The 57671-nt window shown below is 46.4% G+C and carries 54 protein-coding genes and 1 pseudogene (1 of these 55 running past the window's edge); 17 read left to right on the forward strand and 38 right to left on the reverse strand.

Annotated elements, in window-relative coordinates; translation table 11 throughout:
• Positions 1–236 precede the first annotated feature (236 nt).
• Both ampD and ICN40_RS05895 read right to left on the reverse strand, forming a co-directional pair.
• Positions 237–1055, reverse strand: a complete 819-nt coding sequence (ampD, locus tag ICN40_RS05890) for a 1,6-anhydro-N-acetylmuramyl-L-alanine amidase AmpD (RefSeq protein WP_255561219.1) — start codon at positions 1053–1055, stop codon at positions 237–239.
• Between the two features lie 3 nt (positions 1056–1058).
• Positions 1059–1907 (reverse strand): inner membrane protein YpjD, encoded by an 849-nt coding sequence (locus ICN40_RS05895; protein WP_216121572.1) that lies wholly within the window; start codon positions 1905–1907, stop codon positions 1059–1061.
• Between the two features lie 20 nt (positions 1908–1927).
• On the opposite strand from ICN40_RS05895, the gene ffh reads away from it, so the two are divergent.
• Entirely contained in the window at positions 1928–3301 is a 1374-nt protein-coding gene (gene ffh, locus ICN40_RS05900; RefSeq protein ID WP_216242786.1) for a signal recognition particle protein, read from the forward strand.
• Here the strand turns inward: ffh and ICN40_RS05905 are convergent, their stop codons facing one another.
• A complete protein-coding gene (locus ICN40_RS05905; RefSeq protein ID WP_216242787.1) occupies positions 3302–5044 on the reverse strand; it encodes a proline--tRNA ligase in 1743 nt (580 codons plus the stop codon).
• A gap of 48 nt (positions 5045–5092) precedes the next feature.
• Here ICN40_RS05905 and ICN40_RS05910 point away from each other — a divergent pair, with 48 nt between their 5' ends.
• The gene (locus ICN40_RS05910; RefSeq protein ID WP_215321390.1) at positions 5093–5692 is read left to right on the forward strand and encodes an RNA pyrophosphohydrolase; all 600 of its coding nucleotides are present in this window, start codon (positions 5093–5095) and stop codon (positions 5690–5692) included.
• Positions 5689–6252, forward strand: a complete 564-nt coding sequence (locus ICN40_RS05915; RefSeq protein WP_216242788.1) for a CNP1-like family protein — start codon at positions 5689–5691, stop codon at positions 6250–6252. The genes ICN40_RS05910 and ICN40_RS05915 overlap by 4 nt, the downstream gene beginning before the upstream one ends.
• 29 nt (positions 6253–6281) lie before the next feature.
• On the opposite strand, the pseudogene proB reads toward ICN40_RS05915, so the two are convergent.
• The 4 genes and pseudogenes from proB to rplU all read right to left on the reverse strand — a co-directional run.
• A pseudogene (proB, locus tag ICN40_RS05920) lies at positions 6282–7061 on the reverse strand (glutamate 5-kinase); the annotation flags it as partial.
• A 21-nt stretch (positions 7062–7082) separates the two neighbouring features.
• A complete protein-coding gene (gene obgE / locus ICN40_RS05925) occupies positions 7083–8171 on the reverse strand; it encodes a GTPase ObgE (protein WP_072583369.1) in 1089 nt (362 codons plus the stop codon).
• An 88-nt stretch (positions 8172–8259) separates the two neighbouring features.
• Entirely contained in the window at positions 8260–8520 is a 261-nt protein-coding gene (gene rpmA / locus ICN40_RS05930; protein WP_011902041.1) for a 50S ribosomal protein L27, read from the reverse strand.
• A 19-nt stretch (positions 8521–8539) separates the two neighbouring features.
• A complete protein-coding gene (gene rplU, locus ICN40_RS05935) occupies positions 8540–8851 on the reverse strand; it encodes a 50S ribosomal protein L21 (RefSeq protein ID WP_011902040.1) in 312 nt (103 codons plus the stop codon).
• A 75-nt stretch (positions 8852–8926) separates the two neighbouring features.
• On the opposite strand from rplU, the gene ICN40_RS05940 reads away from it, so the two are divergent.
• Positions 8927–9931, forward strand: coding sequence for a polyprenyl synthetase family protein (locus tag ICN40_RS05940; protein WP_216242791.1), 1005 nt, complete (start codon positions 8927–8929; stop codon positions 9929–9931).
• Here the strand turns inward: ICN40_RS05940 and ICN40_RS05945 are convergent.
• A complete protein-coding gene (locus ICN40_RS05945) occupies positions 9928–10863 on the reverse strand; it encodes a reductase (protein WP_216242793.1) in 936 nt (311 codons plus the stop codon). The two genes, ICN40_RS05940 and ICN40_RS05945, sit on opposite strands and share 4 nt — an antisense overlap.
• Before the next feature lie 56 nt (positions 10864–10919).
• Here ICN40_RS05945 and ICN40_RS05950 point away from each other — a divergent pair, with 56 nt between their 5' ends.
• Positions 10920–11687, forward strand: coding sequence for a fumarylacetoacetate hydrolase family protein (locus ICN40_RS05950; RefSeq protein ID WP_216242795.1), 768 nt, complete (start codon positions 10920–10922; stop codon positions 11685–11687).
• A gap of 85 nt (positions 11688–11772) precedes the next feature.
• Here ICN40_RS05950 and ICN40_RS05955 read toward each other — a convergent pair whose 3' ends face one another.
• Together ICN40_RS05955 and ICN40_RS05960 are read right to left on the reverse strand one after the other, a co-directional pair.
• On the reverse strand, positions 11773–12792 hold the full coding sequence (locus ICN40_RS05955; protein WP_072583373.1) for a 2-dehydropantoate 2-reductase: 1020 nt from the start codon (positions 12790–12792) through the stop codon (positions 11773–11775).
• Between the two features lie 105 nt (positions 12793–12897).
• The gene (locus ICN40_RS05960; RefSeq protein WP_216242797.1) at positions 12898–14313 is read right to left on the reverse strand and encodes a sodium:solute symporter family protein; all 1416 of its coding nucleotides are present in this window, start codon (positions 14311–14313) and stop codon (positions 12898–12900) included.
• A gap of 118 nt (positions 14314–14431) precedes the next feature.
• Between ICN40_RS05960 and ICN40_RS05965 the strand changes: the two genes are divergently transcribed.
• The gene (locus ICN40_RS05965; protein ID WP_216242799.1) at positions 14432–15406 is read left to right on the forward strand and encodes a squalene/phytoene synthase family protein; all 975 of its coding nucleotides are present in this window, start codon (positions 14432–14434) and stop codon (positions 15404–15406) included.
• Positions 15407–15412: 6 nt separating this feature from the next.
• On the opposite strand, the gene ICN40_RS05970 is transcribed toward ICN40_RS05965, so the two are convergent.
• On the reverse strand, positions 15413–15925 hold the full coding sequence (locus tag ICN40_RS05970) for a methylated-DNA--[protein]-cysteine S-methyltransferase (protein ID WP_216242801.1): 513 nt from the start codon (positions 15923–15925) through the stop codon (positions 15413–15415).
• 118 nt (positions 15926–16043) lie between these two features.
• Here ICN40_RS05970 and ICN40_RS05975 point away from each other — a divergent pair, with 118 nt between their 5' ends.
• The 6 genes from ICN40_RS05975 to zapD are packed head-to-tail and all read left to right on the forward strand — an operon-like array spanning position 16044 to position 21354.
• On the forward strand, positions 16044–17336 hold the full coding sequence (locus ICN40_RS05975; RefSeq protein ID WP_216242803.1) for an HlyC/CorC family transporter: 1293 nt from the start codon (positions 16044–16046) through the stop codon (positions 17334–17336).
• Positions 17333–18412, forward strand: coding sequence for a GspE/PulE family protein (locus ICN40_RS05980; protein WP_216242804.1), 1080 nt, complete (start codon positions 17333–17335; stop codon positions 18410–18412). The genes ICN40_RS05975 and ICN40_RS05980 overlap by 4 nt, the downstream gene beginning before the upstream one ends.
• Positions 18403–19449 (forward strand): type II secretion system F family protein, encoded by a 1047-nt coding sequence (locus ICN40_RS05985; protein ID WP_216242806.1) that lies wholly within the window; start codon positions 18403–18405, stop codon positions 19447–19449. Before ICN40_RS05980 ends, ICN40_RS05985 begins: the two co-directional genes overlap by 10 nt.
• Complete coding sequence (locus ICN40_RS05990; RefSeq protein ID WP_216242808.1) at positions 19449–19949, forward strand: A24 family peptidase; 501 nt, start codon at positions 19449–19451, stop codon at positions 19947–19949. The genes ICN40_RS05985 and ICN40_RS05990 overlap by 1 nt, the downstream gene beginning before the upstream one ends.
• A complete protein-coding gene (gene coaE / locus ICN40_RS05995; RefSeq protein ID WP_216242810.1) occupies positions 19904–20590 on the forward strand; it encodes a dephospho-CoA kinase in 687 nt (228 codons plus the stop codon). The genes ICN40_RS05990 and coaE overlap by 46 nt, the downstream gene beginning before the upstream one ends.
• A gap of 11 nt (positions 20591–20601) precedes the next feature.
• On the forward strand, positions 20602–21354 hold the full coding sequence (zapD, locus tag ICN40_RS06000) for a cell division protein ZapD (RefSeq protein ID WP_216242812.1): 753 nt from the start codon (positions 20602–20604) through the stop codon (positions 21352–21354).
• Here zapD and ICN40_RS06005 read toward each other — a convergent pair.
• The 6 genes from ICN40_RS06005 to secA form a co-directional block, all read right to left on the reverse strand.
• On the reverse strand, positions 21351–21767 hold the full coding sequence (locus ICN40_RS06005; protein WP_216242813.1) for an NUDIX domain-containing protein: 417 nt from the start codon (positions 21765–21767) through the stop codon (positions 21351–21353). The two genes, zapD and ICN40_RS06005, sit on opposite strands and share 4 nt — an antisense overlap.
• A 10-nt stretch (positions 21768–21777) precedes the next feature.
• Entirely contained in the window at positions 21778–22635 is an 858-nt protein-coding gene (locus tag ICN40_RS06010) for an ATP-binding protein (RefSeq protein WP_216242815.1), read from the reverse strand.
• 15 nt (positions 22636–22650) lie between these two features.
• Positions 22651–23886, reverse strand: coding sequence for a bifunctional glutamate N-acetyltransferase/amino-acid acetyltransferase ArgJ (gene argJ, locus ICN40_RS06015; RefSeq protein ID WP_216242816.1), 1236 nt, complete (start codon positions 23884–23886; stop codon positions 22651–22653).
• Between the two features lie 81 nt (positions 23887–23967).
• A complete protein-coding gene (locus tag ICN40_RS06020; RefSeq protein WP_216242817.1) occupies positions 23968–26091 on the reverse strand; it encodes a molybdopterin cofactor-binding domain-containing protein in 2124 nt (707 codons plus the stop codon).
• A 14-nt stretch (positions 26092–26105) separates the two neighbouring features.
• Entirely contained in the window at positions 26106–26564 is a 459-nt protein-coding gene (locus ICN40_RS06025) for a (2Fe-2S)-binding protein (protein ID WP_216242818.1), read from the reverse strand.
• Positions 26565–26737: 173 nt separating this feature from the next.
• A complete protein-coding gene (secA, locus tag ICN40_RS06030; protein WP_216242819.1) occupies positions 26738–29503 on the reverse strand; it encodes a preprotein translocase subunit SecA in 2766 nt (921 codons plus the stop codon).
• Between the two features lie 24 nt (positions 29504–29527).
• On the opposite strand from secA, the gene ICN40_RS06035 reads away from it, so the two are divergent.
• Positions 29528–30055: a hypothetical protein gene (locus tag ICN40_RS06035; protein ID WP_255561221.1), complete on the forward strand. Its 528-nt coding sequence runs from the start codon at positions 29528–29530 to the stop codon at positions 30053–30055.
• Between the two features lie 21 nt (positions 30056–30076).
• Here the strand turns inward: ICN40_RS06035 and lpxC are convergent, their stop codons facing one another.
• From lpxC to bioB, 19 genes are all read right to left on the reverse strand, one after another.
• A complete protein-coding gene (lpxC, locus tag ICN40_RS06040; RefSeq protein ID WP_216121546.1) occupies positions 30077–30991 on the reverse strand; it encodes a UDP-3-O-acyl-N-acetylglucosamine deacetylase in 915 nt (304 codons plus the stop codon).
• A 47-nt stretch (positions 30992–31038) separates the two neighbouring features.
• Entirely contained in the window at positions 31039–31539 is a 501-nt protein-coding gene (locus ICN40_RS06045) for a peroxiredoxin (protein WP_215321366.1), read from the reverse strand.
• A gap of 112 nt (positions 31540–31651) precedes the next feature.
• On the reverse strand, positions 31652–32992 hold the full coding sequence (gene ftsZ, locus ICN40_RS06050) for a cell division protein FtsZ (RefSeq protein ID WP_216242820.1): 1341 nt from the start codon (positions 32990–32992) through the stop codon (positions 31652–31654).
• Between the two features lie 59 nt (positions 32993–33051).
• Positions 33052–34281, reverse strand: a complete 1230-nt coding sequence (ftsA, locus tag ICN40_RS06055; protein WP_216242821.1) for a cell division protein FtsA — start codon at positions 34279–34281, stop codon at positions 33052–33054.
• A 9-nt stretch (positions 34282–34290) separates the two neighbouring features.
• Complete coding sequence (locus ICN40_RS06060; RefSeq protein WP_216242822.1) at positions 34291–35148, reverse strand: cell division protein FtsQ/DivIB; 858 nt, start codon at positions 35146–35148, stop codon at positions 34291–34293.
• Positions 35145–36158, reverse strand: a complete 1014-nt coding sequence (locus ICN40_RS06065; protein ID WP_216242823.1) for a D-alanine--D-alanine ligase — start codon at positions 36156–36158, stop codon at positions 35145–35147. Before ICN40_RS06065 ends, ICN40_RS06060 begins: the two co-directional genes overlap by 4 nt.
• Positions 36151–37587: a UDP-N-acetylmuramate--L-alanine ligase gene (gene murC / locus ICN40_RS06070; RefSeq protein WP_216242825.1), complete on the reverse strand. Its 1437-nt coding sequence runs from the start codon at positions 37585–37587 to the stop codon at positions 36151–36153. The genes ICN40_RS06065 and murC overlap by 8 nt, the downstream gene beginning before the upstream one ends.
• Positions 37584–38657 carry an undecaprenyldiphospho-muramoylpentapeptide beta-N-acetylglucosaminyltransferase gene (gene murG, locus ICN40_RS06075; protein ID WP_216242826.1) on the reverse strand — a complete coding sequence of 358 codons (1074 nt, stop codon included), beginning with the start codon at positions 38655–38657 and terminating at the stop codon, positions 37584–37586. The genes murC and murG overlap by 4 nt, the downstream gene beginning before the upstream one ends.
• Positions 38654–39925, reverse strand: coding sequence for a putative lipid II flippase FtsW (gene ftsW, locus ICN40_RS06080; RefSeq protein ID WP_072583394.1), 1272 nt, complete (start codon positions 39923–39925; stop codon positions 38654–38656). Before ftsW ends, murG begins: the two co-directional genes overlap by 4 nt.
• A complete protein-coding gene (murD, locus tag ICN40_RS06085; protein ID WP_255561263.1) occupies positions 39922–41505 on the reverse strand; it encodes a UDP-N-acetylmuramoyl-L-alanine--D-glutamate ligase in 1584 nt (527 codons plus the stop codon). Before murD ends, ftsW begins: the two co-directional genes overlap by 4 nt.
• 52 nt (positions 41506–41557) lie before the next feature.
• Entirely contained in the window at positions 41558–42727 is a 1170-nt protein-coding gene (gene mraY, locus ICN40_RS06090) for a phospho-N-acetylmuramoyl-pentapeptide-transferase (RefSeq protein ID WP_072583395.1), read from the reverse strand.
• Complete coding sequence (murF, locus tag ICN40_RS06095; RefSeq protein ID WP_216242830.1) at positions 42718–44166, reverse strand: UDP-N-acetylmuramoyl-tripeptide--D-alanyl-D-alanine ligase; 1449 nt, start codon at positions 44164–44166, stop codon at positions 42718–42720. Before murF ends, mraY begins: the two co-directional genes overlap by 10 nt.
• Entirely contained in the window at positions 44166–45683 is a 1518-nt protein-coding gene (locus tag ICN40_RS06100) for a UDP-N-acetylmuramoyl-L-alanyl-D-glutamate--2,6-diaminopimelate ligase (RefSeq protein ID WP_255561224.1), read from the reverse strand. The genes murF and ICN40_RS06100 overlap by 1 nt, the downstream gene beginning before the upstream one ends.
• Positions 45684–45712: 29 nt before the next feature.
• Entirely contained in the window at positions 45713–47485 is a 1773-nt protein-coding gene (locus ICN40_RS06105) for a penicillin-binding protein 2 (RefSeq protein WP_072583398.1), read from the reverse strand.
• The gene (gene ftsL, locus ICN40_RS06110; RefSeq protein WP_072583399.1) at positions 47482–47748 is read right to left on the reverse strand and encodes a cell division protein FtsL; all 267 of its coding nucleotides are present in this window, start codon (positions 47746–47748) and stop codon (positions 47482–47484) included. The genes ICN40_RS06105 and ftsL overlap by 4 nt, the downstream gene beginning before the upstream one ends.
• Complete coding sequence (rsmH, locus tag ICN40_RS06115) at positions 47745–48695, reverse strand: 16S rRNA (cytosine(1402)-N(4))-methyltransferase RsmH (protein ID WP_216242834.1); 951 nt, start codon at positions 48693–48695, stop codon at positions 47745–47747. Before rsmH ends, ftsL begins: the two co-directional genes overlap by 4 nt.
• A 12-nt stretch (positions 48696–48707) precedes the next feature.
• The gene (mraZ, locus tag ICN40_RS06120) at positions 48708–49136 is read right to left on the reverse strand and encodes a division/cell wall cluster transcriptional repressor MraZ (protein WP_068320686.1); all 429 of its coding nucleotides are present in this window, start codon (positions 49134–49136) and stop codon (positions 48708–48710) included.
• 304 nt (positions 49137–49440) lie between these two features.
• Positions 49441–50070, reverse strand: a complete 630-nt coding sequence (gene coq7 / locus ICN40_RS06125; protein ID WP_216242836.1) for a 2-polyprenyl-3-methyl-6-methoxy-1,4-benzoquinone monooxygenase — start codon at positions 50068–50070, stop codon at positions 49441–49443.
• A 12-nt stretch (positions 50071–50082) separates the two neighbouring features.
• Positions 50083–51132, reverse strand: coding sequence for a biotin synthase BioB (bioB, locus tag ICN40_RS06130; RefSeq protein WP_216242837.1), 1050 nt, complete (start codon positions 51130–51132; stop codon positions 50083–50085).
• Positions 51133–51221: 89 nt separating this feature from the next.
• On the opposite strand from bioB, the gene bioA reads away from it, so the two are divergent.
• The 4 genes from bioA to ICN40_RS06150 are packed head-to-tail and all read left to right on the forward strand — an operon-like array spanning position 51222 to position 55768.
• Entirely contained in the window at positions 51222–52568 is a 1347-nt protein-coding gene (gene bioA / locus ICN40_RS06135; RefSeq protein WP_216242838.1) for an adenosylmethionine--8-amino-7-oxononanoate transaminase, read from the forward strand.
• Positions 52565–53803, forward strand: a complete 1239-nt coding sequence (bioF, locus tag ICN40_RS06140) for an 8-amino-7-oxononanoate synthase (RefSeq protein ID WP_216242839.1) — start codon at positions 52565–52567, stop codon at positions 53801–53803. Before bioA ends, bioF begins: the two co-directional genes overlap by 4 nt.
• The gene (gene bioD / locus ICN40_RS06145; RefSeq protein ID WP_216242840.1) at positions 53796–54515 is read left to right on the forward strand and encodes a dethiobiotin synthase; all 720 of its coding nucleotides are present in this window, start codon (positions 53796–53798) and stop codon (positions 54513–54515) included. The genes bioF and bioD overlap by 8 nt, the downstream gene beginning before the upstream one ends.
• Positions 54516–54571: 56 nt before the next feature.
• Positions 54572–55768: a M20 aminoacylase family protein gene (locus tag ICN40_RS06150; protein ID WP_216242841.1), complete on the forward strand. Its 1197-nt coding sequence runs from the start codon at positions 54572–54574 to the stop codon at positions 55766–55768.
• A gap of 31 nt (positions 55769–55799) precedes the next feature.
• Here the strand turns inward: ICN40_RS06150 and ICN40_RS06155 are convergent, their stop codons facing one another.
• Together ICN40_RS06155 and ICN40_RS06160 are read right to left on the reverse strand one after the other, a co-directional pair.
• On the reverse strand, positions 55800–56576 hold the full coding sequence (locus ICN40_RS06155; protein WP_216242842.1) for an enoyl-CoA hydratase: 777 nt from the start codon (positions 56574–56576) through the stop codon (positions 55800–55802).
• A gap of 26 nt (positions 56577–56602) precedes the next feature.
• On the reverse strand, positions 56603–57671 hold the 3' portion of the coding sequence (locus ICN40_RS06160; RefSeq protein ID WP_216242844.1) for a murein transglycosylase A. 62 nt of this gene lie beyond the right edge of the window; only the last 1069 of its 1131 coding nucleotides appear in the window; its start codon lies off the right edge, out of view; its stop codon occupies positions 56603–56605.

Here is a 57671-nt window from a genome sequence, read left to right on the forward strand (position 1 = left end):
ATCGTTAAAAAACAATGGGGTATTGCTAGATTCAAACACTACATCTAGTGTCTTGAAGCGCATTAGGCACTAAGTATAGGGAAATATTTGATAATTGGTAAGCCATTTATGACAAATATTTATTAGTACTTTTACTAAGTTTTCCACTTATTTTGGGGTCATTTTGGTGCGAATTTTTTGGCCCGTTTTAGACAAAGGCTAAAAAAGTAAGCGTACGCTCACATACAAAAGGAAGACTATCGAGGGCTTAGACCAAAAGGCAGTCGTTCAAGAGGAATGCCTGTCTCTTTTTGGAACTTTTTCCAGTCAAAATAAATTCCAGGATCGGTTTTGCGATCAGGCGCAATGTCGCTGTGTCCCGCAAATTGCAAATGAGGATATGTGACTGCCAATTTCGCAATGAGATTTACCAAGACTTGATACTGAGCAGCTTCAAATGGCGAATCGCCATCCCCCTCCATCTCAATACCAATCGAAAAGTCATTGCACCTTTCCCTGTCAAAAAATGATGAAACACCAGCGTGCCAAGCCTTGTACTGCGTAGAGACAAACTGAATTAAATCTCCAGAGCGGGCAATCAAAAAATGGCTGGATACCTTTTGATCGGCAATCTCAGCAAAATAAGGATGCTTGTTAGGGTCCAGCTTATTTTGGAAAAAATCAACAATATGCTGACTAGACGATTGATTTCTGAATTCACCTGGCGGAAGACTAATGTGATGAATCACAACTAGATCAGGAATAACATTTTCTGGTCTAAGGTCTTGGTTAGGTGAAATTCTCCATTGCGCATCGCCAACCCAACCATCCGAATCTAGGGCATGAAGATGTGCTTTTGAGCAATAAAAACGGTCTTCACAAGTGAATGCTTCTGACTTAGGTAAGTGCACCTTACAGCACTGACACTGCACCATCACCTCCGGTACAGTCACCTTCTCAGGCTTATTTCTATTGGGTTTAGGGGAGTTTTCTGCGTTGAACTGTGCTTGCTTCTTACCCTTAATCCAAAGATAAAAAAGGCCAGCCCCTGCAAATAATAAAAGCCACTTAAACAATGGTTAAGCTCTCTGCAGAATGACTTCAACTACAAAACGACTGCCGACATATGCAAGCAACAAAGCGGTATAAGCACTTAATACCCATCGAATAGCAGCTCTGCCACGCAGCCCCACTCGCCAACGCGCTATCAAAAGACCGGCAAACAAAAACCAGGAGACCAAAGCAAAAATGGTTTTGTGATCAAACATTAAAGGTTTGCCAAACAGCGTTTGCGAAAAGAGTAGGCCTGAGAAGACCGTCAAACTCAAAAGCGCAAAACCAACATAAAGCAAATTGAACAAAAGACTCTCCATCGTCATGAGCGGAGGTAGATCCTCCAACCAATGAGCAAGGCGGCCATTCGGAATGATTGCCAACTGACGATGCAACGCGCGATCCTGAACGCTCATGAGCATGGCATGCATCGCCGCCAGACTCAGTAAGCCCACTGAAACAGTAGCCACCACGAAGTGTCCCTTAAACCAAGGATCTGAAACCGCTTTAGGTGAAAGTAAGGTTCCTGGAAAAACAGTCGGCAGAAATGCACAAATGAGCGCAAACATTAAGGACATCCAACGTAAGCTTGAGATAGGTAAAAACCAAGATTGAAACCAATAAAAGGCTAGGCCAACCCAAGCAATCAAGGACAAATCCTGTGCAAAACCAAATACAAAGCCTTGGGGAGTGAAAACTGAGTCATGCAATTGCACCCCATGAATCACCAAAATCACAAAAATAGCAGCCTGTACCAGAGCGCTAGAGAGTCCAGACTCCACGCCGCTCTTGGCTTTGAAGCTCAAAACCAGCAAAAGCACTAAATAAAGTGCGGAAGGGAGCCATCCGTAACTTGAGTAACCTAAAATATCCATCTGGAAAGTCTAATCGATAAATGCTAGAAAACCTCACCGACCGCCTATCACGCGTTGTTAAAACAATGCGGGGCCAAGCCCGCCTCACTGAAGACAATACCGCAGAAATGCTACGGGAAATCCGTTTAGCCCTGCTGGAGGCTGACGTAGCCCTGCCCGTCGTCAAGTCTTTGCTGGAACAAATTAAATTTAAAGCCCTTGGCGAGGAAGTGGTTGGAAGCCTTAGTCCTGGACAAGCTCTGGTTGGCGTAGTTCAACGTGAGCTCGCCCAAGTCATGATGGGCGACACCAATCAAAGCGGCGAACTCAATCTCGCTACCCAACCTCCCGCAGTCATCTTGATGGCCGGCTTACAAGGTGCGGGTAAAACGACATCCGTTGGCAAACTCGCCAAGTGGTTGCAAGAGAAAAAGAAAAAGAAGGTTCTAACTGTTTCTTGTGACGTCTATCGTCCAGCTGCGATTGAGCAATTAGAAACTGTTACTAAGCAGGTTGGCGCCGAGTTTTTTCCGAGCGACATTAGTCAAAAACCAAATGACATTGCTGTAGCTGCCCTAGATTGGGCACGCCGCCATTACTTTGATGTGGTAATTGTGGATACCGCAGGACGCCTTGGTATTGATGAAGCTCTCATGCAAGAAATCAAAACTTTGCATGCCAGCCTCAATCCAATCGAAACCTTATTCGTAGTTGACGCCATGCTGGGACAAGATGCTGTCAATACCGCTAAAGCCTTCCACGATGCCCTGCCACTAACTGGTGTGATTCTCACCAAGTTAGATGGTGACTCTCGCGGTGGTGCGGCGCTTTCAGTACGCCAAGTAACCGGTGTTCCACTCAAATTTATCGGTGTCGCCGAGAAGATGGATGGTCTAGAGGCATTTGATGCTGAACGCATGGCCAATCGCATTCTGGGCATGGGCGATATTCTGGCTCTAGTTGAGCAAGCTCAGCAACACGTTGACGTTGCCAAAGCAGAAAAATTAGCTAGCAAGATTTCTAAAGGTGGATTTGATCTAGAAGATTTCAGAGATCAACTGATGCAAATGCAAAAGATGGGTGGCATGGCGAGCTTGATGGACAAATTACCCAGCCAAATGGCGCAAGCTGCCTCCAAAGCAAATCTCAGTAATGCAGATAAACAAACTACGCGTATGCGCGGCATTATTGATAGCATGACTCCTCGCGAGCGCAGAAAGCCTGAATTACTTAAAGCCAGTCGTAAGCGTCGCATTGCCGCCGGGTCCGGCGTAGAAGTGCAAGAGGTCAATCGCCTGCTAGCTCAGTTCGAGCAAATGCAAACCATGATGAAGCAATTCAAAGGTGGAAAAATGGCGCGCACCATGGCCACAAAAGGAGCCGCCAAGGGTATTGGCGGGCTCTTTAAGAAATAATTAATTAACTAAGCTCTTTGCTGCTTGAACTGCAGCAATCACTTTTGTTTTGATGTCATTTAGTGGGATGTTCTGGGACTCTGCATCAGTCCGGCCCTTAAATTCTACTTGAGAGTCTGCCAAGCCGCGATCGCCGATCACCACGCGGAATGGCGCCCCAATCAACTCCCAGTCAGCAAACATCGCACCTGGACGCTCATTCCGGTCATCCAGAATCACATCAATTCCAGCCGCTAATAGCTCGTCATGCAACTGATCGCATGCGACTTTAACTGCTTCTGATTTCTCGTAACCCATCGGACAAATCACCACCTCAAATGGTGCCATGGAGATTGGCCAAATAATGCCCTTCTCATCATGCCCCTGCTCAATTGCAGCGCCAAGCAAACGAGTAACACCAATCCCGTAACAACCCATCACCATTGGCTGAGCTTTGCCCTGTTGGTCCAAGTAAGTGCAACCCATTGCTTCTGAATAACGCGTGCCCAATTGAAATACATGCCCGACTTCAATACCGCGGCAAATATCCACAACCCCTTTGCCATCCGGTGATGGATCGCCCATCACTGCGTTACGAATATCCAGCACCAAAGGCTCAGGCAAATCACGACCCCAGTTCACGCCAGTCAAGTGATGACCAGCATCGTTAGCGCCACAGACAAAGTCAGCCATATTGGCAACGGTGCGATCAGCAACAACAGTCACTTCAGCACTCACCCCAACAGGACCTAAATAACCTGCTGGTGCATTGCAAGCTTGTTTAATTTCTGCTTCAGTAGCAAAGCGTGATTCCGCCATGCCAGGGATCTTACTAGCCTTCACTTCATTAAGCTCATGATCGCCACGCACTAACAACATAAATAGCTTGGCCGGACCTTTTTCTTGATCAGCAGCAAACAATAGTGACTTCACTGTGTTCTCAAGAGGAAAATTTAAGAACTTCGCTACATCTGCGCAATTTGTCTTGTCAGGCGTTGGCACTTTGACCATCGCAGCAGCTGCAGCGGCACGTGTAGCAATTAAAGCTAAAGACTCAGCCGCTTCTAGGTTGGCTGCGTAATCAGAATTTGGACAATACACAATGGCATCTTCGCCAGTATCAGCAATCACATGGAACTCTTGACTGCCGGAGCCGCCAATGGCACCATTGTCTGCGGTTACCGCACGGAACTGAAGACCCATACGCTTAAAGATACGGGTGTAAGCATCAAACATCATTTGATAAGACTTCTTGAGACCCTCAACATCGCTATCAAATGAGTAAGCATCCTTCATACTGAACTCACGACCGCGCATGATGCCAAAACGAGGGCGACGCTCATCGCGGAACTTGGTCTGTATCTGATAGAAGTTCACTGGCAATTGCTTATAACTCTTAATCTCATTACGAGCCAAATCAGTAATGACCTCTTCAGAAGTTGGCTGAATCAAAAAATCGCGATCATGGCGATCTTTGATACGCAGCAACTCCGGACCCATCTTTTCCCAACGACCAGTCTCTTGCCATAATTCAGCTGGCTGAATCATAGGCATTAGCAATTCAATGGCGCCCGCACGATTCATTTCCTCGCGAATGATGTTTTCTACTTTGCGGATAACCTTCAAACCTAGCGGCAAATAGTTGTAAATGCCTGCGCTGAGCTTGCGAATTAAACCTGCACGCACCATAAGTTTGTGCGAAACCACCTCAGCGTCGGAGGGGGCTTCTTTTAGCGTGGCGAGAAATGATTGTGAGGCTTTCATGTATAGATATAATCAAATCATTGATTTTAAAGGATTTGAGGCACGATCATGCTTGACCGTGAAGGGTATCGCCCGAATGTCGGCATTGTCCTCCTCAACAGCCGTAACGAGGTTTTCTGGGGAAAACGCGTTGGGCAGCATTCGTGGCAGTTCCCGCAGGGCGGGATTCAGCATGGTGAAAGCCCTGAACAGGCTATGTACCGCGAATTGCAAGAGGAGGTTGGCTTACTGCCGGAGCATGTCCAAATTATTGGACGCACCAGGGATTGGCTTCGCTACGACGTCCCTGAGGAATACTTGCGCCGTCAACACGCCACTCGGGTTCATAGGGCAGCATACCGCGGTCAAAAACAAATTTGGTTTCTCTTGCGTCTAGTAGGTTTAGATAGCGATATCCAACTTCGCGCTTCAGAACACCCTGAGTTCGATGCCTGGCGCTGGGTCCCATTTTGGATTCAACTAGATGCAGTCATTGGCTTTAAGCGTGAAGTTTATCAACTCGCGCTTTCAGAATTAGCGCGCTTCCTATCCCGCGGCATGCGCATGCAACAACTTGCCTGGGGATCCCCTCTTGATTTAATTCAGTCTTTTTACGGTGGCTCTCACGAACATCCGAAAGACGACAACCCAAACGATCAATCCACATGACTATTTCTTTGAAGCGCCTTTATCTCTTCTGCTATACCGCCATTCTCGGCCTCGCATTATCCGCATGCGGTGGAGACGCCCTCATTAGCGGTGTAGATCCTTTTGCACCCATGGTGTTTAAAGAAGGCACAACCGCCATGCCCCTGAACCCGCCAAACCAATCAACCTTAATGCCCTTTTACGTTTCTCAACGCACTATCTTTAAATTTGCAGTAGATACCGACTCGATATTGATTGGCGCAGATGGCATCACAAGATATATTGTTGTTATTAGCAGTCCAAGTGGAAGTCAACAAGCTCAATATGAAGGTATTCGCTGCGACTCCTTTCAGTGGCGTCTTTATGGCACTCTAGAGAGCGGTGTTTGGAAAGAAAATCCACTCGGTAGCTGGAAAAACATCCAAAGCGATATACCCAATCGTTACCAAGCTTCGTTAGCTCAAGGCGCTTTTTGCAACTTCAACTCTCAAGAAAAGAACATCAAAACCATTTTGAATTCCCTCAACCCCAATGGCTTTATTGGCGGACAAAAGCCAACCAATTCAAACGGTATTCAATAAAAAGTTAAGGTCTGCGTACTTGGCGCTTACTGAGCGCTCAAGTGGGTGCCTATTTTCTCGCCCGCCATTAAGCGAGTAAGCACATGAGGTTCACGCCCAGAGGCAATAACTGTTGCTGCGCCGGTTTGCACTGCAATTTTTGCTGCCAGTACCTTAGTCAACATACCGCCCTTACTAAGCTCACTAGCAGCACCACCTGCCATTTTTTCTAAAGCAGGATCGCCTGCAACGGCATCTGCAAGCAAGGTGGCATTTGGATTTTGACGTGGGTCTGCAGTAAACAGGCCGCCTTGATCCGTCAAAATTACCAAAAGATCTGCATGAATTAAGTTGGTTACTAAAGCAGCAAGACTATCGTTGTCGCCAAACTTAATTTCATCAGTTACTACAGTGTCATTCTCATTGATGATGGGAACTACACCCAACTTCAATAAAGTATCGAGGGTAGCTCTAGCATTGGCATTACGTTCAGAGTCGGCCAAGTCTGCGTTGGTTAGCAAGACCTGAGCGCTACGGAGATTGAAACGCGCAAAGCAGCTTTCATAAACCTGAACCAAGCCCATCTGACCAACTGCAGCAGCGGCTTGCAGTTGGTGAATTTCTTGTGGACGCTTAGTCCAACCCAGACGCTGCATGCCTTCAGCAATAGCACCTGAGCTCACCATCAACACCTCATGACCAGCCTTTAATAGTCCAGCCATTTGCTCAGCCCACATTGCAATCGCAGCATGATCCAAGCCTTCACCATTATTGGTGACTAGGCTAGATCCTACTTTGACAACAATCCGTTGAGTTTTTTTAGCGTTCATGGCAAAAGGCGAATGAAATATTTAATCTGGTTTTTTATCTTCTAGCTGGCCTTGATAACGCGGATCTTGAGCGCGCTCATCCGCATCATCTCGGTCACGACGTACAGAATCCAAATAATCCTGCAAGGAATAGCAAAGCTTATCGCAACCCAAGCCTGTTAAGGCTGAGATCTCGAAGACAGGGCCTTTCCATTTAAAGCGCTTTATAAAGTCAGCAACTACTGTCTTGCGATCTTCTTCGGGAATCATGTCCACTTTATTTAAGACTAGCCAACGTGGCTTCTCAACCAAAGCTTCGTCGTACTTACGCAATTCATTCACAATCGCTACAGCGTCTGCGACTGGATCAATATTCGCATCAAATGGAGCAATATCGACCAAATGCAGCAATACCCCTGTACGCTGTAAATGGCGCAAGAAGCGATGACCCAGACCAGCGCCTTCAGCCGCACCTTCAATCAAACCAGGAATATCAGCAATTACAAAACTGCGCTCAGCTCCCACACGCACTACACCCAAATTTGGATGCAAAGTGGTAAATGGATAATCCGCAATCTTTGGACGCGCATTCGAAACTGCAGTAATCAAGGTAGATTTACCTGCATTAGGCATGCCCAATAAACCAACGTCAGCCAATACTTTTAATTCAAGTTTGAGCTTACGACGTTCGCCTTCTTTGCCATTCGTCTTTTGACGTGGCGCTCTATTCGTACTGCTCTTAAAGTGAATATTGCCCCAACCACCAACACCGCCCTGCGCCAAACATAGGCGCTCACCATGAGTAGTTAAGTCAGCAATGGGTTCACCAGTTTCATAGTCAGCAATGATTGTGCCAACCGGCATCCGCAACTCGATATCATCGCCAGCGCGACCATAGCAATCCGCGCCACGACCAGGCTCACCATTTTTTGCGGTATGCGTTTTTGCATAGCGGTAATCAATCAGGGTGTTGATATTGCGATCAGCTATTGCCCAGACGCTACCGCCTTTGCCGCCGTCACCACCATCAGGACCGCCAAATTCAATGAACTTTTCGCGGCGCATAGAGGCGCTCCCGGCGCCACCTTGCCCCGCAATCACTTCGATACGTGCTTCGTCTATAAATTTCATGAATAAAAAAGGCCTCGCTTAGCGAGGCCTGTTCCTAAGAGTTAAATTCGGAATAAATCTGAATCAAACGTGTCTCAGTCAGGCTGCCTTATGAACGAGGCAAGACTGAAACTTGGGCCTTCTTCAAAGCACCCTTAACGCCGAATTCCACTTGTCCATCAATCAAGGCGAACAAAGTGTGATCCTTACCAATACCAACGTTAGCACCTGGATGAACACGTGTGCCACGTTGACGAATGATGATGCTGCCAGCATTAATATGCTCGCCGCCAAATACCTTAACGCCTAAGCGTTTCGATTCTGAGTCGCGGCCATTTCGTGTTGAGCCGCCGCCTTTTTTCTGTGCCATATCTTTCTCCTACCCTGAATTAGGCTTTAATCGTGTTGATCAAAATTTCAGTGAAATTCTGACGATGGCCTTGGTGCTTTTGATAATGCTTGCGACGGCGCATCTTAAAGATTGTCACTTTATCGTGACGTCCCTGGGAGACGACAGTGGCCATCACAGCTGCACCATTAACCAATGGATCACCTAATTTCAGTGAAGCGCCTTCGCCAACGGCGAGGACTTGGTCAAGAGTGATTTCGCTGCCGATTTCCGCTGGTATCTGTTCTATTTTCAATTTTTCGCCTGCAGCAACTTTATATTGTTTGCCACCGGTTTTTATGACCGCGTACATGGTTTGAAACCTCAATTAATATCTACATTTAAGCTAATCCACCCTGGACCAGCTAAGCCCATTATTATATCTTGCATGACGAGCACTGTCAAAACCAATGACTTAAGCCAAATTCTGGCCCCAATTGCCTTAGATTTCAAGGCCTTAGACGAGGTTATCCGTCAGCGTTTAGCATCAAAAGTTGCCTTAATTGACCAAATCTCGAGCTATATCATCCAGGCTGGCGGCAAGCGGGTCAGGCCCGCCCTGTTGATGTTGGTGGCCAAAGCCCTCGCCAATGGCAAAGAAACACCCCACACCCTGGAAATGTCGGCTGTAGTTGAATTCATCCACACCGCTACCCTGCTTCATGATGATGTAGTTGATGAATCTACCCTGAGAAGAGGTCGCGAGACTGCCAATGCCGCTTTTGGCAATGCTGCCAGTGTTTTAGTGGGCGACTTCTTATATTCCCGAGCCTTCCAAATGATGGTTGGCCCAAACGACCTTCGAGTCATGCAAATTTTGTCAGACGCAACCAACACGATTGCCGAAGGCGAAGTTTTGCAACTTCTCAATATGAATGACCCAGAAGTAGATGAAGCAAGTTATTTACAGGTCATTCGCTACAAAACAGCCAAGCTTTTTGAAGCCTCTACTGAACTTGGCGCCGTCCTGGCTAATGCCACCGATACACAACGCGAACAAGCTGCTGCATTCGGACGTCACATCGGCACTGCTTTTCAGTTAATGGATGACTTGCTGGACTACACCGCCAATGCTGCACAGATGGGGAAAAATGCTGGGGATGATTTACGCGAAGGTAAACCTACGCTGCCACTGATTTACTTGCTAGAAAACGGCAGTAATGAAGAGCGTCTTTTAGTGCGTGCAGCAATTGAACAAAACCAAGATTTACCAGATGATGTGTTTGCACAAATCCTTGCCGCCGTCCAAAATTCTGGCGCTCTAGATTACACACAAGCAGCAGCCAAGCGTGAGGCCGACCTGGCCTTAGCTTGCCTAAAAGACTTCCCGGCAAATGAAGCTAGCACTGCGCTGCAAACCCTATGCGCATACTCTCTCACGAGACAAACTTAAGATCCCAAAGTATTTAATCTGAGTTCACGCGCAGTCAGTCGCACCTGTTCCACCTCTTCACGCAAACGTGCAATTTCTGGCGGTGATAACTGCTCTAGATTGGAATAATCCAATTTCCACGACGGATCTTCTGACCATACCAATGGTGATTGAACCGTTGTGCGGGCTGCAGGAGCCGACTCCAAAAGCCGCAAGGCCAGATCAAAATTCAAATCCTGAGAAGGCACATCATTTGGTTTTGCAGCCGCATTACCCAACGGAAAATCACTAAATAAAAGTCGCGGTACTCCGCAATACTCAACAATATCTTTAGCGGCGCCCATCACGACTGTTGAAATTCCTGCAGTCTCTAAATAACGCGCTAATAAACTTTGGCTCTGATGACATATTGGACAATTCGGAATTAATACCGCCACATCCACGCCGTCAGCTTGCATCATTTCTAAAACGCGAGGGGCATCACTCTCTAATGTGTGACGCTGACTCCGATTAGTTGGTAAGCCATAGAAGTTTTCTGAAACCGCACCTATCCTTCCAGCTGCAAGCGCTCGTTTAGCAGCGTTCAGTGGAAACCAACAATTGCCGTCTTCCATATTGGCATTCTTGCGATCAACCCCCACATGGGCGATTCGTAAATCGACACTTCCTTCGCTCGACTGTTGATAGGGCTGATAAAACTTGGCTGCAGCATTGTAAGGAGCGCCCTGGCCTTGATGTCCTTTACTGGGGTCATGAGGAACGGCGGTAGTAATGAGACCCAAGACAGATTGCGCAAGTGGCTTTTTCAGCGGAGTAAATGGCACATCAATATAGTGAGCCCAAACATACGGATTCTCATAACCCAAACTCAAGTAGTAGCTGCGGGTGCGATCCATGTAGCGAATCGGCTGATCCTGTTCTGGTGCAAATATGAGCTCAGAAGTCTTAGACATCAATTCATCCCTGTAAGATATTGCATATCAAATATTTAACCTCATAGGAACTCATTATGGCTCAGTGGCTTAGATTTCAACATCAAGGAAAAAGTGCTTTAGGACAAGTACAGGGCGACCAAATCGCAGTGTATGAAGGTGACTTATTTAAAGGACCTAAGGCCACCGGTGAAACCCTCAAGCTTGCTGATGTAACGATTGATATCCCATGCACTCCTTCCAAGATGGTTGCCATGGTCGATAACTTCCATGCACTAGTAACGAAGCTTGAGCATGCGGTACCCGCAGAGCCTTTGTACTTTCTCAAAGGTAACAACTCCTTCTTGGCAGCCAACCAAGTGATTCGAACTCCCAAGTCCTATTCTGGAAAAGTCGTTTATGAAGGGGAGCTAGGTATTGTGATCGGCAAACGCTGTCATGAAGTAGATGAGGCGGAAGCAGCTAAAGCCATCTTTGGCTACACCTGCATCAACGATGTCACCGCCATTGAAATCCTGAACCGCGACCCTGGTTATGCACAGTGGACTCGCTCTAAGAGCTTTAATACCTTTGGCGTATTCGGCCCTTACATCACTACCGATGTAGATCCGAGTAAGCTAACGATCAAAACCATTCTCAATGATCAAGAGCGTCAAAACTATCCGATTGCGGATATGATTTTCGCGCCCGAAAAATTAGTGAGTCTGATTTCCCATGATGTACCGCTTGAAGCTGGAGACATCATTGCCTGTGGCACTTCCGTTGGCGTTGGTTCCATGAAGCCTGGCAGCAATGTCAGCATCATTATTGATGGCGTTGGCCAACTAGATAATCGCTTCGAGTAATACTTCGAATAACTTCTAGCGCTAAAACAAAAACCCTTGCTATGTTCAGTAGCAAGGGTTTTTTATATGGAGAAACTTTACTTTTTTAGTAGCCCGATACCGATGGCAATGCCAAACTTCCCTTAGAAGCCTGAACGTTTTCATCCAAGTACTTAGTCAAAGCAAATACAGTATTTAAGCAAGGTGTTGGGGTTTGGGTGATCTTGCCTAACTCAATCACCGACCCTAACAAAGCATCAATCTCCAAGCTACGGCCCGCTTCCAAGTCTTGCAACATCGAGGTTTTGTGCTTACCCACTTTTTCAGCGCCAGCGATACGACGCTCGATATCTACACGGAAAGTCACGCCCAACTTCTCGGCAATCGTCTGCGCTTCGGCCATCATGTTGCGAGCCAACTCTTTGGTCAATGGGTATTGGCAGATGCCTTCCAAGGTTCCATGCGTCAGAGAGCTAATTGGATTGAAAGTCATATTGCCCCAAAGCTTGAGCCAGATCTCCGAACGAATGTCATCCAAAATTGGAGACTTAAATCCAGCTGAGCCCATCATCTCCGATATCTTCTGAATGCGCTCAGTAGTCTTGCCGTCCAACTCACCCAGTGGGAAGCGATTACCTTCAACGTGACGAATGACACCGGGAGCCTGCGTAAAGGTTGCTGGATAAACGACGCAACCAATAATGTTGTCTGGGTTTATGGCATTCTTAGCAACACCACCAGCATCTACCGTTTCTACTGCATGATCTTGATACTCGCCGCTTAACTTCTGGAAATACCACCAAGGAATTCCGTTCTGCATTGGGATCAAAATAGTTTTGGGACCCATGATGGCCGCCAAATCATCAATGATCGGCTCCACTTGATGAGCCTTCACCGCAAGAATCACAACATCAGGAGTTTCGGCATCACCAATTTTTTCCACCGCTTTAACTTGGGCAACCAAAGGCTCTGGTTGGTCATCCATAATTAAAGCCAGGCCACGCTCTTTAATTGCGGCCAAAGTAGCACCGCGCGCAACAACCGTTACCTCATTGCCCGCTCGCGCCAACATGACAGCTAAGTAGCCGCCAATAGCGCCACCCCCGCCGATCACACAGATTTTCATAGGAACTCCATAAGAATAAAAAATTTTGTATTACTGTCATATTAGAGGAGAATATTTTGCGGTGCAACATTTTCTTATTTGCATTATTTTTAAGCAAATGATGCTCTAAACGGCTTTTAATGAGTCTTTTGGTACCAGGCTTCCCAAAATCATGCCGACAATGCTGGCAAATAGACCGGCTAATTGGGGCGGTAAAATGGCATTCGGAGCCAACATCTCACAACTAATCCAGATGGTTAAACCTCCAACTACAGCCAATAATCCCCCCAAGGAGTTAGCTCTAGGCCAGTACACCCCAAACGCCAATGGCACAAAGGCGGCAACCAGCGTCACTTTATAGGCGCTCTCTACCATCTTAAAAATAGAAAGCTCCGAGTTCACCGCAAAGAAAGTGACCACCACAGCAAAACACAAAACCGTAATCCGCATGACCTTTAACAAATCATGATCAGATAAATGCTTGAAAAAACCTCGCACAATATTTTCAGCAAAGGTTACCGATGGCGCCAATAAGGTAGCGCTGGCACAGCTCTTAATGGCTGAGAGGAGTGCGCCAAAGAACATCACCTGGGCAATCAGTGGTGCGTGATTCAGAATCAACTTAGGCAAGATCATTTGTGGATCGGTAGTGAGATATTCCTTGACCAAATCCGAGCTAATTAAGGTTGCCGAGTAAGCCAAATACATCGGCACAAAAGCAAAAATAAAATAGAGCACGCCGCCCAGCAGAGCTGCTTGGACAGCAATGTTCACATTCTTAGATGAGGTAATTCGCTGAAAGACATCTTGCTGCGGAATAGATCCCAGCATCATGGTGCATAAGGCAGCAACAAAGCCCAAGATCGAAGCTAAATTCATATCCGGCCAGAAGTTACTAAATTGGCCAGCAGCGGCTGCATGCTCAATCACCACGCCTATACCGCCAGTCTGCGAAGTCATCTCACCACCGATATAGAGCATGCCGACCACAATAATGATCATCTGAATGAAGTCCGTAATAGCAACCGACCACATTCCGCCAAATAAGGTGTAGATCAATACACTAGCGGCACCAATCATCATGCCGCCCGTCTGAGAAATGCTTCCTTCACACACAACATTAAATACCAGGCCCAGAGCTTTAATTTGCGCAGCAACCCAACCCAAGTAAGAAACAACAATACAAAGGGTTACTAAAACCTCAACTGTGCGGCCATACTTCTCGCGAAAAAAATCACCGATAGTGAGCATGCGACGGTTATAAAGATGGCGAGCAAAAAAGAGTCCCACCAAAATTAAACAAAGAGAGGAGCCAAAGGGATCTGCAACCACTCCCCCCAATCCTTCTTTTAAAAAAGTGGCCGGAATTCCTAAAACGGTTTCAGAGCCAAACCAGGTCGCAAATACGGTAGCGGTAACAATAGGCAAAGGCAGGCTATGGCCAGCCGCAGCAAAGTCAGCAGTATTTTTGACTCTTAGGGCTGCCCATAAGCCAATGCCGACTGAGATAACCCAGTAAATAATGACAAACCAAATTAGCACGCCTAAATACTCCTTGTGAAATTTGATGAAATTATATGGCTATGTCACTTTTGGTAGTTGGCAAAAAGTACCCATTTGGATCACTCCACGTAGAGCATCGGTCTGACATAATTCAAGAGTGAGAACACCCGAACAAACCCCGACATTGAGCCCAATTAACGATTTGGCCTACCAAAAGGCCATTCTAGGATCTGTCTCACGTACTTTTGCCCTCACCATCCCACTTCTACCCCCAAGCATCGAGAAGGTCGTTGGCAATACCTATTTGCTGTGCCGCATTATTGACACCATCGAGGATGCCGCAGATTTAAGTGCACAAAGCAAACAATCTCTTTCGGCGCTATTTGTAGATGCAGTGCTTGAGAAGGCTCCAGTTGAGACATTTGTTGCGCCTTGCCTCAATGCATTAAAAAATTACAGCAATCAAGATGAGCTGGATTTAATTTCTCATACACCTACTGTTCTGCGAATTTTGCATACCTGCTCTACCCAGGATCAAGCAGCAGTCAGTCGTTGCGTTTCCATCATGTCTGAAGGAATGTCGTTCTTCCATGGAAGACAAAACCAAGCCGGCCTTCATGATCTTGCTGAGTTTGAACAATATTGCTATGTCGTGGCAGGTGTAGTCGGCGAACTGCTAACAACTATCTTTAGCAATCATTCTCAAGCCTTCAAAGAAAAAATGGCGGGGCATGAAAATTTGGCAATCGCATTTGGTCAAGCGCTGCAAATGACCAATATTCTTAAAGACTCACCAGAGGACAAGGCCCGTGGGGTCTCCTGGAAGCCAATCAATGTTAGTCATGAAGCGCTTCTAAGGGTGGCCTATGAAAAGCTCCAGGAATCTCTGCATTACATTCTCTTAATTCCCAAACAGGAACAGGGCATGAGACGTTTTTGCTTCTTGGCTTTTGGCTTAGCGGTAATGACTCTTGCAAAAATTGCAGATCGCAAAGAATTCGATAGTAAAGATGAAGTAAAACTTTCCAGAAACACCGTCATGAGTTTCTACGGCTTTACAAAGTGGGCCGTTAAAAGCGATATGGTGATGAAGATTTTTTTCAGTCTTAGCAGCAGATCACTCACTAAATAAGCAAACCTACAAAGCGCCTTCATGCTTTAAAAGCCAGAGCTTAATTTGGCGATACAGACCCGGGGAGTTTTCTTTCATGAAGCCGCCAATACCCTGAGCAGAAACCACTCGATGGCAAGGTGCTATTAGGGGGTAGGGATTGGCACCGCACGCTCTACCTACTGCACGCGCCCCACTCTTGATCTTTTTAGCTAGATCACCATAGGTTCTTGTTTTACCAGCAGGTATATCTTGAATGCTCGCCCACACTTTTCTTTGATGCTCAGTACCCACAGGTTTTGTGGGCAAGTCAAATTGCCAATGAGGATCCTGGAAGTAAGACTTGCACTGCCGCGCAACCTCTTTAGCCAACTGATTCTGTGGAGCGATTAAAGCCGTGTTGGCTGGCAAATAATCCATTCTAGAAAGCATCAGGCTGCCCTCCACCATTTCCGTCGAAATGCCCAGACACCCAAAAGGTGCCGCAATAACACAGTAGTTAGCGCCATTTGAGCTCAAAGGGGTTGGTATGGAAGCCATATCAAGTGATTCTCACATAAATAAACAAGAGGGATGACAGACCTTTATTCCATGGCTATAGCTTGAGAAATGCCACTTTGCTATATTGACTCATCCTTACTTTTTTCAGGCAGACCTCATGGACACCTTTTTTGACGATTGGCCGCTTTACAGCCAAGTTACTCTAGTCCTATTTTTACTTGCACTCTCTGGTTTTTTCTCGATGGCAGAAACCAGCATGCTGTCCTCCAATCGTCACCGTCTACGTGCAATGGCCAATGGTGGCAATGCAGGTGCAGCGCTAGCTGAGAGACTCCTAAAGCGCATTGACTCCTTGTTGTCGGTGCTACTGATTTCGAACAACCTGATCAATACCGTTCTTCCAATATTAGTAACGGGGATTGCTCTGCATATTTTTGGTGATAGCGGTCTCGTACTCTCAATTGCTACTTTAGTTGTCGCCCTACTCATCATTATTTTTAGCGAGATTACCCCGAAGGTCATTGGTGCCGCTTTTCCAGAAAAGATTGCCTCCAATGTTGGCTGGTTTATTTTGCCCCTCACATTTGTATTGAAACCGCTGCTTTGGTTTATCAATAACTTTGTTTCTGGTCTTATGAAGGTATCTGGCCTGCAATCCTCTTCTGATAGCAGGGCTATGAGTAAAGAAGAGTTACGCAGCCTCGTTTTGGAGTCAAATCGTTTTGTCTCCAATCATCATCGCAACATCCTGCTCAACTTATTCAATTTAGAAAATATTACCGTTGATGATGTGATGACACCCAGGTCCAAGATTGAGGTTTTGGATCTCTCAAGACCTATTGATGAAGTGGTCCAACAATTGGAGACTTGCTATCACAATAAATTACCCGTTTGCGATGGTGACTCTGAGCGTATTGTCGGAATCCTTTCCGTCAAAAAGGCCTTGTCTTTGCTGGGTGATACCGACCTTAAGCATGAAGACTTTAAGGTGTTATTAAATGAGCCCTACTTCATCCCGAGTAGCACCCCCGTATTGCAGCAAATGCAATTTTTCCAAGATAACCAACAACGCTTAAGTTTGGTTGTAAATGAATATGGCGAAGTTCTGGGGCTGGTCACTTTTGAAGATATCGTGGAAGAACTTATTGGGGAATTCACGACCTCTTTCTCTAATCTCTCAACTGATCCTCATTGGCTCCCGAATGGAACCTATCTAGCAACAGGTGGTGCCTCACTACGAGATCTGAATCGCTTACTCAACCTTAGCCTCCCTTTAAATGGTCCACGCACCTTAAATGGACTCATTCTCGAAAAACTCGAGGCCATCCCCGATCATGATGTCAGCATTCGCATTGCTGGCATCGTCATGGAAATTGTTCAATTTGACGAGCATGGTGTTAAAACAGTGAAGCTTTATCGTCCCGCCATTCGGACTCAAGAACAGGATTGAGCATTACCACTGATGACTCACTAATCATTCGCACTTGGTATGAAATCGCTACATATGCCCTAGATGCTAGAGCGAGTGATATTCATATAGAGGCTGGGGTCCAAGCCACACTCATTCGTATTCGGGTCGATGGCCTGCTACAAATACAGTCGCATTACCCGATTGAATTTCATGACCGCCTCATCACACGCATCAAAGTTCTAGCGCGCTTAGATATTGCAGAAAAACGTCTGCCGCAAGATGGACGCCTTTGCATTGGCCATAACTTTTCCAAACCCAATATTGATTGCCGGGTCTCAATCTTGCCAACTCTTCATGGAGAGAAGGCGGTTGTTCGCATACTGCCCAGTTGCGTAGAGGAGCTTGATCTTCAAGACATTGGCCTGCTCTCGGAACAACTCGAGATATTTCAACAAGCCCTTGCTCAATCCAACGGGCTGATTTTAGTGACTGGGCCGACTGGGAGCGGCAAGACTCGAACGCTCTATAGCTGCCTGCGTCAGCTCAATCAAAATCATCGCAATCTTTGCTCAATAGAAGATCCCATTGAAATTCGTCTTGCTGGAGTCAACCAAGTGGCCTATCACCCGCGAGCAGGCTTGGATTTTCCAACAATCATTCGCGCCCTTCTTCGGCAAGATCCGGATGTCATCATGATCGGAGAAATCCGCGATGCCGCTACAGCTCAGCTTGCTATTCAGGCGGCACAAACTGGGCATCTCGTTCTCAGCACCTTGCATACCCGCAATGCTTGTGGTGTAGTTCCTAGACTTGGCCATCTAGGAGTAGATCAACAATCTCTGGAGTCCTGTCTCTTAAGCGTCAGCTCACAGCGTCTCGTTCGTAAAACCTGCGCTCAATGTCTTGGATTTAAGATCAAAAATAATGTGCCATGTTCATTCTGCAAAGGCAGTGGCTACCTTGGGCGCATTGGGGTTCATGAAGTACTAAGCAAAACCCATTTGTTTAACTCGTCTACTTCATACCTCAGCATGCGAGATGCCGGATTAATTCATATGCAATCAGGCCTTATTAATCAAGCAGCCCTAGATGCAGAAGTGGGCACATGGCATTAAGCAAGCAGAACCAACTTCATTTTGCCGAGCAACTAGTAACATTGCTAGAGGCAGGCCTACCACTCCTCAATGCGATTGAACTTATTTATTCAACCGCCCCAAAGGCCTGGATTCCTTGGGTGACTAACATTCACACCCAGCTCAAAAAAGGTGAAAGTTTTTCTCAATGCTTGCGTGCCCAAGGAAATCTATTTTCCATGGAATTTATTAATCTCATACGCGTCAGTGAGCGTACTGGTGACTTTCATCTGGCGCTAAAAACCATTTGCCAACAACTTGAAGCCCAAATTGAATTGCGTCGAAAAATTCAACAGGCAATGAGTTATCCCGCCATCACCCTTACTAGCTCTTGCCTTCTAGTGATAGTGATGATGATTTGGGTCGTGCCAGTCTTTAAGGATGTTTTTGCTCATTTTCAAGCCGAGTTGCCAGCCCCGACTAAAGTGTTAATTCAAGCATCCTCATGGTTTGAAGCGTTTTACCTTGAAATAGTGATAGCCCTCATTGGCTTTGCTGCGCTCTTTAGCCTTGCTTGGTCTAGGATCCCCAAAATTCAAAAATATTGTGATCGACTGAGCTTCTCTATACCCATCATTGGCCAGCTCCTGAGATTGGCCACCCTGACCTACTGGTGCCGGACATTAGGTCATCTCCTAAAGTCTGGATTACCCCTTCCAGATGCATTGAGGGTTACCGCACAATCATCCAACCACTGGCTCAGCCATGATTTCAGTGCAGACATATTCAAACATCTGACTCGCGGCTGGTCGCTCGGAGACGCCATCGTAAAAGCAGATCCCAAGCACTTACTCTTTGATCTGGAAACCTTGCAGCTCTTACGCATAGGCGCTGAAAGTGGTGCACTCACTGAAATGCTGCAAAAGCGCGCATCGATATTAGGCTCTCAATTAAGCAATCGCTTAAATACCCTAAGCCAAAGCTTGGAGCCCCTGTTAATCATTATCGTTGGACTCATTATTGGAAGTCTGGTCATAATCTTATATCTCCCCATCTTTAACCTAGGACAGATTGTTTAATGGGTAATTTTGTTTTGCTCGACTGGACCCGAATATGCCTGATGGCGATCTTGGTGTACTTAGCGTATTACGATTTGCGCACCTTTCGTTTGCCTGATGTCATCACCTTACCGCTCATCTTGCTGGGCCTCTTGTTTAATAGCCTTTCAAATCAACGCTTTATTTCTTTTCAAGACGCAATTATTGGAGCGATCCTAGGCTACTCCTGTCTTTGGCTCCTCAACCTTCTTTATCGGACGGTCAAAAAGCAAGATGGGATTGGAATGGGTGATGCCAAACTATTGGCAGCCTTGGGTGCTTGGCTTGGCTGGTTTGCATTACCCAGTATTTTGCTAATGGCATCCCTGACTGGACTGATTGGCGGCATTATCTGGCTGCAGTGGAACAAACAAAGTCATCGCTCAGCTTTTCCGTTTGGCCCTTTTCTAGCTATTGCTGGCATTATTGAGTTGTTATGGCCACAAACCCTACAAACCCTCCTTCTGAGCAAGCTGGTCTAGGCATCCTCAAAGGGCATGTACCCTTTGTAGGTCTTACTGGTGGCATTGGCTCAGGAAAGACCGCTGTGAGCGATCAGCTCGCTCAACTGGGCGCAGGCATTGTCGACACCGATCTCATCGCCCATCAGATCACCGCCCCAAATGGAGTGGCTATCCCCTGCATTCAAAAGCAATTTGGCTCTGAGTTTGTTGATTCAAGCGGAGCGCTAGATAGAGTCAAGATGCGTACATTGGTCTTTGCCAATCCCGAAGCTAGAAAGTCTCTGGAAGCAATCACCCACCCCCTTATACGGGAAGAAACCAGTCGGCAAGCCAAACAGCTCATAGAAGATAAGGCGCCTTACCTTGTTTTTGTAGTGCCCCTGTTGATTGAATCTGGCAATTGGGCATCCCTTTTGGATTACCTCGTAGTAGTGGACTGTCTGGAAGAAACTCAAATTGAACGTGTGATGCAGCGCAGCAAATTACCCCAAAACGAGGTAGAGAGAATTCTGAAGGCTCAAGCCAGCAGAGAAGAGCGTATTGCCAGGGCGGATATGGTCATTGAGAATCAGGGCTCTCTTGAGAACTTAAAAACTGAAGTTTTAAAGTTGAACGAAAAAATCTTACAGATTCAGAAAGATCGTACCAGTTCGTCATAGAATATGGGCTTGTGATTGTTTACGAATACCCCTTTAACGAATTAGTTCGAAGCATGCTTCGACTGGAGTATTTGTTCGCCCGCTTCAACCACTTTGTTCGCTCTGATGACCCAGAGCTGCACCACAATGCTATCTCTGTTTTGTTTGATCTTGGTGACATCGGTGCACGCGGTGATATCAAGTCTTTACTGCTCAAAGAATTTGAGCGTCAAAAATATGCACTCAATGGATTGAAGTCCTCACAAAAAGTTGATCAAGAGGCGCTGACACAAACTCTCTCAGAAATTGATTCGGTTGCTGGCAGCATCAATCAATCTACAGGCAGACCCAACTCTGTGATTACTGAGAGTGAATGGTTAAATGCGATTCGCACCAGATTAAATATTCCAGGTGGCACGAGTCCAATTGATTTGCCTAGCTATCATGCCTGGAAAAATAGTCCATCATCTGAGCGACGTGAGTTGCTTGAAAAATATGTGGGCCCACTTTTGCCATGGCATGAGGCATGCCAATTATTTTTACGATTGTTACGTCAATCGGGTGAGGCTAAAGATGTGGTTGCACATAATGGATCTTTTCAGCAAGCCCCATCTGGCAAGGTTTACCAGTTAATGCGCATTGCTGTAGAGGATGACGCTTTGTTTTCTGAAATTAGTGCAAATAAATATCTACTCTCAGTACGCTTCTTAAAGTCCGAGCGCGATAAAAAAGCACAGCTGGTGAGTGTTGACGTGCCATTCAAACTCACCCTCTGCCAGTTTTAGGTCAAAAGGGCTCTGAGCCTTTCCAGCATAGGCCAGGCGGCCGGCAATAAAGGCTCAACACTAGGCTTTTCTGCAGCAAGTAACTCCCACGATAAGGCTTGATTCTCACAACCTTTGGGGACCCCACTCCAATCGCGAATAATGCTCACATGCAGGCGAACATAGGCATGCGGGTAATCATGCTCTAGAACGGTAAGCTCTTCACTGGATTGAATACCAATGCCGAGCTCTTCTTGAAGTTCACGCTTAAGCGCCTCGAAAACAGTCTCCCCTTTTTCGATTTTTCCACCCGGAACTTCCCAGTAACCAGCATATGGTTTGCCCTCAGGTCTCTGCCCCAAAAGATAGCGCCCCTCAGAATCCAGCAAGATTCCTGCAGCTACTTCAGTAACCGGGCGCTTGATTTCACTCATCAAAAAGATCTTAAGCGTTTGAACCAGCCCAATGCTTAGCAAATTGCCAAGCAACGCGACCTGAGCGTGAACCACGCTCTAATGCCCAGACCAAAGCTTCTGAACGCGCCGCTTCAATTTGCTCTGTACTTAAACCAAAATGCTGCAACCAATGCGCCACGATCGCCAAATACTCATCTTGTTTGGGTGGGTAAAAAGATAACCAAAGACCAAAGCGCTCTGATAAAGAGATCTTTTCTTCAACCACTTCACCAGGATGAATTTCACCATCGTCGTTATGCACGTATGTCTCGTTATCCTTCATATACTCAGGCAATAAATGACGGCGATTAGAGGTAGCGTAAATCAAAATATTGTCGACTTGCGCAGAAACAGAGCCGTCTAAGGCTGATTTCATAGCCTTATAGCCAGATTCACCATCCTCAAACGATAGGTCATCGCAAAAAATAATGAAGCGTTCTGGACGATCAGCCAAAAGCTCGGTGATGTCCGCTAAATCAGCCAAATGTTCTTTTTCAACCTCAACCAGACGCAAGCCTTGGCTGGCAAACTCATGCAAACTCGCTTTGATCAATGAGGACTTTCCCGTTCCCCTTGCACCGGTCAACAAAATATTGTTGGCAGGCTTTTTCTGAATAAAGTTTTTGGTGTTGTCGCGTATGGCATCACGCTGACGATCAATATTCTGCAAATCCTCAAAAGTAATATCCGCAATATGCTTTACAGGTTGCAAAAATCCAATGCTACCAAAGATACTATCGCGCCGACGCCATCTATAGGCAGTAGAAGATTGCCACTGCTCATCAGTCAAGGGCTTTGGTAAAAAGGTATCAAGATGGTCTAAAAGACGGTCTAATTTTTCATTCATATTTCGGAGAGTCTTTTATGAGCGGTAATCTGCATTAATAGATACATATTCATGCGACAAGTCACAAGTCCACATAGTTTGTGTAGCGTTGCCGCGGCCCAAGTCAATCTTGACGGTGATTTCTGGAGCCTGCATGACCCTCTGACCATCAGCCTCGAGATAGTCAGGGTTGCGTCCACCATTTTTAGCAACCCAAACATCTCCTAGCCACATTTGTACGCGATTCACATCTAAATCAGCGATACCCGCATAGCCAATCGCTGCCAGGATGCGGCCTAAATTAGGGTCGCTAGCGAAGAAAGCAGTTTTTACTAAAGGGGAATGGGCAACTGCCTTAGCAACCAAGCGGCACTCCTCAGAAGTCTTTCCACCAAGCACTTCGATCGTCATAAATTTGGTTGCCCCTTCGCCATCGCGCACAATCATTTGCGCCAGCTTTCTAGCTAGTGCAATTAATGCATCTCGTAGGATCACATAACTAGGATCGCTCGCCGATTGAATTTGCACTGATGACTGACCCGTCGCCATAATGATGAAAGAGTCATTAGTGGATGTATCACCATCAATAGTGATCGCATTAAATGAAAGATCCGCTATCTCACGAGTAAGACCACTCAATAGGCCAGGTGCAAATCCAGCATCAGTAGCAATAAATCCCAGCATGGTTGCCATATTGGGGTGAATCATGCCAGCGCCCTTACAGATACCAGTAATAGTCACCATTCCTGCAGGTGTTTGTAGAGTTGCTGAAGTGGCTTTAGGCTGAGTATCCGTAGTCATGATGGCTTCAGCCGCATCAAACCAATTGTCCTCGCCCAGGTTTGCTACTGCCTGTGGCAAAGCGGTAATAATTTTCTCAATCGGAAGTGGCTCAAGAATCACGCCGGTTGAAAAAGGCAGAATCTGCTCTGGATGAAGCTTCAGATCTTTAGCTAAAGCTGCGCAGGTTTCTAAGGCGTGTTTCATACCAGATTCACCAGTCCCAGCATTAGCATTGCCGGTATTCACCACCAGGGCTCGAATTTCACCATTTCGCCCATCTTGCGCCAAATGTTCACGACAAACTTGTACTGGAGCAGCGCAAAAACGATTTAAAGTAAAAACGCCAGCCACCTGAGAACCAGGAGCTAAAGTCATCACTAATAAATCTTTACGATTTGCCTTCTTAATACCAGCTTCGGCGATGCCCATTTCAAAACCTTTGATGGGTTTTAGTTCGGCTTTTTGGGGGAGAGGTAAGTTAACGGTCATAGTCTGATAATTGTAGATGAGGCTCAAAAATAAAGCGCACCTTTTGGGCGCGCCTTATTTGTTTAATCCCCATTACAAACACTATGCCTTGATTGGTAACTCTCGAATCCGCTTACCAGTTGCTGCAGCAATGGCGTTTACCAAAGCGGGGGCCACTAAAGGCACCCCAACCTCACCCAGGCCACCCGGCTTCTCCTGACTTGGCACCAAATGCACCTCAACTACAGGCACTTGATTTTGTCGCAAGCTTGGGTAGTTATTGAAGTTGTTCTGCTGAACCCGGCCACTCTCGATCGTGATTTCATTGCTTAAGGCTGCGCTCAAGCCGTAAATCACGCCGCCAGTGAGCTGCGCTCTTGCTTGGTCAGGATGCACTGTAATTCCGCAATCAGAAACGAACGTAATTTTCTTAACTCTGGTGTCTTTAGCCGCAGGATCCAATTCAAGTATGCAAGCAGAATAAGTGTCATAACACTCCATCTGTGCAACACCAAAACGCTTACTGCCAGGAACGTATCCAGACTTTTTCACCGCCAATTCAAGAACAGCTTTTGCTCGTGGGTGTTTGCTTAAAGATGCCATGCGATATGCAACAGGGTCTTTACCAGCAGCTTTAGCAGCTTCATCCACAAAACTCTCAATTGCAAATGCATTGAGAGCATTACTGACTGAGCGCCAATAACCCACTCGAAGTCCGGTATCCGTAATCACGTTAGTAATTTCTAGATTGGGAATCTCATAGGTAATATTGTTCGAGCCTTCCACCATGAATGGATCAAAACCATCTTTCACAAAACCAGGAAAGGCTCGTGCTGTCACTGACTGAGAAACCATTTTGGCTTTCAAGGAGGCCAGCTGGCCATTGGCACCCAAAACTCCATCCACTTTATGAATACTCATAGGACGATAGAAGTCATGAGTAATGTCATCTTCCTTAGTCCAAAGCATCTTGACTGGCATGCCAGCCGCCTTAGAAATTTCAGCGGCTTGACGAATAAAGTCCAGCTCCAATTTACGGCCAAATCCACCGCCCAGGAAGGTAGTCTCAATAGTGACATCCTCAGGCTTAACCCCAGCAGCAGCTGCAGCTACCGCCTGCCCACCTTGCTGAAACTGAATTGGGCCAATAATTCTGCACTTGCCATTAGATACATCAGCAGAGCAGTTCACAGGCTCCATAGTGGAGTGGGCTAAGTATGGCAAAAAGTATTGGGCACTCAACGGCTTGCCATTTACAACGGTAGCGTTAGCATCACCCACTGTTTTAATCACAGCACCTTTTTTAGATAAACCTTCTTCTAAGGATTTACGAACAACAGCATTGCTCAGGTTCGCATTAGAGCCTTCATTCCAGGTAATTTTCAGGGCATCCCTACCCTTACGCGCCGCATAAAAATCTTTAGCCAATACTGCAACGCCATCTGAAATTTGAATAACTTTAAGCACGCCAGATACTTTCATTGCCGCTGAAGCATCAAAGGACGTAGGTGTACCTCCAATAACAGGGCACTGCGCTAAAGATGCAATCGCCATTCCCGGAATCTTGACGTCAATTCCATAAACTGCTTTGCCAGCAACTTTACTTGGTGTATCCAAGCGACGCATTGTTTCTTTGCCGATTACCATAAAATTCGCAGGCGACTTTAGAGCTGGCTTTTCTGGAAGAGGTAACTTAGCTGCATCTGCAGCCAATTCTCCGTAGGTAGCTGACTTGCCACCTGAATGCGTTACCTTACCATTCATAGCCTTACAGTCGGCAGCTGACACGTTCCAACGTTGAGCTGCGGCCTGAATTAAGACTGTACGAGTTGCAGCTCCAGCAGTTCTTAATTTATCGAAGGCTTCACGAACTGAAGTAGAGCCTCCAGTAATTTGACCACCCAACATTGCATTGATGTAAACAGGGGCCACTCCAGCAATCTGCACCTGAATCATTGAGAGAGGTAAATTTAATTCTTCAGCTAGCAAAGCTGGCAAAGAGGTATATACGTCCTGACCCATCTCTGAGCGAGCACAAATGAGGGTAATTTGATTATTGGGAGTAATTTGTACCCAAGCGTTTGCTAAGGCAGGCTTTGCAGCATCCCCTACAGCAGCTTCACTTGCTAGCGGCAGATGCATCCCGATAACAAAGGCACCACCAAGAGCGGCACTTTGCTGAATAAATTGACGACGGCTGTTGCTTTTTAAAGATTGATTTTTCATATGATCTTTACCCTTTATGCCAATTTATCTGCAGCGCGTTTGACTGCTTTTTCGATACGAGAATAGGTACCGCAGCGACAAATATTGCCGCTCATGGCATTTTTAATATCATCACTACTAGGCTGTTTTTTCTTTGCCAATAAATCGGCTGCAGACATCATTTGCCCAGTTTGACAATACCCACACTGAGGCACATCGAACTCGATCCAAGCGTCTTGAAGTGCTTTCCCAACTTTTGCCGTTAAACCCTCGAGAGTAGTAACTACCTTTCCACCTGCAGCAGATACAGGGGTAGAGCAAGAACGGATGGCGGCACCCTCTAAGTGAACGGTGCATGCACCACAAAGTCCTGCGCCACAGCCATACTTTGGACTTGTTACATCCAAATGGTCTCGTAAGACCCAGAGAATTGGCGTGTCAGGATCCCCGTCGAAATTAACAGCTTTACCATTGAGAGTAAAAGAAACGGCCATAACGCCCCCTTAGTTAAATTTGAGATTTTGAAGACAAAGCAAATGTTTTTGCACCTACAAATCATGACAGATCTGAGGGTCTCTAGGGGCATTCAATCATTAGGGATTCCACTAAGAAAAATGGCTCAGATAAATCTGAGCCATTTAAGCACTGTCGAGTGAAGATTCAAGCCCTAAGCTAGGGCGCCGTGGCAATTTTTATACTTCTTACCGCTACCGCAAGTGCAAGGATCGTTGCGGCCTACCTTTGGGCCTGCGCGAAGAGGGGCCGGCTGAATATCTATTGCAGCACCACGATCACCCGTTGAGCCTGCCACTTCCTTATCGGCATCAGCATGTTGATACTGAACATCTGAAAGTTTTGCCAGATCTTCATTCATAAATTCCGAAGCCTGATCTAACTCGCTTGAGCTCCGAATCTGAACGGTCATGATACTTTTCACAACATCATTCTTGATGACATTGAGCAATTCACCATACAGCTCAAATGCTTCACGGCGATACTCTTGCTTGGGATCTTTCTGCGCATAACCACGCAAATGAATACCCTGACGCAAATGATCCAAAGCAGCTAAATGCTCACGCCAGTGACTATCCAAGCTATAGAGAAGAACAGAGCGCTCAAAGCCTGCAAAAGATTCACGTCCAGAGAGTTCGACTTTTGCATCGTAAGCCTCTTTAGCAACTTGCAATACGCGCTCAACAATTTCTGCATCATCTACAGTCTCAGCACTTTCAACCCAACTTCTCAGGTCAATTGTGAGACCCCACTCACTGGCTAGAACATTTTCTAATCCAGTTAAGTCCCATTGTTCTTCCATAGAATCTAGAGGAACATAAACCGAGCAAACAGAACGCAAAACATCTTCACGCAAATTAGCAATTAACTCGCCAATATCAGCACTTTCAAGCACTTTATTTCTGAGGCGGTAAGTTTCTTTGCGCTGGTCATTAGCAACGTTGTCATATTCGAGTAACTGCTTACGAATATCAAAGTTACGACCCTCAACCTTGCGTTGAGCAGACTCAATAGAGCGCGTCACCATACCCGCTTCAATCGGCTCACCATCGGGCATCTTGAGACGCTCCATGACGGAACGTAAACGATCGCCTGCAAATATGCGTAGCAGCGGATCATCCAATGAAAGGTAGAAGCGGGAGGAGCCAGGATCACCCTGGCGGCCCGAACGGCCTCTTAACTGGTTATCGATACGACGACTCTCGTGTCGCTCGGTGCCAATGATATGTAAACCACCCGCAGTAAGTACTTGGTCATGAATGCTCTGCCACTCGTCTTGCAACTGCTTAATTTTGGCTACTTTGTCAGCATCAGCTAGAGCACTATCAGCATCAATCAAAGAAGACTGCTTACCGACGTTACCGCCAAGCACGATATCAGTACCCCGACCCGCCATATTAGTTGCAATCGTGATCATTTTTGGCCGACCAGCTTGAGCAATAATTTCCGCTTCGCGAGCATGCTGTTTTGCATTTAAAACTTGGTGCGGTAATTTGCGTTGATCCAATAGATTTGCAATCAACTCAGAGTTTTCAATCGAAGTGGTACCCACCAATACTGGCTGGCCACGTTCGTAGCAATCCTCAATATCTTTGATCACCGCGTCATAGCGTTCGCGTGAAGATTTATAAATCTGATCCTGCTTATCTTTTCTTTGGCTAATACGATTTGGCGGAATCACAACTGTTTCCAAGTTGTAGATTTCTTTAAATTCATACGCCTCAGTATCGGCAGTACCAGTCATGCCGGCTAACTTGCCATACATGCGGAAATAATTCTGGAAAGTAATCGTCGCTAAAGTTTGATTCTCATTCTGAATCTGCACACCTTCTTTAGCCTCTACAGCCTGATGCAATCCATCAGACCAACGACGACCTTGCATCAAACGGCCTGTAAATTCATCCACGATGATGACTTCGCCACCCTGAACAACGTATTGTTGATCGCGGTGATAGAGAGTGTGTGCACGCAAAGCAGCATAAACGTGATGCATCAAAGTAATATTTTGCGGTGCATAGAGGGAGTCGCCATCATTGAGCGCGCCCAATTGAACCAATACAGACTCAGCCTTATCATGACCTTGTTCGGTCAAATAAACCTGCTGAGACTTCTCATCTACCCAATAGTCGCCTGGCTTCTCAACACCTGTGCCATCCGCCTTCTCTTCGCCAATTTGACGTTCCAAATGAGATGGCAGAGCGTTAATCTTGATATAAAGATCAGTGTGATCTTCAGCCTGACCAGAAATGATTAATGGTGTACGAGCTTCATCAATCAGAATGGAATCGACTTCGTCAACGATTGCATAAGCTAAACCACGTTGCACGCGCTGATCCAAATCCTGAACCATGTTGTCGCGTAAGTAATCGAAGCCAAATTCGTTATTGGTGCCGTAAGTAATATCAGCGGCATAAGCCTCTTGCTTAGTAGTGTGGTCCATTTGAGATAGGTTCACACCCACCTTCATGCCCAGGAAGTTATACAACTTCGACATCCATTCGGCATCACGCTGTGCTAAATAATCATTCACCGTAACAACATGAACACCTTTACCAGCCAAAGCATTCAAATAGACTGGAAGAGTAGCTGTTAGGGTTTTTCCTTCGCCTGTACCCATCTCGGCAATCTTGCCTTGATGCAAAGCCAAGCCACCCAAAATCTGCGCATCAAAGTGGCGCATCTTCATAACGCGCGTGCTAGCCTCTCGAACTACCGCAAATGCTTCCGCAGCGATGTCATCTAAGGACTCTCCAGCGGCAAGGCGTGACTTGAATTCTGCAGTTTTTGCAGCAAGTGCAGAATCATCCAAAGATTGCAGGCTCGCCTCAAAAGTGGCGACCTTAGCAACGACTTTGCGATACTGTTTTAAGAGGCGGTCGTTACGACTGCCGACCAGGGTTTTAAGAAGACCGATTACCATGGGATATTGAAGAAAATTAAGTCCTTGAGTTTATCACCCGCAACCCCATTTTTTATGAACTTTAGCCCTAAATCATCCCGCAAGCCCACAGCTCACGACTGGATGGATTACCTACGTGAATCTGATGGTCTTGGGGGAATTTTGGCTAAAACCGAAGATCTAGCCAAACTCAAGACAACCATTAACTCAGCCCTAACGAAGCTTGATTTAGACCATCTGAGCCCAAAAATTGAAGCTGGTTGGCGTTCTGGCTCGCAAGATGAGCTATTTTTACTGGTCAGTAGCGCCAGCATTGCCAGCCGCTTACAGCAAATATTACCCAGTTTAATCAATGAGTTAGGTAAATCTGGGCTACCTTGTAAGGCAATCAAAGTACGAGTTAAACCCGCTCCACCCAGCTGGGAAGTTAAACCTCGCCAAGATCAGCGTGAAAAGCCAAGAGGATTAAATGAGGTTGCCAAAAAATCCTGGGAATCGTTATTGGAGAAGTTAGGGCCAGACTCTGGTTTACGCTCCTCCATTGAGAAACTGCTGAAAAATAAACCAAAGTAGCTCAAAACTACTTCAGCGCCCTTAGAAAAAGAGGGGCTGACTTTCTTGAGAATAGGCCCCTGGAGCCTTATTTTCAGCAAAGGAGCTGATTTCATAAGAGCTAGGGTCTTCTAAAAGCTTCCGCAAAAGTGCGTTATTGAGAGCATGCCCAGATTTCTCTGCAACATAAGCTCCCACAATAGGGTGTCCGATGAGATACAGATCGCCAATCGCATCTAATATTTTGTGACGCACAAATTCGTCTTCATAACGAAGTTCTTCGTTATTCAAAATGCGGTGCTCATCTAAAACAATCGCGTTATCCAAGCTACCGCCACGCGCCAATCCCATTTCGCGCAATGCTTCAACTTCATGCGCAAATCCAAAAGTACGCGCCCGACCAATTTCACTGCGGTAGGCTTGTTCTGCAAAATCAACCACAAAACGTTGACCTGTTTTATCCACCGCAGGGTGCTTGAAGTCAATCGTGAAATCTAACTTAAACCCAAAGAATGGCTCTAAGCGCGCAAGCTTATCGCCCTCGCGAACCTCTACTGGTTTTTTAATCACTACAAATTGACGTGGCGCATCTTGCTCTGCAATGCCAGCAGATTCAATTAGGAATAAGAATGAAGCGGCGCTACCATCCATGATAGGCACTTCCTCACCGTCAAGCTCTATCAATAAATTATCAAGACCAAGACCAGCACAGGCTGAAAGCAGATGTTCCACTGTAGAAACACGCACACCATCCTTCTGAATAACAGAAGCCAATCTTGTGTCACATACAGCTAAAGCGGTTGCCGGCACAACTGACTGTTCAGATGTATCCACCCGAACAAACTGAACCCCTGAATTTACTGGCGCAGGTTTGATAGAAATCGTCACCTTGCGACCAGAGTGCAAGCCAATCCCCACGGTCTTAACCGGAGTGGCGATGGTGCGTTGCTTCATCATATTTGGGTATTTAAATTCAGGGGGTATTTGTTATATAAGGGTTTGAATTACAGCTTTTTCAAAATGGAAGCGGCATCACTTACTTCAAACTTACCTGGAGCTTCGCGGTCTAATGACTTCACCACACCATCTTCAATAATCATGGCATAACGATCTGAGCGAACACCAAAACCTCGAGCAGTTAAGTCCAACTCTAAACCAAGCTTTTTAGTGAACTCAGCACTGCCATCACCTAACATGCGAATCTTTTTGCCAACTTTTTGATCGCGTCCCCATGCACCCATCACAAATGGGTCATTTACAGAAACACACCAAATTTCGTCAACACCTTTAGCTTTAATCGCATCATAGTGCTCAACATAACCAGGCACATGCTTTGCAGAGCAAGTTGGTGTAAACGCACCAGGCAATGCAAACAACACAATCTTTTTTCCAGCTACTAGCTTTTCAACTTCAAAAGCATTTGGCCCTAAGGAGCAGCCTTCGGTCTCTTCATTCATAAATTCATAAAGAGTAGCGTTTGGTAATTTTTGTCCAACAGCAATCATGACATCTCCAATAAATAATTGTTATTAAGCATGCCAACGCAAGCGCGGGATTCGTCGTCCGGAGGGGCGCCGCGCTGGCATTTCGCAATTACCTATTGTATTAAGCAGTTAATTAATCTGCTTGTTTACGTAAAAAGGCTGGAATTTCATAGTAATCAGCCCCTTTGTCCAACATGGATTTAGCCTGAGGGGAGCTATCCGCACCTAATGTAGGCGCAGGAGTCGCTTCACGAGAGCTACGAAAAACCCGTGGCAAGTCATACTGGCTATAGTCCACGCCAGTGCTTGCCGGTTGAGCTGCCATTGCTGGAGAACTACCAGTTCCCGTCAGGGCTAAACCTGCGCTAGTACTTAAAGCAGAATCCACGCTTACCTTGCTCATTGCTGCTGATGCGCTAGCAGGGGCAAAGCTATTGAGGTCTGCCATTGTTGGCATTGCATCGTGAGTACCTGTAGCTTGTCTCCAAACTACTTCAGGTTGGTTGTTTTTACGAGCTTGAGGATTATTCAAGCCAGTAGCAACCACAGTTACACGTAAGGCGTCGCCTAGGCTCTCGTCATAAACAGTGCCAAAGATTACGGTTGCATCATCAGCGGCATAACCACGAATCGCTGCCATGACTTCGCGGGTCTCAGACAATTTCAATGAACGGCTAGCAGTAATGTTTACCAACACACCACGTGCGCCTGATAGATCAACACCTTCGAGCAACGGCGATGCCACTGCAGCTTCAGCAGCTAAGCGTGCACGATCCATACCAGAAACAGTTGCTGTTCCCATCATGGCTTTACCTTGCTCACCCATCACTGTTTTAACGTCTTCAAAGTCAACGTTGATCAAACCTTGAACATTGATGATTTCTGCAATGCCAGAGACTGCGTTATGCAATACGTCATCAGCGCAAGCAAACGCCTTATCGAACTCAGCATCTTCACCCATCACTTCAAATAGTTTTTCATTGAGTACAACAATCAATGAATCTACATATGACTCGAGCTCTGAGGCGCCATTCTCTGCAACCTTTAAGCGCTTCACACCCTCGAAATCAAATGGCTTACTAATTACACCAACGGTAAGAATGCCCATTTCTTTGGCTACTTGAGCCACGATTGGGGCCGCACCAGTGCCTGTGCCGCCACCCATACCAGCAGTAATGAAGACCATGTGTGCGCCCTGCAATGTATCGGCAATGCGAGCACGCGCTTCTTCAGCAGAAGCTGCGCCGATTTCTGGTTTGGCACCAGCACCTAATCCGCTAGAACCCAGTTGCAAATTCACAGATGCTTCAGAACGCTGTAATGCGCCAGCATCGGTGTTCATGCAAATGAACTCTACGCCATTAACACCGCGACGGATCATATGCTGGACAGCATTGCCACCAGCGCCACCGACTCCAACCACTTTAATAATGGTCTTGCCAGCTGTTTCTTGATCTAACATTTCAAATTCCATATACCCTCCTAGGTAAATACGTACTACATTGACGACGACGAAAAAACTAAAAATATTGCTTAAAAATTTCCTGCGAACCATTCTTTCATGCGCGATATAACACCTTGCAACGCGCCTGATTGAGAAACACGACGGCCACGCAATAATTGCGCCTGACCTTCCATCAGCAAACCTATGCTGGTGGCATATCTAGGGCTACGCAAAACTTCATGGAGATGTCCACGGTATTCAGGCGTACCGATACGAGCAGGCCTCAAGAAGACTTGTTCGGCCAACTCCACCATGCCCGGCATTAATGCAGTGCCGCCTGTTAAAACAATTCCAGAAGAAACCATATCTTCGTAACCGGAGTCACGAACTACGCCTCTTACCAGCGTGAATAACTCTTCAACACGCGGCTCAATTACTGCTGCCAGAGCTTGCTTAGACATTGGACGTGGCTCACGGTCACCGACACCAGGAACATCAATCATTGCAGTTGGATCAGCCATTTCTTGACGAGCGATACCATGCGCAATTTTTAAATCTTCAGCATCAATTGTTGGTGTGCGCAATGCCATCGCAATGTCATTCGTAATTTGATCGCCTGCAATTGGAATCACTGCAGTGTGACGAATCGAACCCTGGCAATAAATTGCAATATCGGTTGTGCCGCCACCAATATCAACCAACGCCACACCAAGCTCTTTCTCATCTTCGGTTAATACCGCCAAGCTTGATGCCAAAGGCTGCAAGATGAGGTCGTTAACTTCAAGACCGCAACGACGCACACACTTCACAATATTTTGTGCAGCACTTACAGCGCCCGTAACAATATGCACCTTTACTTCCAAGCGAAGGCCGCTCATACCAATTGGCTCGCGCACATCTTCTTGGCCATCAATAATGAATTCTTGAACCAGGATGTGCAAAATCTGTTGATCTGTTGGAATATTGATTGCTTTAGCCGTCTCCAGCACGCGCTCGACATCTCCAGAGCCCACTTCTTTATCGCGTATTGCAACCATGCCGCTCGAGTTAAAACTCACAATGTGATTACCAGCAATACCTGTAAAGACTTGCACAATCTGACGATCAGCCATTACCTCAGCCTCTTCAAGCGCCTTCTGAATCGACTGAACAGTTGCCTCAATATTGACTACAACGCCCTTCTTTAATCCTTTAGATGCGGTTTGACCAACACCCACAACGTTGAATTGACCATCCGGAGCTAATTCAGCAACCAAGGCAACAACCTTGGAAGTTCCAATATCCAAACCAACCAAAATATCGCGATTGTCTTTACTCATTACCATTCCTCATTGCTTCAGCTCACTTTTTTTGCCGTCTACTTCATTTTTTTTCAAACTTGCAGATGCAAGATGAACTGCAAAACCATTTGCATATCGCAAATCGACTGCATCTACTCGATTCGACCACTTCTCTTGTACTTGTGGCCAATATTTAAATAAACGTGCCACACGTTCTTCCGTTAAATTTTTATCGGAGCTTTCCTCATCGCGACCAAACTCTACTTTCATTCCGTTTGAGAGCTTGACGTGCCATGCATAACGCTCAGTCAGTGCAAGGCTAGTGACTTCTGCGCCCCAAGGCTTAAACCAGTTGTTGGCTTTTTCATAAAGACTCATTACCTCTTTGCCTGCATCTTCAGGGCCGGAGAAGTCGACTAAACGTACATCCTCACTCACTTCAGTAACGCGTCCAGCAAAGAGTTCGCCATGGGTATTCATCAGGGTGTGACTCTCAGCGCCACCCCAGGTGCCAAAAGGTTTCTGCTCCTCAATGCTCACCACCAAGCCATTTGGCCAAACCCGACGGACATTGGCATGTCGTACCCAAGGCATACTTTCAAAGCCTCGCTTCACATCTTCTAAGCGAACGCTGAAGAAATTACCCTGAACCGTTTCTAAAACTTCTTGCTTAACAATGGGCTTGTTAATGTGTTTCAACGTTTGGCCAGCTACTGGTTCAATCTGGATCTGCTTCAAAGCGAAAACCGGTCGCTGACTTAGCCAAACCAAAATACCAATGACGAGCATCACCACAAAGCAGCGCAGCAGGAAACGACTCAGCTTCTCCATACGCTCCGCATGATTCCAAAGCGGAGACATCAACATAGAGAAAATTTCACCGAAGCGGTCCATGAAGTTACTCATGCAGCTGCACCTTCTTTTTGCTGCAACGTTTGACTAAGCAACCAAAGCACTAGATCGGCATACTCAATACCAGCAGCTTTGGCGGCCATTGGCACCAAAGAGTGGGAAGTCATACCAGGAGAAGTATTCATTTCCAATAAATAGGGTTTGCCGGTCTCTTGATCCAACATCACATCAGCACGACCCCATGTACGACAGCCCAAGGCTTTATATGCAGCCAAGGCTAATTCCTGAACAGCGGCATTTACCTCAGGCTCAAGCCCAGTGGGGCATAAGTACTGAGTTTCATCAGAGAAATACTTATTATGAAAATCGTAATTTGCCTGAGGTGGAATAATTTTGATCACCGGTAAAGCTTCAGCCGTCTTGCCCTGACCAACCAATGGGCAAGTTAATTCGTCTCCAATGATGCAAGTCTCCGCAATCACTTTTTTATCTAATCCAGCCGCAAGTTTGTAAGCAGCCGGCAACTCTTCTACGGACTTCACTTTTGTTAAGCCTAAAGAAGATCCTTCATGGGCTGGCTTCACAATCAAAGGCAAACCTAGATGCTTCACGACCGCATTCCAGTCGCTATCAGCAGTTAATTCCTCATACTCAGGAGTCGCGAGTCCATTACTAATCCAAACTTGCTTGGTGACAATTTTGTCGATTGCTAGAGCAGAGGCCAAAACACCGCTGCCTGTGTAAGGCAACCCTAACAACTCCAATAATCCCTGGATGGTTCCATCTTCGCCAAAACGACCATGTAATGAAATAAATACGCGATCAAAGTTTTCTTTTGCTAATTCAGTAGGGCAACGCAAACCTGTGTCAAAGGCATGGGCATCAACTCCTTTTGAGCGCAAAGCTTCTAATACGCCATTACCCGACATGAGAGAGATTTCTCTTTCGCCTGATTTACCACCCAGCAACACGCCAACGCGACCAAAAGACTTCGGCTCCAAGCTAGCCAAGCTAGACTGAACGTGTTCACCCCAGGATCTCAAATTAGCACCTACCTTAGACATGCTTTGCCTCCGACAACGTATGTGGCAAAGCAGAAATTGATCCTGCACCCATCGTGATTAATACATCTCCATCTTTTAAAACTTGACTCAATTTTTCTGGCATCTCTGCAATGCTTGCAGCATAAGCAACTGAACTCGAATTCAATAAAGCTTTGGAATTCTCATCTTCAGCGATAGCAGCCTCTATCAAACTCTTGCTATCAGCCCCTGGAATTTTTGCTTCGCCCGCTGGATACACATCGGTCAGCACTAAAGCATCAAAATTTTTGAGAACTTGAACAAACTCGCCAAAGCAATCACGCGTTCTAGTGAAGCGGTGCGGCTGGAATGCCAATACCAAGCGACGATCTGGGAAGGCACCTCTTGCTGCAGCTAAGGTTGCAGCCATTTCTACTGGGTGATGGCCATAATCATCGATCAAGGTAAAGCTACCACCACCTACCAAGGGAATCTCTCCATAACGCTGGAAGCGACGACCAACACCACTAAAGTCAAACAGTGCTTTCATAATTGCTTCATCGCCCACACCCAACTCTGTTGCTATGCCAATAGCAGCTAAAGCGTTGCGAACGTTATGTAAGCCCGGTAAATTCAAGGTGATATTTAATGGGCCCGGCTTATTGCCATGCCTGCGCACAGTGCGGCGATCAACTCTGAAGTGCATTTGAGTACCATCAGCGCGAACATTGCTTGCGCGAATATCTGCATCCTCCGACAAACCGTAGCGAAGTACGGGCTGAGATACGAATGGAATGATGTCGCGCACATTAGCATCATCAATACAAAGCACTGCCACACCATAAAAAGGCATGCGCTGAATGAACTGAACAAATGCCTGCTTCAATCGAGCCATATCGTGCTGATAGGTATCCATATGATCAGCATCAATATTGGTTACCACTTCCATGGCCGGAAATAATTGCAAGAAAGAGGCATCTGATTCATCTGCCTCGACCACAATAAAATCTCCCTGACCTAAGCGCGCATTGGCGCCTGCGGAATTGAGTTTGCCGCCAATCACAAATGTGGGATCTAGACCACCTTCAGCTAAAACGGATGCAACCAAGCTGGTAGTAGTTGTTTTGCCGTGTGTGCCAGCAATTGCAATGCCCTGTTTCAGGCGCATCAACTCACCCAACATAACTGCGCGCTGAATCACTGGTACCTTCGCCGCGCGTGCAGCCAAAACCTCTGGATTATTGCCTGCAACAGCAGTAGAAATCACTACCGCCTCTGCCGTACCAATATTTTTAGGGTCATGCCCAATATGAATGACTGCGCCCAAATCTCTAAGGCGTTTAGTGACTGCGCCATCCGCTAAGTCTGACCCTGAAACTTGGTAACCCAAGTTCAACAGTACTTCAGCGATGCCGCTCATGCCAGCACCACCGATACCGACGAAGTGAATTTGCTGAACGATATGCTTCATATTCCTACTCCCGCACAATCTGCGCATACCTCAGCTACACGCTGGGTAGCGTGTGGTTTTGCTAAAGCATGCGCACGTAATGCCATCTCTTTTAATTCTGTGCGATTAAAGTTCTGAATCATCATTGCTAAATCTTGCGGGTTTAGTAATGGCTGCGGTAACAAAATCGCTGCATTCGCATTTGCCAAAAACTGTGCATTCGCAGTTTGATGATCGTCAATTGCAAATGGGAATGGAATAAGGCAAGAGGCAATGCCACAGGCGGCTATTTCAGAAACTGTCATGGCGCCTGAACGGCAAATCACCAAATCGGCCTGTGAATATGAAGCTGGCATGTCATCAATGAAGGAACGAATATCTGCTGTTACACCTAAGTCGGCATATCGCTTCTGTAGATCTGCTAAATGCTTGTCGCCCGCCTGATGAATTACTTTGGGACGTGACTCTACTGGAATTAATGCCAGCGCAGCCGGAATACTTTCATTAAGAGCAGCAGCACCCAAGCTACCACCTACCACCAAGATTGATAAAGGCCCTTGGCGCCCTTCATATCGATCCGCAGGTGCCAACATATGATCAAACTCTTCGCGAATAGGATTGCCCACCCACTCTGCGTGCGCCATCGTATCTGGAAACCCAGTTAAGGTCCGCATAGCAATTTTGCTCAGCGCACGATTGGCACTTCCAGCTACCGAATTAGATTCATGCAGAACCAATGGGCGCTTCAATAATTTAGATACCAAACCACCAGGGAAAGTAATGTAACCGCCCATACCCAAAACAACATTCGGTTTTAAGCGACGCATAATTTTCCAGCTTTGATAGCAAGCGCGCAAAAGATTAATAGGTAGCATCAACTTTGCTTTTAATCCCTTACCGCGTAGACCGCCGAACTCGACCGCCTCAAATGGAAAATCACAAGATTTCACGAGGCGATACTCCATGCCCGCTTGATTACCCAACCAGGAGACCTTCCAACCGCATATCCGCAAATATTCGGCGACAGCGAGGCCTGGAAAGATATGTCCACCAGTACCGCCAGCCATCACCAAGATTGAGGGTTTAGTCAAAGCTTCCCTCCACGCATGAGGATGCGATTTTCAAAATCAATACGCAGCAACATTGCAACGGCAACTGCGTTCATCAAAATTCCAGAGCCGCCATAACTTACCAATGGCAAAGTAAGGCCTTTGGTTGGTAACAACCCAAGGTTCACACCCATATTGATAAAAGCCTGCCAACCAATCCAAATGGCAACGCCCTTAGCTGCAAGTCCTGCAAAGCTACGATCCAACTGCAAAGCAGTGCGGCCAATTAAGAAGGCGCGACGCACGATCCAATAAAACAAGAAGATCACCACCACCACACCAACAAATCCTAACTCTTCGCCAATCACAGCCATGATGAAATCGGTATGCGCTTCTGGTAAGTAGTGCAGTTTTTCTACGCTACCGCCAAGTCCTGTACCAAACCATTCGCCACGACCAAATGCCATCAATGAATGGGTTAACTGATAGCCTTTATTGGCGGCGTTATCTACTTGCCATGGATCCATAAAAGCCAACATGCGTCCCCGACGGAATGGGGAAAGCGCAATCATCGTTGCACCACTCATCAACCCAACCAGAATCAAACCGCCAAATAACTTGGCATTAATACCACCCAAAAAGAGGATGCCAAATGCAATCAAGGCAACCACTACGAATGCACCCATATCGGGCTCAGCCATCAACAGACCACCTACCAGAGCAACTGCAATACCCATCGGTAGCATGCCCTTCACAAAGGAATGGAGATACTCCTGGCGTTGAACGGTATAACTTGCTGCAAATATCACAGCAGCAAATTTCATCAACTCGGATGGCTGAAAGTTCATTAATCCCAAAGGAATCCAACGCTTCGCACCATTTACACCCTTGCCTACACCAGGAATGAGAACGGCGATCAGCAATAAAACAGTAAATCCAAAAATGACTGGTGAATAACGATCCCATACCTTAGTGGGAATCTTAAAAGCCCAGATGCCGACACCAATCGCAATCACTAAAGAAATCACGTGACGAATGAGAAAGAAGTTACTACTGTAATTTGCATACTTCGGTCCATCGGCCAAAGTAATGGAAGCCGAGTACACCATGACTAAGCCAATCAAGGTCAAGGATAAGACCGCCCACACAAGTAACTGGTCATATTCCATCATGCGCGAACGGGTTTGCTCTACGCCTGAAACAGCATCACGCAAGCCAGTGCGGAAGTTATCAATTCCACCTCTTGAAAAATTCCAGAAGCGATTTAGTCCAAGTCGATTTTCAGGAAAGAATTTTTCTTTTAAGCTCATACCTGGACCCCTTCAAAGCGCATACCCAACTCTTCAACCTCTGCAGCAAATACTTGGGCACGCTCAACATAGTCACGGAACTGATCTAAGCTTGCGCAGGCTGGTGAGAGCAATACCAAATCTCCTGATACAGCTTTTGAGGCAGCAGCCTGAACTGCAGAAATTAAATCGCCACAATTTGTGCTTTGAATTCCAGGGCCAAGAGCCTCGCCAATTGCAGCACCATCTTTACCGATTAGGAAAGCACCCTTCACAAAACGTAACGCGGGCTCACGTAGCGGACTGAAATCCTGGCCTTTGCCATCACCACCAGCAATCAACCAAATGCGTTTGCCAGACTCGTTGCTACCTAAACCATTCAATGCGGCGACAGTCGCACCTACATTAGTGCCCTTGCTGTCATCTACATATTCAACATCTTTAACAATCGCAATACTTTGCACACGATGTGGCTCACCATGGTAATCACGCAAGCCATGTAACAGCGCATTCATAGGTAAATTAGCAGCACGTGCTAAGGCCAGGGCTGCAAGCGCATTTAATGCATTATGTCGGCCACGTATTCTTAAGGCATCTGCTGGAATTAAACGCTTTAGTCGCAACGGCTCCTCTTCTTCAACTACTGCAGATTTACGACGACGCTTAGGCTTGGGCTCAACATCCTCATCTACTTCAGCCCATACCAGCCAATCTATTCCACCCGCACGTAAGTCATGCTCAATTCCAAAAGCGCCTTGCTCATCTGGGCGATTGGAGCCAAAGGTCACAATGGCTCTCTCTGCTTTTTGCTCTTCAGACAGTAATCCCATCACAAGAGAATCATCACGATTCAGAATGCAAACTGTATCAACGCCAAATATCCGTGACTTAGCTTGCGCATATGCTTGCAAATCGCCGTGCCAATCCAAATGGTCTTGAGTAATATTCAATACCGTTGCCGCTGTAGCATTCAAGGTGTGGGTGTAAACCAACTGAAAACTAGATAACTCCAAAACCCAAACATCTGGCATATCTACGATTTGATCAGCAATATCCAAGCAACTCATCAACTTTTCTAAGGCAGCAGGACTAATGTTTCCTGCCACAGCAACCTTCTTGCCAGCACGCTCACAGAGTTGTCCGGTTAATGCTGTGGTAGTTGTTTTACCGTTGGTGCCAGTCACCGCTAAAACTGCAGCCACATAACTTAACTCTTGCGCTTGTGACATACGACTTAAAGCAGAAATTGCGCGCGCAAAAAATTCAATCTCACTCCACACATCGATTTCAGCCTGCTCAGCCCTAACCAAGAAAGCATAGGTTGGGTCTTGCACCGGAGAAAGTCCTGGGCTAATACCAATCACGTCAATATTCTTAAGTAAGACTTCATCCAGGGGACCAAAACAAACATCTTTGAGGCCAGCAATCCGAAGCTCTTCCAGCCAAGCATTTTGACGCACAGTAAAAGAGGATTGCTCACGCGTATCAGCTAAGCGGACTTCGGCACCATTTCGCAGGCACCACTTCGCCATAGCTACTCCAGACTCACCCAATCCCAAGATAAGGAATCGGCTTGGAGCTTGGTAACCTTCATTACTCATGAAGGCTGCACTTGCAAAGGTATTTTCTAAAATCAACATATTTACTTTTGGATCACCGTAACTTCAAGCTAGATAAGCCAATTAAGACTAGAAGGATGGTAATGATCCAGAAACGCACAACCACTTGCGTCTCCTTCCAACCACCCAATTCAAAATGGTGATGCAATGGCGCCATCCGGAAAATGCGACGACCCTCTCCAAAATGTTTTTTTGTGAGCTTGAACCAAAATACTTGCATCATTACCGAAACAGTTTCAGCAACAAAGATGCCGCCCATCACAAACAACACAATTTCTTGACGAACAATCACAGCGATGGTGCCAAGGGCTCCGCCCAAAGCGAGTGCACCCACATCACCCATAAATACTTGTGCTGGGTGTGTGTTGAACCAAAGGAAGGCTAAGCCAGCACCGCCCATAGCTCCACAGAAAATCATGAGTTCACCAGCACCTGGTATGTAAGGGAAGAGGAGATACTTTGCATAAATCGCATTACCCATCACATAAGCAAAAGCACCCAAAGCAGCCCCTACCAAGATCACTGGCATGATGACAAGGCCATCTAGACCATCGGTTAAGTTCACTGCATTACTACTGCCTACGATTACTAAGTAACTCAAAATAATGAAGCCCATCACACCCAATGGATAGCTCACTTCTTTCATAAAGGGCAACAGCAAGTTGGTTTTTGCAGGCAGATCTAAAGCAAATCCACTTCTTAACCATTCATAAAATAATTGCAATACTTTTAGGTTATTTACTTCAGAAACGGAGAATGCAAGATAGATAGCGGCAAATAAACCAATTAGTGTTTGCCAGAAGAACTTCTCTCTTGAAGCCATGCCTTTAGGATCTTTGTAGACTACTTTGCGATAGTCATCTACCCAGCCAACTAAACCAAAACCAAAAGTCACAATCATCACAATCCAAATAAATCGATTGCTGAGATCGGCCCACAACATGCATGAGATAAAGATGCCGATCAAAATCAAAACACCACCCATAGTTGGGGTGCCTGATTTCACTAAATGGGTTTGTGGCCCATCAGTGCGGACTGCTTGACCCATTTTCAGGGCGCTTAATTTACGAATCACCCAAGGTCCTGCAGCTAAACCAATCAATAATGCAGTCACCGTTGCCATCACTGCTCTAAAAGTGATGTAGTTAAATACCCGGAAGAATCCGAAATCATCTTGCAACCATTGCGCCAACATTAAGAGCATGTTTTAGCCTCCTCTAACAAGGCCTGCACTACACGCTCCATGCGCATAAACCGTGAACCTTTAACCAAAATATTTAAGTGCTGATTGCTGCCGCTAGACTGGGCATGCAAAGCATCTCTTAATTGCATAATGAGACTATCCATATCGGCAAAATGAGTTGCACTAGATACAGTCGCACTATTACCAACAACCTCGTTAAATCCCTGAAGAGCAAATTGGCATTGCTCCCCCAAAGCAAATAGTTTTGAGATTCCTTGTTCAGCAGCATAGGCACCAACTTCACGATGAAACTCGGGGCCCTGATTGCCAACCTCACCCATATCACCCAAAATCAACCAAGATAAATTACCCGATTGCTTTAAAGCATCGATGGCAGCTCTTACGGAATCCGGGTTAGCGTTATAGCTATCGTCAATTAAGGTGTGATTTGAATCAATCACTTTTGCCTGCATACGCCCATTTACTGGCGAGAATGATTCAAGACCCTGCTTAATCTTTTCAAGACTTATACCTGCTGCGATACCAACCGCACTCGCAGCCAAGGCATTGCGAACATTGTGACTACCCAATGTATTTAATTGAACTTCGATAGCCCCTTGTTCAGTTTTAATCTGTACATGCCCATTGCTTAGCAAACTTCCGGTCACAGCAGCCGAAACCTTAGACTGAGCAGACAACAAAACAAAATCAATGACTTTTCGACCAGCAGCAGCCTGGCGCCAAACATTTGAAAATTCTGAGTCTGCTGGGAATACAGCAATACCATCAGTTGGCAAAGCACGAATAGCATCTGAATGCTCTTCTGCTACCGCCGCTACTGTGGCCATGAACTCTTGATGCTCGCGCTGGGCATTATTAATTAATGCGATATTTGCTTGCGCAATCGCAGCTAACTGCGCTGTTTCACCAGGATGATTCATACCAAGCTCAACCACAGCAAGGCGATCCGTTGCGCGCAATTTCAACAGTGTCAGTGGCAAACCAATATCGTTATTCAGATTTCCCTTGGTAACCAAAGTATTTTGTTCGCCCACTGCGGCTTTAAAAATTGAAGCAATCATCTCTTTAACGGTAGTCTTACCATTGCTGCCAGTAACCAATGCCAAAGGAATGGGGTGATTAGCCCGCCATGCTTTTGCTAAATTTCCCAAACCAATACGCGTGTTTGAAACGTAAATAGCAGGTAAGTCCGGCGGGCATTTATCTTGCGAACTAACTAAGGCAGCACTGGCGCCTGCCTTAGTCACATCGGATAAAAAGTCATGTGCATCAAAGCGCTCACCAACTAAAGCGACAAATAATTCATTGCGATCGATCTGGCGACTGTCAGTACCTACTCGAGAAATAGAGATTTCCTGGGCAGCTTGTGCAGAAGTATTCAGTAATTTACTTCCAGGCAACATTGCCTGTACTTGTGCAAGGGTGGTCATGATAGACATCAGGCTCCACCTCCAGCGGCTAAGCGAATATGCTCTTGATCAGAAAAATCAAATTTCTTACCATTAGTTTCTTGAGTAGTTTCATGACCCTTGCCAGCAACCAAGACAATATCGCAAGCATCCGCATGACGAATTGCTGCCATGATGGCAGATGCACGATCGGCTATAACTTGAACGTTCTGTGCATCCTTGCTAATACCACCGCGCACCATCTCCATAATGGCTTGTGGATTTTCAGAACGAGGGTTGTCGCTTGTAATCAGAATATGGTCGGCATTGCGCTCTGCAACAGCACCCATTAGCGAACGCTTACCAGCATCACGATCACCGCCACAACCAAAGACACACCAAATTTTTCCACCGCGCTGCTCAGCAATAGGACGTAATGCTTGTAAGGTTTTCTCCAAAGCATCTGGGGTATGCGCGTAATCCACAACTGCTAACAAGCCCTCTGTCTTTTGAGATTTACCCAAAGGAATTAACTCCATACGGCCAATCACTGGATTTAATTGGCTCACTTTTTGAGCGGCTACTTCCAAGCTCATACCCTGTGAAAGTAATACCGTCCACACCGCAAGCGCATTACTTAAATTAAACTCACCTAGCAAAGGAATATGCAATTGAGCACTTCCCACTCCATTAAAAATGAAGCTTGCGTTGTAACCCGCTCCACTCAGTAGGACATCTTTTGCATAGATACGAAATAAACGATCACCAAATTTTTCAAATCCTTGGAACGCGGATTGAGACAATGCATATGCCCAGACCTTCAAGCCCTCTTTTGCCAACAAGTTCATGGCAAGCTCACGACCAAAAGCATCATCCAAGTTAATCACTGCGTGCTCAAGGCCGGTTTGCTGAAATAACTTAGCCTTTGCCTCGGCGTAATCAGCCATGCTGCCGTGGTAATCGAAGTGATCCTGCGTCAGATTCGTAAATACTGCACAGTGAATATCTGTTCCGGCGATTCTCTCTTGATGCAAAGCATGTGAAGATACTTCCATCGCCACTTGTTTTGCTTCAGCGCTACGTAACTCTGCTAGCTGCGTTTGTAATTTAGGTGCATCTGGAGTGGTGTAGCCAGTTTGAACCAATGCACTAGGGAACCCAGTACCTAGGGTGCCCAAAACTGCAGTGCGATGACTACTTGTATCTAAAGCCTGAGCCAACCATTGTGTGATGCTAGTTTTGCCATTAGTGCCAGTAACACCAATGATTTTTAATGCTTTACTCGGATGGCCATACCATTGCGCACATAGCTCACCCGCTTTTGTAGCAAGATGTTCAACAGCAAAACATTGTGGATGATCTAAATATTGCTTACCCGTACCCGCTGGATCGAAGACCACAGCGGCTGCACCACTCTCTAATGCCGCCTCAATAAATTGACGACCATCACGCAAAGCATTGCCATGACCTACAGGGTAGGCAAAAAAGATATCGCCAGACTGAATCTGGCGACTATCCGCACATACTTTTGCGGAGAAGTTCGCTAAAGTATGTAAGTGGTCAATCAAATGATTGGTGTCTATTTTCAAATCCACCCTCATCGCTTCAAAACCACATGTTGAGCGTGTGCAGCTGCTGGCCGAATTTCTTCTGGGGCTTTATCTTCCAACACCATTTGCTTAACTTTATTGTCTGGCAAGACGTTTAATGAACGCAGCGTCTCCCCAACAATTGTCGAGAATACGGGTGCTGCAACATCACCTCCGTAGTAGCTCCCCCCAGTAGGCTCATCGATCATAACCGCCACCGAGATACGTGGCTCACTAATAGGCGCGATACCAGCAAAATACGCTAAGTATTTATTTCCATAACCTTTTCCTACAATCTTGTGTGCAGTGCCCGTTTTACCACCTACGCGATATCCATCCGCCTGAGCTTTGACAGCCGTTCCACCAGGCTGAGTGACCGTCTCCAACATTTGACGCATTTCAGTTGCAGTTTTGGCTGAGATCACTCTGGTTCCAGGCTTAAATTCGGGGCTGCGCTCAATCGTGATGGGCACCAACTCCCCATCACGGGCAAAGATCGTATAAGCGCGAGCCACTTGAAATAATGAACCTGATAAGCCGTATCCAAATGCAATGCGCGCTTGATCGCTTGCCACCCATTTTGAATAAGGATGAAGAGTGCCAGCCACTGCGCCACGAAACCCAATTTTTGGAGTCTGGCCAAAGCCAACGGCGCTATACATATCCCACATCTCTTCAGGCGTGAGGTAATTCATTGCAATCTTGGCCGCGCCAATATTGCTGGATTTTTGAATCACTTGCGCTATAGTTAAATTGCCGTTGGGATGTGTGTCAGTAATTGGCTTTTTGCCAACTAAATAACTCGCACCAATTACCATGTTCGTGGTGGGTGTGATTGCACCCTTCTCTAAAGCAGCTGAAACTGTAAATGGCTTAATCGTAGAACCAGGCTCAAACATATCTGTCAATGCCCGATTGCGCAGTTGCTCTCCCGTGAGATATCTGCGGTCATTTGGGTTGTAGCTTGGGTAATTTGCAAGAGCTAAGATTTCGCCAGACTGAGTATCAATCACAACAGCACTGCCTGCTTTTGCGTGATGTTCCTCGACTGCACTCTTTACTGCGTTATAGGCAATATATTGAATCTTACTGTCAACTGATAACTGCAAATCCTTACCGTTTTGAGGCAAGCGATCAATGCCCACTTCCTCAACTACACGCCCCAGCCGATCAACGACCACACGACGTTGCCCAGTGTGACCAGCTAGCTGCTCTTCTCTTGAATACTCTATTCCTTCTTGGCCAAGATCATTCACATTTGTAAAGCCAACCACGTGCGCCATCGCCTCACCTTCTGGGTAGAAGCGACGATATTCATTATTTAAACCAATGCCAGGGATCTCTAGCTGTTTAATTTGCTGCGCTACAACTGGATCAACTTGACGCTTTAAGAAAACCTGCTTGCGCTCTTCTTTCAACTTTTTGCGCAGATCAGATTCGCTCATTTGCAAAAGACTTGCCAATTTCTGCACTTTGTCTGCGGCTAAATCATCTGGAACGGTATCGTTATAGGCAATCACCGACTTGGCTTCCAAGCTCGTTGCAATCACTTGGCCGTTACGATCCAAAATTTTTCCGCGACTAGCGGGTAGCTCTAATTCGCGCTGAGTACCACGCACACCTTTAGCTTCATAGAACGCATTTCCTGGACCCTGAATCCAAAATGCTCGTAGCAGCAACATCATGAATACAAAGAACAAAAGGAATAGCATCAAACGCGACCGCCACATTGGCAGGCGTAAAACTAAATTTGGCGTAGTAGAGAAGCCAACCGGTCTCATTTCGCCTCCTTAAGATACAAGGTGCGCTCAGGAGAAATCGGAGACATATGTAATTGATTGCGAGCGACGTCGCGAATACGTGCAGACTTCGATAAATTCCGCTGCTCATACTCTAAGCGCAACCAGTCTTGGTTTAACTTACGCTCTTCTATCTGCGCGCGCTCTTGAAGGATGAATAATTTTCGCGCACGTTGCTGAGCCGCAACCAGCGATAGGGCGCAAATCAATAGCAATGCGAGCAGAGTCAAGGTAGCGCGATTCATGCGGATACTCCCATGCGCTTTTCAGCCACACGCATGATTGCAGAGCGGGCACGAGGATTCTCAGATACCTCAGCATCGCTTGGCTTAACTCGACCAATAATTTCTAGGGCGCTTTGTGGCAAGTCTTTTTCGCGTACCGGTAACCCACGGGGCACTTCGACTTTTGCATGCGCTTGCATAAACTGCTTCACGATACGGTCTTCTAACGAATGAAAACTAATCACTGCAAGTCTTGCGCCGGGCTTTAATAATTTCAAAGCCGCCTTCAAACCGAGTTCCAAATCTTCTAACTCGCGATTAATAAAAATACGCAATGCTTGAAAGGTTCTTGTTGCGGGATCTTGGCCAGCTTCGCGAGTACGCACCACGCTTGCAACTAGGCTTGCCAACTGAGTAGTCGTTTTAGGGGAAAGGCCTTCTTCTCGCTTAGCCACTATGGCTTTTGCGATCTGAAATGCAAAGCGTTCTTCTCCGTAAGTCTTAATCACGTGAGTGATTTCCTCCGGTGGCGCCTGCTCCAACCAATCTGCTGCAGTTAAACCATGATCGGTATTCATGCGCATATCGAGCGGGCCTTCTCGGCGAAAAGAAAATCCCCGATGCGCTTCGTCTACTTGAGGTGAGCTGATTCCCAAGTCCAATAAAATTCCATCGACTGATTCCGCCTCTGCATACTGATCCATGTGTGCAAAACTGTCGTGCACAATTTTTAAACGTGGATCGTTGATTTTTTGCGCCACTGCAATCGCATCCAAATCTTTGTCGAAAGAAATCATTCGCGCCGAAGGATTCAACTCCTTGAGCAAGGCTTGTGTATGACCGCCGCGCCCGAAGGTTCCATCGATTACCAAAATTTTGTTTGCTGCACTTTGATTTTGAATCAGCGGACCGCCAACTAGCGCCGTCACCGCCTCGGCCAGTAACACTGGGCGATGAGTTATGTTCATGGCACCCTGTCATCAAAAATTAAATTGCTTAAGTGCTTCAGGCATGCCTTGCGCAATCGCAGCCTGTTCTTTTGCAGCGTATGTAGCCGCATCCCACAATTCCAAGTGACTTCCCATCCCAAGCAATATCACTTCTTTTTCAATGCCAGCTGCAGCACGCAACTCTGGACTTACCAGTACGCGACCGGCACTATCCAAGTCCATTTCTGCTGCGTTACCTAAAAAAATACGGCGCCACCAATGGGCATCCATCGGAAGTTGCGCAACTCTTGCTCTGAAGGTTTCCCACTCAGGCCTGGGAAAGAGAAGCAAGCAGCCATCGGGGTGTTTTGTGAGCGTGATGCGGCCCTCGCCTTGTACCAACAAGGCGTCACGATGCTTAGCCGGCACAGACATGCGACCTTTTGCATCTAAATTGAGAGCTGACGCACCTTGAAACACCATTTACCCCACTTTTTCACACTTCCTCCCACTTTAGAGGATCGCACTAATAGGGTCAAGTGTTTTTAGGAGTTTTTTTAGGAATTTCTCTAGTGTTTACAAACACTTAGCGTCATGTGTTGAGAAAATGGTGATAATAAAATAGCTACTTGAAACAATGGCTTGGAAAATATACTTAAGAATAGATCTTAGCTATTGCACTAGATAATGCCTAAATATACTGTATTTAAAAACAGTAATACGTAAAAAAATATCTCAAAAATTAATCAGAGATGAGTTTTGAGAATTAAAACCTATTTCCGTATTAAATTTTGTAAGCAGTGGTGGTCATTATCCTAGACATCGCCTGCATTATTTTTTGAATGGGTTCTGGCAAATTTGCACCGCCAGCATTTTTTGCAGCTTGTCCGTGAGCAATTTCATCAATGCGCATTTGATCCACAATTGCACGAGATCGTTGATCTTCTTTTGGCAATTTTTCGAGATGACTTTCCAAGTGATTCTCGACTTGTTTTTCTGTTTCAGCAACAAAACCTAAACTCCACTTATCGCCCGCTAAGCCTGCTGCCAAGCCAATTGCAAAGGATCCCGCATACCAAAGTGGATTGAGATAACTAGTGTGTGACCCGAGCTCTTGAAGACGATTTTCACACCATGCCAGATGATCCATTTCTTCTTGCCCAGAGTGATCTAACATCTCCTGAATTTCAGGATTTCGAGCAACTAATTTTTGCGATTGATACAGCGCTTGTGCACAAACTTCACCCACATGATTGACTCGCATGAGTCCTGCTGCATGTTTGCGCTCGACAGCATCCAAACCGGAATTACCTCCAAAATCCGATCCTGGAGTCGGTCTATGGGCATGAGCACCGCCGACCACCGACCGAAGGGCGGTATCAAACTCCAGAATCAGGCGATCTATTGGAGACATGCGCGTGGAAAACTAAACCAAAACCTCTGCTTTACAGCTTTGTTTAGTCTTTAACCCCAACTCTGCCAAGAGCTCACGGTCTTGTTCTGCCTCGGGATTACCGGTAGTGAGTAGTTGCTCACCATAGAAAATAGAGTTAGCTCCCGCCATAAAGCACATGGCCTGAACTGCCCTGCCAAGCTCCTGACGACCGGCAGATAAACGTACGCGGGCTTTAGGCATCGTGATCCTAGCAACCGCAATCGTTCTCACAAACTCCAGTGGGTCCAAAGGCTTTTGCTCAGCTAAGGGCGTACCGGCTACTGGCACTAGATGATTGATAGGAACGGATTCTGGGTAGGGTCTCAAATTGGCTAAGCGAGCCAAAAATGCGGCGCGCTGCCGTCTAGACTCGCCCATGCCGACAATACCGCCACAACAAACCGACATGCCAGCGGCGCGGACATTGGATATCGTATCCAAACGGTCTTGGTAGCCTCTGGTTGAGATCACAGAACGGTAGAAATCTTCGCTGGTATCTAAGTTATGGTTATAAAAGTCTAGGCCAGCCTCTTGCAGTGCCTGGGCTTGATCCGCCTCCAGCATGCCTAAGGTGGCGCAGGTCTCCAGACCCAAGGCTTTTACGCCCTTGATCATGGCAGTCACTTTTTCAATATCGCGGTCTTTGGGTTCGCGCCATGCGGCACCCATACAGAAACGGTTAGAACCGGCGGCTTTAGCAGCTTTGGCAGCCTCTAAGACCTCTTCTAAGCCCATTAACTTCTCAGCCTTAACGTCGGTGTCATAACGAGCAGCTTGAGGGCAATAACCACAATCCTCAGGACAACCGCCCGTCTTAATTGACAACAAAGTGGCTAATTCAACATCACCCTCTGGGAAATAGGCTTTATGAGTCTCTTGAGCCTTCAACATCAATTCATTCAAAGGAAGTGCAAATAAGGCTTCAATTTGAGCCACTGACCACTCGCCAGTTGCCTCTCCCCCTGCGCTTACGCCCTGATGCAAATCCGCTTTAGATTTGAATTGGGTTAAGGGTTTTTCAACGGTTTGAGTGTCCTGCATGGGTAAATTCCAGAAAATGAGGGGATTCAAGGCATAAACATAACAGATACAGGCCTGAATTTGGAAAAACTAGTGGTCAAATATCAAACATGAAGGTTATTTCTGATTTAAATCAAGCCCCCCTCGTTAATCGCAGCCTTGCAGCCGTCTGGCATCCATGCACGCAGATGAAACAGCATGAGTCCTTTCCACTGGTTGCCATTACAAAAGGTAAGGGTGCCTGGCTCTATGACGAAAACGGAAAAGCCTTACTCGACTCCATTAGTTCTTGGTGGACCAATTTATTTGGCCACTCCAACCCACGCATCAATCAAGCCATTACCACGCAACTCGAAAAAATTGAGCATGTAATGCTCGCCGGATTTACGCATGCGCCCGTAGTAGAGCTATCTGAAAAACTGTCTGCACTCACCAATCACCATTTAGGCCATGTCTTTTATGCCTCCGATGGTGCGTCTGCAGTAGAAATAGCGCTCAAGATGAGTCACCACTACTGGCAACTCAACGGCAAACCACAAAAGAAGAAATTTGTTTGCTTGGAAAATGGTTATCACGGGGAAACACTTGGTGCATTAGCAGTAACGGATGTTGCTATTTTTCGGGACGCCTATGGATCGTTATTGCAAGATGTCTTTACCATTACATCACCTGATGCACGCAAAGCAAAAGCTGGTGAGAGCGCAGAAGATGTAGCAAGATATGCAGCAAAACAACTCGAAGAATTATTTGTAAAAGAACATGGCAATATTGCTGCCATTATTGTCGAGCCTTTGGTGCAGTGCGCAGGGCAAATGGCCATGCACTCTTCCGAGTATCTACGTTTAGTCAGGGATTTATGTGATCGCTACGAAGTACATCTGATTGCAGATGAGATTGCGGTGGGCTGTGGGCGGAGTGGCAAGTTCTTTGCCTGTGAGCATGCTGGTATCTGGCCAGACTTCTTAACCCTGTCCAAAGGAATTAGCGGCGGCTATCTTCCACTGTCACTCTGCCTTACGACAGACCAGATATATCAAGCTTTTTATGGCGATCAAATCCAGCAAGGGTTTTTACATTCTCATTCTTATACCGGTAACCCACTAGCGTGTGCTGCCGCACTGGCTTGTTTAGAGATTTTCGAAACTGACAAAGTATTAGAAAAAAATATTGAGCGCTCAAAGGATTTAGCAAATGCATTTGCGTGGGCAAAAACGGATTCCCGCATTGAGCATTGGCGCCAGCAAGGAATGATCTTGGCATTCGATATTAAAAATGAGTTTCTGAAAAAGCCTAAGATGTTTGCGCGAACGATGTTCTCAAACTGTTTAAGCGAAGGTGTATTGATTAGACCAATCGGCAATACTATCTACGTCATGCCACCGTATATTTTGTCTGCAGCAGAAACCATTCAACTAGGTCATGCCGTGCAAGCTGCCCTTGAGAAAACCCTGGCATGACGAGCGCATATCAAGCCTTAAAGTTGGCGCAAGAGCAGATTGCAGATCTTGAGTCGCAATTACTCAAACGCAAACTCAGAGCAACAGAATCTCCATGCGATACCAAAGCTTTAGTTGATGGACGCGAGCTCAAAGCATTTTGTAGCAATGACTATTTAGGACTAGCAAACCATCCTGCGTTAATTCAAGCGCTTGCTGAAGGCGCTCAGAAGTATGGGGTAGGCAGTGGCGCCTCCCATCTGATTAGCGGCCACAGTAGGGCTCATGAACTGCTTGAAAACCAATTGGCCTCTTTTCAAAAGCAACACATTCCGAATGCGCGTGCCCTATTTTTTAGTACCGGCTATCTCGCCAACCTTACCGCCATCACAGGTCTAGCGAGACTTGCGCCGCAAAAATCTACTAGTATTTATTCGGCCAAGCTAAACCATGCTTCTTTAATTGATGGGATTCGTTTAGCGGCTGCTCAGACTCAAGCAAATGTCGTGCTGTTTGATCATACGCATCTTGACTCATTAAATGAATTACTGAAAACTGATCAACATCCACTAAAGATTATTGTTACCGATGGCGTCTTTAGTATGGATGGTGACCTCGCTCCAGCAAAAGAATTATTAAAGCTTGCTGAGCGATACGATGCACTGTTACTTATGGATGATGCTCACGGTTTCGGAGTATTGGGCAAACAAGGTCATGGCATTTTGGAGCAGGAAAATATCTACTCTGATCGCCTTATTTATATTGGCACTCTTGGAAAAGCTGCAGGCGTCAGCGGCGCCTTTGTTTGTGCACAAGCAACTTTTATTGAGTGGCTCATTCAAAAGGGTCGCCCTTTCATTTACAGCACCGCAACGCCACCTGCGATAGCGCATACACTCTCAAAGAGCTTGAAAATCATTGAAGGGGACGAGGGCAGCAAGCGCCGCACTCAACTCAATAAACTGATTCGCATCTGGCAAGATGAAATGGAATTTTCTCAATGGGAAAAGGTATCCTCTTGTACCGCCATACAGCCCGTCATTTTGGGCAGTAATGCCAATGCTCTGCTCGCCGCTAAGTTACTTGATGAGGCAGGTTATTGGATTCCTGCTATTCGCCCTCCTACCGTACCCAATGGCAGTGCAAGATTACGCATTACGTTCTCTGCTAACCATGGCGAAGCAGATGTGCGTCAACTAATTGATACCTTAAAGACCATTGAGCAAACAGTCATTCAAAAGGGCTCTCATGAGTAAAGCCACAGGCTTCTTTGTCGCCGGTACAGACACCGAGGTTGGAAAAACGCTGGTGAGCGGCGCTCTCATTCTGAAATTACGCGAACAGGGAATGAAAGCGATTGGCTTTAAACCGGTTGTTGCTGGAACTTATCAAGATACACAAGGTCACACTCTGAATGAAGATTTAGAAACACTGCGCATCGCCTCAAACCTCAGCTCCACTGAATTGAGTTTGTGTCCTTATGTATTAGGGCAGCCAGTGGCTCCCCATTTGGTAGCTGCGCAACAAGGTCTGAAACTTGAAATGAGTACGATCTTGCAGGCATTGCAGAATGTTCAAAATCAGGCTGATTGCGTTGTGGTTGAGGGTGCCGGCGGCTTCCTTATCCCCCTAAATGACCGGGAAGATTTGGGGACTTTCGCCCAAAAAATTAAATTACCCATCATCTTGGTGGTCGGTATGAAATTAGGTTGCATTAATCACGCCCTCCTGACCTATGCGGCAATCAAAGCGCGCAACTTAAATATTGCAGGATGGGTAGCTAATACCCTATCCACAGAAATGCCTTTGCTTGAAGAAAATATTCAGACTCTGCAAGCCAGAATAGACACCCCATTTTTAGGCCTCATTCCAGCACTTCCCAAAGAACTCCAAAAAGCCGATAACAGCCCATATTCAATTGAAGCCTTGGGTTTTGCTGCAAAGCACATTCAACTACCCAGCAATTAATTTGCGGTAATTTAGCCCAAAAGGCATATCTAAAGACTTTCGGATAAGATGAAGGGATGCATTTATCCCCAGAAATTATTGACTCCGCGGAAGCTATTCAAGAAATTCGACGCAATATTCATGCGCACCCTGAATTGCGTTTCGAAGAAAATCGCACTGCTGATCTAGTTGCAGAAGCGCTTTCTAGCTGGGGAATTACAGTCTATCGTGGCATGGGGAAAACGGGTGTTGTAGGTCGTTTAGATGGTGACTTAGGCCCCGGAAAAATGATTGGTTTGCGCGCTGATATGGACGCGCTTCCATTGCAGGAGCACAACAACTTTGCTCATGCATCAACAAATCCCGGAAAAATGCATGCTTGTGGACATGATGGTCACACAGCAATGCTACTTGGAGCGGCGCAGTATTTATCAAATCACCGCGACTTCAAAGGCACGGTGATTTTTATTTTCCAACCAGCAGAGGAAGGTGGCGCTGGTGCGAATGAAATGATTAAGGATGGGCTTTTTAAAGAGTTTCCATGCGATGCAGTATTTGGCTTGCATAACTGGCCCGGCTTAGCAGAAGGTCACTTTGGAGTGACCTCCGGCCCAATGATGGCTTCAAGCAATACTTTTGAAATTACCATCACAGGCAAAGGTGGTCACGCCGCCCTACCCCACAATAGCGCAGATCCAGTATTTACTGGCGCCCAAGTAGTGCTTGCATTACAGAGCATCATTACACGCAATAAACGCCCTGTAGATGCTGCTGTTTTATCCATCACGCAATTTCATGCGGGCGAAACAAGCAATGTCATTCCGGATAGCGCCTTCATTGGCGGTACGGTACGTACATTTACTTTAGACGTCTTAGATTTAATCGAGCAACGTTTACGAGAAATTGCTCATAGCGTTGCAGGCGCATTTGATTGCCAAGCAGAAATTGCGTTTTCCAGAAATTACCCTCCCCTGATAAATCATGCTAACGAAGTGGAATTTGCAACTGAAGTCATTAGTGAATTGGTTGGCAAGCAGAATATCAATGCTTCAATCGATCCCACAATGGGCGCGGAAGACTTCGCGTTTATGTTGCTAGAGAAGCCGGGCTGTTACGTATTCTTAGGTAATGGGGACGGCGATCATCGCTCAGTAGGTCATGGCATGGGTCCATGCCACTTACACAATCCCTCTTACGACTTCAATGACTCCTTGATTCCAATCGGCGTGAGCTATTGGGTCAAACTAGCTCAACGCTTCCTAGAAAAAAACTGAGTTCTTTCAAACTTTCTCTTCAGCTATTGAATTAAGAATTGGTAAATTTAGCTGGGCGCTTTTCCATGAACGCAGCCATGCCTTCTTTTTGATCACTCGTTCCAAAGCAAGCATGAAAGAGGCGGCGCTCAAAATGAATACCTTCAGACAAGGTAGTTTCATAAGCAGTGTTGATACTTTCCTTCACCATCATTGCAGTTAACAAAGGCATATCTGCAATTCCTTTGGCAATTGCTTTAACTTCTTTCAGCAAATCTGCTTGTGGGAAGATCCTTGCAACCAAACCGGAGCGCTCAGCTTCAGCGGCATCCATCATGCGGCCCGTCAAAGCTAGATCCATCGCTTTTGCTTTGGATACCGCGCGAGGTAAGCGCTGTGTACCGCCAGCGCCTGGGATAATGCCTAGCTTTACTTCGGGCTGAGCAAACTTAGCATTATCCGCCGCCATGATCGTGTCGCACATCATGGCCAACTCACAGCCACCACCAAGGGCATAGCCAGAGACAGCAGCGATTACAGGCTTACGTATTTTTTTGATCTCTTCCCAGTTACGGGTAATAAAGTCACCGCGATAAACATCTTTTAAACCGTACTTGGCCATTGAGGCAATATCCGCTCCAGCAGCAAATGCCTTTTCACTGCCAGTAACGATCATGCAACCAATATTGTCATCCGCGTCAAATGCCATTAATGCAGCACCAAGCTCTTCCATGAGCTGATCGTTCAAGGCATTTAACACTTCAGGGCGATTCAAAGTAATGGTGGCAACCTTACCATCCACTTCAGTCAAAATAGTTTTGTAGCTCATGAATTTCTTTCGGTGAAAAGTATTAATTAACGTGGCAACAACAACCACATCCTGCCATTTTGTTTCATACGACCTGCCATCTCTCCAGCAGCATCTCCGGATCCCCAATAGTAGTCGGCTCTGACGCCACCCACAATTGCTTTACCCGTATCCTGTGCCATCACCAGCTTTTGCAAAGGCTGACTACTTAATGGTTTGGTGGCTGCTAAAAAGACAGGCGCGCCCAGTGGCAAGGCTTGTAAATCTACTGCAATACTGCGCTCAGCTGTGAGCGGAACACCGAGGGCGCCATTTGGGCCTAAATCAGCAGAGAGATTACCAGGTAACTCTTTAAAGAAAACAAAACGGGGATTGGCGTTCAGCATTTCATTTACTTGGCCGGGATTTCTTTTAGCCCATTGTGAAATGCCTTGCATCGTCGCTTCACTACGTGTGATTTCTTTGCGATCTAACAACCACTGAGCAAAGGATTTAAAAGGCTGATCATTGGTGCCCGCAAAACCCAGACGCAGGATGCGTCCATCCTCAAGACGAATTTTTCCAGAACCTTGAATTTGCATGAACGCTGCTGCTACTGGATCCTGCACCCAAGCAATTTCAGAACCCTGCAAGACACCAGAACTCATTAGCTCGGCACGGCTTGGGCCTGGGTTGGGCTTAGATTTGCGCCAAGCATTAGGGTAGCCGTAGAGCGGCACGTTATAAGCACTCGTACGAGTTTGTGAGCCATTCATTACTGGTTCGTAATAACCCGTGATCAAGCCCGTGTCACTACCGGAGCTATTGCGAATTTCATAAGCTTGAAAATTATTTTCAAAATATTTACGAATAGCCTGCGTATCACGGCTTGATACATTGGCGGCCTGGGCACACACTGAGCGCCAGTTCACATCAGCACTTTTCTTACGCAAAGCATCGCAACTTTTTAACCAAGCAGGCCAAGCCTGAGACAAGTCGTCTTCCTGCCATCCAGGCAAGGCTTGCCAAGAGACAGCACTAAAGCTTGCAATCGAGGAGCTATAGCTTGATGGCGAAGTGCCAGAACCACTAGAGCGATATCCCGCCCCCCGAGTGGGAGGCGTAGAACATCCAACA

The organism is Polynucleobacter sp. Fuers-14, from assembly GCF_018882045.1.
GTDB lineage: Bacteria > Pseudomonadota > Gammaproteobacteria > Burkholderiales > Burkholderiaceae > Polynucleobacter.

Excerpts from the sequence above, each read along its gene's own strand:
- ICN40_RS05905 (WP_216242787.1), bottom strand. The coding sequence starts at position 5,044 with ATGAAAGCCTCACAATCATTTCTCGCCACGCTAAAAGAAGCCCCCTCC.
- mraY (WP_072583395.1), bottom strand. The coding sequence starts at position 42,727 with ATGCTCTTAATGTTGGCGCAATGGTTGCAAGATGATTTCGGATTCTTC.
- ffh (WP_216242786.1), top strand. The coding sequence starts at position 1,928 with ATGCTAGAAAACCTCACCGACCGCCTATCACGCGTTGTTAAAACAATG.
- ICN40_RS05990 (WP_216242808.1), top strand. The coding sequence starts at position 19,449 with ATGGGTAATTTTGTTTTGCTCGACTGGACCCGAATATGCCTGATGGCG.
- ICN40_RS05945 (WP_216242793.1), bottom strand. The coding sequence starts at position 10,863 with ATGTCTAAGACTTCTGAGCTCATATTTGCACCAGAACAGGATCAGCCG.
- bioF (WP_216242839.1), top strand. The coding sequence starts at position 52,565 with ATGACGAGCGCATATCAAGCCTTAAAGTTGGCGCAAGAGCAGATTGCA.
- coaE (WP_216242810.1), top strand. The coding sequence starts at position 19,904 with ATGGCCACAAACCCTACAAACCCTCCTTCTGAGCAAGCTGGTCTAGGC.
- ICN40_RS06065 (WP_216242823.1), bottom strand. The coding sequence starts at position 36,158 with ATGTCTAAGGTAGGTGCTAATTTGAGATCCTGGGGTGAACACGTTCAG.
- ICN40_RS06045 (WP_215321366.1), bottom strand. The coding sequence starts at position 31,539 with ATGATTGCTGTTGGACAAAAATTACCAAACGCTACTCTTTATGAATTT.
- ICN40_RS06010 (WP_216242815.1), bottom strand. The coding sequence starts at position 22,635 with ATGAATGAAAAATTAGACCGTCTTTTAGACCATCTTGATACCTTTTTA.
- ftsA (WP_216242821.1), bottom strand. The coding sequence starts at position 34,281 with ATGAGTAAAGACAATCGCGATATTTTGGTTGGTTTGGATATTGGAACT.
- argJ (WP_216242816.1), bottom strand. The coding sequence starts at position 23,886 with ATGACCGTTAACTTACCTCTCCCCCAAAAAGCCGAACTAAAACCCATC.
- ftsL (WP_072583399.1), bottom strand. The coding sequence starts at position 47,748 with ATGAATCGCGCTACCTTGACTCTGCTCGCATTGCTATTGATTTGCGCC.
- ICN40_RS05950 (WP_216242795.1), top strand. The coding sequence starts at position 10,920 with ATGGCTCAGTGGCTTAGATTTCAACATCAAGGAAAAAGTGCTTTAGGA.
- bioD (WP_216242840.1), top strand. The coding sequence starts at position 53,796 with ATGAGTAAAGCCACAGGCTTCTTTGTCGCCGGTACAGACACCGAGGTT.
- murF (WP_216242830.1), bottom strand. The coding sequence starts at position 44,166 with ATGTCTATCATGACCACCCTTGCACAAGTACAGGCAATGTTGCCTGGA.
- coq7 (WP_216242836.1), bottom strand. The coding sequence starts at position 50,070 with ATGTCTCCAATAGATCGCCTGATTCTGGAGTTTGATACCGCCCTTCGG.
- bioB (WP_216242837.1), bottom strand. The coding sequence starts at position 51,132 with ATGCAGGACACTCAAACCGTTGAAAAACCCTTAACCCAATTCAAATCT.
- ICN40_RS05985 (WP_216242806.1), top strand. The coding sequence starts at position 18,403 with ATGGCATTAAGCAAGCAGAACCAACTTCATTTTGCCGAGCAACTAGTA.
- lpxC (WP_216121546.1), bottom strand. The coding sequence starts at position 30,991 with ATGATGAAGCAACGCACCATCGCCACTCCGGTTAAGACCGTGGGGATT.
- ICN40_RS06025 (WP_216242818.1), bottom strand. The coding sequence starts at position 26,564 with ATGGCCGTTTCTTTTACTCTCAATGGTAAAGCTGTTAATTTCGACGGG.
- ICN40_RS06155 (WP_216242842.1), bottom strand. The coding sequence starts at position 56,576 with ATGAGCTACAAAACTATTTTGACTGAAGTGGATGGTAAGGTTGCCACC.
- ICN40_RS05940 (WP_216242791.1), top strand. The coding sequence starts at position 8,927 with ATGACGAGCACTGTCAAAACCAATGACTTAAGCCAAATTCTGGCCCCA.
- ICN40_RS06105 (WP_072583398.1), bottom strand. The coding sequence starts at position 47,485 with ATGAGACCGGTTGGCTTCTCTACTACGCCAAATTTAGTTTTACGCCTG.
- ftsW (WP_072583394.1), bottom strand. The coding sequence starts at position 39,925 with ATGAGCTTAAAAGAAAAATTCTTTCCTGAAAATCGACTTGGACTAAAT.
- ICN40_RS06150 (WP_216242841.1), top strand. The coding sequence starts at position 54,572 with ATGCATTTATCCCCAGAAATTATTGACTCCGCGGAAGCTATTCAAGAA.
- ICN40_RS06060 (WP_216242822.1), bottom strand. The coding sequence starts at position 35,148 with ATGAGTAACTTCATGGACCGCTTCGGTGAAATTTTCTCTATGTTGATG.
- ICN40_RS05910 (WP_215321390.1), top strand. The coding sequence starts at position 5,093 with ATGCTTGACCGTGAAGGGTATCGCCCGAATGTCGGCATTGTCCTCCTC.
- rplU (WP_011902040.1), bottom strand. The coding sequence starts at position 8,851 with ATGTACGCGGTCATAAAAACCGGTGGCAAACAATATAAAGTTGCTGCA.
- rpmA (WP_011902041.1), bottom strand. The coding sequence starts at position 8,520 with ATGGCACAGAAAAAAGGCGGCGGCTCAACACGAAATGGCCGCGACTCA.
- ICN40_RS05915 (WP_216242788.1), top strand. The coding sequence starts at position 5,689 with ATGACTATTTCTTTGAAGCGCCTTTATCTCTTCTGCTATACCGCCATT.
- murD (WP_255561263.1), bottom strand. The coding sequence starts at position 41,505 with ATGAGTAATGAAGGTTACCAAGCTCCAAGCCGATTCCTTATCTTGGGA.
- obgE (WP_072583369.1), bottom strand. The coding sequence starts at position 8,171 with ATGAAATTTATAGACGAAGCACGTATCGAAGTGATTGCGGGGCAAGGT.
- ICN40_RS06005 (WP_216242813.1), bottom strand. The coding sequence starts at position 21,767 with ATGAGTGAAATCAAGCGCCCGGTTACTGAAGTAGCTGCAGGAATCTTG.
- murC (WP_216242825.1), bottom strand. The coding sequence starts at position 37,587 with ATGAAGCATATCGTTCAGCAAATTCACTTCGTCGGTATCGGTGGTGCT.
- ICN40_RS05895 (WP_216121572.1), bottom strand. The coding sequence starts at position 1,907 with ATGGATATTTTAGGTTACTCAAGTTACGGATGGCTCCCTTCCGCACTT.
- ftsZ (WP_216242820.1), bottom strand. The coding sequence starts at position 32,992 with ATGGAATTTGAAATGTTAGATCAAGAAACAGCTGGCAAGACCATTATT.
- bioA (WP_216242838.1), top strand. The coding sequence starts at position 51,222 with ATGAAGGTTATTTCTGATTTAAATCAAGCCCCCCTCGTTAATCGCAGC.
- ICN40_RS06020 (WP_216242817.1), bottom strand. The coding sequence starts at position 26,091 with ATGAAAAATCAATCTTTAAAAAGCAACAGCCGTCGTCAATTTATTCAG.
- rsmH (WP_216242834.1), bottom strand. The coding sequence starts at position 48,695 with ATGAACATAACTCATCGCCCAGTGTTACTGGCCGAGGCGGTGACGGCG.
- ICN40_RS05975 (WP_216242803.1), top strand. The coding sequence starts at position 16,044 with ATGGACACCTTTTTTGACGATTGGCCGCTTTACAGCCAAGTTACTCTA.
- ICN40_RS05970 (WP_216242801.1), bottom strand. The coding sequence starts at position 15,925 with ATGGCTTCCATACCAACCCCTTTGAGCTCAAATGGCGCTAACTACTGT.
- secA (WP_216242819.1), bottom strand. The coding sequence starts at position 29,503 with ATGGTAATCGGTCTTCTTAAAACCCTGGTCGGCAGTCGTAACGACCGC.
- ICN40_RS05955 (WP_072583373.1), bottom strand. The coding sequence starts at position 12,792 with ATGAAAATCTGTGTGATCGGCGGGGGTGGCGCTATTGGCGGCTACTTA.